At 71.3% G+C, this 57,671-nt stretch carries 50 protein-coding genes and 2 pseudogenes (1 of these 52 running past the window's edge); 31 read left to right on the top strand and 21 right to left on the bottom strand.

All coding sequences use genetic code 11. The features are described 5' to 3' along the window. Nucleotides 1–373: the 5' portion of an SMI1/KNR4 family protein gene (locus OO63_RS24760; protein WP_030357601.1), read on the bottom strand. The gene continues 218 nt to the left of window position 1, outside the view; 373 of the gene's 591 nt are visible here — the first part of the coding sequence; the start codon lies at nt 371–373; its stop codon lies beyond the left edge, outside the window. Nucleotides 374–1,657: 1,284 nt separating this feature from the next. Continuing rightward, on the bottom strand, nt 1,658–1,894 hold the full coding sequence (locus OO63_RS43745) for a hypothetical protein (protein ID WP_030357600.1): 237 nt from the start codon (nt 1,892–1,894) through the stop codon (nt 1,658–1,660). Between the two features lie 250 nt (nt 1,895–2,144). Here OO63_RS43745 and OO63_RS24755 point away from each other — a divergent pair, with 250 nt between their 5' ends. Both OO63_RS24755 and OO63_RS24750 read left to right on the top strand, forming a co-directional pair. Further along, the gene (locus tag OO63_RS24755) at nt 2,145–2,480 is read left to right on the top strand and encodes an ArsR/SmtB family transcription factor (protein ID WP_030357599.1); all 336 of its coding nucleotides are present in this window, start codon (nt 2,145–2,147) and stop codon (nt 2,478–2,480) included. Next, complete coding sequence (locus OO63_RS24750; RefSeq protein ID WP_030357598.1) at nt 2,480–3,199, top strand: cation efflux transmembrane domain-containing protein; 720 nt, start codon at nt 2,480–2,482, stop codon at nt 3,197–3,199. Before OO63_RS24755 ends, OO63_RS24750 begins: the two co-directional genes overlap by 1 nt. A gap of 225 nt (nt 3,200–3,424) precedes the next feature. Here the strand turns inward: OO63_RS24750 and OO63_RS24745 are convergent, their stop codons facing one another. Next, entirely contained in the window at nt 3,425–4,069 is a 645-nt protein-coding gene (locus OO63_RS24745; RefSeq protein WP_030357597.1) for a class I SAM-dependent methyltransferase, read from the bottom strand. Nucleotides 4,070–4,314: 245 nt separating this feature from the next. Between OO63_RS24745 and OO63_RS24740 the strand changes: the two genes are divergently transcribed. Next, nucleotides 4,315–4,689 (top strand): SRPBCC domain-containing protein, encoded by a 375-nt coding sequence (locus OO63_RS24740; RefSeq protein WP_033264422.1) that lies wholly within the window; start codon nt 4,315–4,317, stop codon nt 4,687–4,689. A gap of 165 nt (nt 4,690–4,854) precedes the next feature. Continuing rightward, nucleotides 4,855–5,124, top strand: a pseudogene (locus OO63_RS24735) (IS5 family transposase); the annotation flags it as partial. A gap of 146 nt (nt 5,125–5,270) precedes the next feature. Here the strand turns inward: OO63_RS24735 and OO63_RS24730 are convergent. From OO63_RS24730 to OO63_RS24720, 3 genes are all read right to left on the bottom strand, one after another. Continuing rightward, complete coding sequence (locus OO63_RS24730; RefSeq protein ID WP_106983306.1) at nt 5,271–5,792, bottom strand: GNAT family N-acetyltransferase; 522 nt, start codon at nt 5,790–5,792, stop codon at nt 5,271–5,273. Between the two features lie 106 nt (nt 5,793–5,898). Beyond that, nucleotides 5,899–6,321, bottom strand: coding sequence for an RNHCP domain-containing protein (locus tag OO63_RS24725; protein ID WP_030357593.1), 423 nt, complete (start codon nt 6,319–6,321; stop codon nt 5,899–5,901). Nucleotides 6,322–6,346: 25 nt separating this feature from the next. Then, nucleotides 6,347–6,712: an RNHCP domain-containing protein gene (locus tag OO63_RS24720; protein WP_030357592.1), complete on the bottom strand. Its 366-nt coding sequence runs from the start codon at nt 6,710–6,712 to the stop codon at nt 6,347–6,349. Nucleotides 6,713–7,889: 1,177 nt separating this feature from the next. Here OO63_RS24720 and OO63_RS45555 point away from each other — a divergent pair. Beyond that, nucleotides 7,890–8,051 (top strand): hypothetical protein, encoded by a 162-nt coding sequence (locus tag OO63_RS45555; protein ID WP_157854045.1) that lies wholly within the window; start codon nt 7,890–7,892, stop codon nt 8,049–8,051. 489 nt (nt 8,052–8,540) lie between these two features. On the opposite strand, the gene OO63_RS24715 is transcribed toward OO63_RS45555, so the two are convergent. Beyond that, a complete protein-coding gene (locus OO63_RS24715) occupies nt 8,541–8,870 on the bottom strand; it encodes a hypothetical protein (protein WP_157854044.1) in 330 nt (109 codons plus the stop codon). Between the two features lie 42 nt (nt 8,871–8,912). Further along, a complete protein-coding gene (locus OO63_RS24710; RefSeq protein ID WP_051811154.1) occupies nt 8,913–10,556 on the bottom strand; it encodes a trypsin-like serine peptidase in 1,644 nt (547 codons plus the stop codon). A 539-nt stretch (nt 10,557–11,095) separates the two neighbouring features. Between OO63_RS24710 and OO63_RS45550 the strand changes: the two genes are divergently transcribed. From OO63_RS45550 to OO63_RS24685, 5 genes are all read left to right on the top strand, one after another. Then, entirely contained in the window at nt 11,096–11,704 is a 609-nt protein-coding gene (locus OO63_RS45550; protein ID WP_157854043.1) for a hypothetical protein, read from the top strand. 35 nt (nt 11,705–11,739) lie between these two features. Then, nucleotides 11,740–13,146 (top strand): M1 family metallopeptidase, encoded by a 1,407-nt coding sequence (locus tag OO63_RS24700; protein WP_030357588.1) that lies wholly within the window; start codon nt 11,740–11,742, stop codon nt 13,144–13,146. A gap of 1,684 nt (nt 13,147–14,830) precedes the next feature. After that, nucleotides 14,831–15,052, top strand: a complete 222-nt coding sequence (locus OO63_RS24695) for a hypothetical protein (protein WP_157854042.1) — start codon at nt 14,831–14,833, stop codon at nt 15,050–15,052. Continuing rightward, nucleotides 15,045–16,316 (top strand): RNA polymerase sigma factor, encoded by a 1,272-nt coding sequence (locus OO63_RS24690; RefSeq protein ID WP_030357586.1) that lies wholly within the window; start codon nt 15,045–15,047, stop codon nt 16,314–16,316. The genes OO63_RS24695 and OO63_RS24690 overlap by 8 nt, the downstream gene beginning before the upstream one ends. A 239-nt stretch (nt 16,317–16,555) precedes the next feature. Further along, on the top strand, nt 16,556–17,038 hold the full coding sequence (locus tag OO63_RS24685) for a hypothetical protein (protein WP_157854041.1): 483 nt from the start codon (nt 16,556–16,558) through the stop codon (nt 17,036–17,038). 79 nt (nt 17,039–17,117) lie between these two features. Here the strand turns inward: OO63_RS24685 and OO63_RS24680 are convergent, their stop codons facing one another. Next, nucleotides 17,118–17,759 carry a polysaccharide deacetylase family protein gene (locus OO63_RS24680; protein ID WP_030357584.1) on the bottom strand — a complete coding sequence of 214 codons (642 nt, stop codon included), beginning with the start codon at nt 17,757–17,759 and terminating at the stop codon, nt 17,118–17,120. Continuing rightward, nucleotides 17,756–18,433: a TetR/AcrR family transcriptional regulator gene (locus tag OO63_RS24675; RefSeq protein ID WP_199819470.1), complete on the bottom strand. Its 678-nt coding sequence runs from the start codon at nt 18,431–18,433 to the stop codon at nt 17,756–17,758. The genes OO63_RS24680 and OO63_RS24675 overlap by 4 nt, the downstream gene beginning before the upstream one ends. A 108-nt stretch (nt 18,434–18,541) precedes the next feature. Here OO63_RS24675 and OO63_RS24670 point away from each other — a divergent pair, with 108 nt between their 5' ends. The 7 genes from OO63_RS24670 to OO63_RS24640 all read left to right on the top strand — a co-directional run bounded on the left by OO63_RS24670 (nt 18,542) and on the right by OO63_RS24640 (nt 24,899). Further along, complete coding sequence (locus OO63_RS24670; protein ID WP_051811151.1) at nt 18,542–19,387, top strand: alpha/beta fold hydrolase; 846 nt, start codon at nt 18,542–18,544, stop codon at nt 19,385–19,387. Continuing rightward, nucleotides 19,384–20,070, top strand: a complete 687-nt coding sequence (locus OO63_RS24665) for a VOC family protein (RefSeq protein ID WP_030357581.1) — start codon at nt 19,384–19,386, stop codon at nt 20,068–20,070. The genes OO63_RS24670 and OO63_RS24665 overlap by 4 nt, the downstream gene beginning before the upstream one ends. A 68-nt stretch (nt 20,071–20,138) precedes the next feature. After that, a complete protein-coding gene (locus OO63_RS24660) occupies nt 20,139–21,011 on the top strand; it encodes a fumarylacetoacetate hydrolase family protein (RefSeq protein WP_030357580.1) in 873 nt (290 codons plus the stop codon). A 9-nt stretch (nt 21,012–21,020) separates the two neighbouring features. Then, nucleotides 21,021–21,371, top strand: a complete 351-nt coding sequence (locus tag OO63_RS24655) for a DoxX family protein (protein WP_051811150.1) — start codon at nt 21,021–21,023, stop codon at nt 21,369–21,371. Between the two features lie 218 nt (nt 21,372–21,589). Beyond that, complete coding sequence (locus tag OO63_RS24650; protein ID WP_051811149.1) at nt 21,590–22,255, top strand: hypothetical protein; 666 nt, start codon at nt 21,590–21,592, stop codon at nt 22,253–22,255. A 278-nt stretch (nt 22,256–22,533) separates the two neighbouring features. Further along, nucleotides 22,534–23,601: a hypothetical protein gene (locus tag OO63_RS24645; RefSeq protein ID WP_051811148.1), complete on the top strand. Its 1,068-nt coding sequence runs from the start codon at nt 22,534–22,536 to the stop codon at nt 23,599–23,601. After that, on the top strand, nt 23,598–24,899 hold the full coding sequence (locus OO63_RS24640) for a hypothetical protein (RefSeq protein ID WP_030357576.1): 1,302 nt from the start codon (nt 23,598–23,600) through the stop codon (nt 24,897–24,899). The genes OO63_RS24645 and OO63_RS24640 overlap by 4 nt, the downstream gene beginning before the upstream one ends. Nucleotides 24,900–24,939: 40 nt before the next feature. On the opposite strand, the gene OO63_RS24635 is transcribed toward OO63_RS24640, so the two are convergent. Further along, the gene (locus OO63_RS24635) at nt 24,940–25,866 is read right to left on the bottom strand and encodes a nucleotidyl transferase AbiEii/AbiGii toxin family protein (RefSeq protein ID WP_051811147.1); all 927 of its coding nucleotides are present in this window, start codon (nt 25,864–25,866) and stop codon (nt 24,940–24,942) included. 1 nt (nt 25,867) lies between these two features. Next, entirely contained in the window at nt 25,868–27,109 is a 1,242-nt protein-coding gene (locus OO63_RS24630) for a hypothetical protein (RefSeq protein WP_063750449.1), read from the bottom strand. A gap of 102 nt (nt 27,110–27,211) precedes the next feature. Here OO63_RS24630 and OO63_RS24625 point away from each other — a divergent pair, with 102 nt between their 5' ends. The 6 genes from OO63_RS24625 (at nt 27,212) to cas6e (ending at nt 35,612) form a co-directional block, all read left to right on the top strand. Next, nucleotides 27,212–30,100, top strand: a complete 2,889-nt coding sequence (locus OO63_RS24625) for a CRISPR-associated helicase/endonuclease Cas3 (RefSeq protein ID WP_051811145.1) — start codon at nt 27,212–27,214, stop codon at nt 30,098–30,100. Nucleotides 30,101–30,322: 222 nt separating this feature from the next. Further along, nucleotides 30,323–32,071, top strand: a complete 1,749-nt coding sequence (gene casA / locus OO63_RS24620; protein WP_234311102.1) for a type I-E CRISPR-associated protein Cse1/CasA — start codon at nt 30,323–30,325, stop codon at nt 32,069–32,071. 5 nt (nt 32,072–32,076) lie between these two features. After that, nucleotides 32,077–32,730: a type I-E CRISPR-associated protein Cse2/CasB gene (gene casB / locus OO63_RS24615; protein ID WP_063750451.1), complete on the top strand. Its 654-nt coding sequence runs from the start codon at nt 32,077–32,079 to the stop codon at nt 32,728–32,730. 35 nt (nt 32,731–32,765) lie between these two features. Further along, entirely contained in the window at nt 32,766–33,914 is a 1,149-nt protein-coding gene (cas7e, locus tag OO63_RS24610) for a type I-E CRISPR-associated protein Cas7/Cse4/CasC (RefSeq protein ID WP_234311101.1), read from the top strand. Then, nucleotides 33,911–34,774: a type I-E CRISPR-associated protein Cas5/CasD gene (gene cas5e, locus OO63_RS24605; RefSeq protein ID WP_030357569.1), complete on the top strand. Its 864-nt coding sequence runs from the start codon at nt 33,911–33,913 to the stop codon at nt 34,772–34,774. The genes cas7e and cas5e overlap by 4 nt, the downstream gene beginning before the upstream one ends. Nucleotides 34,775–34,778: 4 nt before the next feature. Next, entirely contained in the window at nt 34,779–35,612 is an 834-nt protein-coding gene (gene cas6e, locus OO63_RS24600; protein ID WP_030357568.1) for a type I-E CRISPR-associated protein Cas6/Cse3/CasE, read from the top strand. A gap of 75 nt (nt 35,613–35,687) precedes the next feature. On the opposite strand, the gene OO63_RS42395 is transcribed toward cas6e, so the two are convergent. Next, entirely contained in the window at nt 35,688–38,711 is a 3,024-nt protein-coding gene (locus OO63_RS42395) for a DUF11 domain-containing protein (RefSeq protein WP_157854040.1), read from the bottom strand. A 252-nt stretch (nt 38,712–38,963) separates the two neighbouring features. Between OO63_RS42395 and OO63_RS24590 the strand changes: the two genes are divergently transcribed. The 3 genes from OO63_RS24590 (at nt 38,964) to OO63_RS24580 (ending at nt 43,369) form a co-directional block, all read left to right on the top strand. After that, entirely contained in the window at nt 38,964–39,884 is a 921-nt protein-coding gene (locus OO63_RS24590; RefSeq protein ID WP_157854039.1) for a PH domain-containing protein, read from the top strand. Nucleotides 39,885–40,045: 161 nt separating this feature from the next. Further along, nucleotides 40,046–42,196 carry a serine/threonine-protein kinase gene (locus OO63_RS46910; RefSeq protein ID WP_051811142.1) on the top strand — a complete coding sequence of 717 codons (2,151 nt, stop codon included), beginning with the start codon at nt 40,046–40,048 and terminating at the stop codon, nt 42,194–42,196. 183 nt (nt 42,197–42,379) lie between these two features. Then, a complete protein-coding gene (locus OO63_RS24580; protein ID WP_234311100.1) occupies nt 42,380–43,369 on the top strand; it encodes an FHA domain-containing protein in 990 nt (329 codons plus the stop codon). Here OO63_RS24580 and OO63_RS24575 read toward each other — a convergent pair. Genes OO63_RS24575 through OO63_RS24540 form a run of 8 tightly spaced genes read right to left on the bottom strand, consistent with a single transcriptional unit; the run spans nt 43,353 to nt 51,318 of the window. After that, complete coding sequence (locus OO63_RS24575) at nt 43,353–44,474, bottom strand: NsdA family TPR-like regulatory protein (RefSeq protein WP_234311099.1); 1,122 nt, start codon at nt 44,472–44,474, stop codon at nt 43,353–43,355. The two genes, OO63_RS24580 and OO63_RS24575, sit on opposite strands and share 17 nt — an antisense overlap. A 45-nt stretch (nt 44,475–44,519) precedes the next feature. After that, nucleotides 44,520–45,611 carry a pyridoxal-phosphate dependent enzyme gene (locus OO63_RS24570; RefSeq protein ID WP_030357562.1) on the bottom strand — a complete coding sequence of 364 codons (1,092 nt, stop codon included), beginning with the start codon at nt 45,609–45,611 and terminating at the stop codon, nt 44,520–44,522. Further along, nucleotides 45,523–46,716 carry a GHMP family kinase ATP-binding protein gene (locus OO63_RS24565; protein ID WP_078619335.1) on the bottom strand — a complete coding sequence of 398 codons (1,194 nt, stop codon included), beginning with the start codon at nt 46,714–46,716 and terminating at the stop codon, nt 45,523–45,525. Before OO63_RS24565 ends, OO63_RS24570 begins: the two co-directional genes overlap by 89 nt. After that, nucleotides 46,713–47,534, bottom strand: a complete 822-nt coding sequence (locus tag OO63_RS24560) for a Rossmann-like domain-containing protein (protein ID WP_030357560.1) — start codon at nt 47,532–47,534, stop codon at nt 46,713–46,715. The genes OO63_RS24565 and OO63_RS24560 overlap by 4 nt, the downstream gene beginning before the upstream one ends. Next, nucleotides 47,531–48,298 carry a class I SAM-dependent methyltransferase gene (locus OO63_RS24555; RefSeq protein ID WP_030357559.1) on the bottom strand — a complete coding sequence of 256 codons (768 nt, stop codon included), beginning with the start codon at nt 48,296–48,298 and terminating at the stop codon, nt 47,531–47,533. Before OO63_RS24555 ends, OO63_RS24560 begins: the two co-directional genes overlap by 4 nt. Beyond that, complete coding sequence (locus OO63_RS24550) at nt 48,298–49,188, bottom strand: ABC transporter ATP-binding protein (protein ID WP_078619334.1); 891 nt, start codon at nt 49,186–49,188, stop codon at nt 48,298–48,300. Before OO63_RS24550 ends, OO63_RS24555 begins: the two co-directional genes overlap by 1 nt. Continuing rightward, nucleotides 49,185–50,300 (bottom strand): FecCD family ABC transporter permease, encoded by a 1,116-nt coding sequence (locus OO63_RS24545; protein ID WP_030357557.1) that lies wholly within the window; start codon nt 50,298–50,300, stop codon nt 49,185–49,187. The genes OO63_RS24550 and OO63_RS24545 overlap by 4 nt, the downstream gene beginning before the upstream one ends. Beyond that, a complete protein-coding gene (locus OO63_RS24540) occupies nt 50,290–51,318 on the bottom strand; it encodes an ABC transporter substrate-binding protein (protein ID WP_030357556.1) in 1,029 nt (342 codons plus the stop codon). The genes OO63_RS24545 and OO63_RS24540 overlap by 11 nt, the downstream gene beginning before the upstream one ends. Nucleotides 51,319–51,740: 422 nt before the next feature. Between OO63_RS24540 and OO63_RS24535 the strand changes: the two genes are divergently transcribed. The 5 genes and pseudogenes from OO63_RS24535 (at nt 51,741) to OO63_RS46040 (ending at nt 57,547) form a co-directional block, all read left to right on the top strand. Beyond that, nucleotides 51,741–53,024 carry an MFS transporter gene (locus tag OO63_RS24535; protein ID WP_397622122.1) on the top strand — a complete coding sequence of 428 codons (1,284 nt, stop codon included), beginning with the start codon at nt 51,741–51,743 and terminating at the stop codon, nt 53,022–53,024. Further along, nucleotides 53,017–53,880, top strand: a complete 864-nt coding sequence (locus OO63_RS24530; RefSeq protein WP_030357554.1) for a TauD/TfdA family dioxygenase — start codon at nt 53,017–53,019, stop codon at nt 53,878–53,880. The genes OO63_RS24535 and OO63_RS24530 overlap by 8 nt, the downstream gene beginning before the upstream one ends. Before the next feature lie 180 nt (nt 53,881–54,060). Further along, nucleotides 54,061–54,459, top strand: a complete 399-nt coding sequence (locus OO63_RS24525) for a TOBE domain-containing protein (RefSeq protein WP_030357553.1) — start codon at nt 54,061–54,063, stop codon at nt 54,457–54,459. Between the two features lie 30 nt (nt 54,460–54,489). Next, nucleotides 54,490–55,341, top strand: a complete 852-nt coding sequence (gene modA, locus OO63_RS24520) for a molybdate ABC transporter substrate-binding protein (RefSeq protein WP_051811141.1) — start codon at nt 54,490–54,492, stop codon at nt 55,339–55,341. Nucleotides 55,342–55,388: 47 nt separating this feature from the next. Next, nucleotides 55,389–57,547 (top strand): annotated as a pseudogene (locus OO63_RS46040) (ABC transporter permease). Nucleotides 57,548–57,671 lie beyond the last annotated feature (124 nt).

Raw genomic sequence — 57,671 nt, 5'->3', positions numbered from 1 at the left:
CGATGTCCCATGACCCGAGATGCCCGGTCTGGGTGTCGACGACGAGCTGCATCTCGCCCAGGGCGCCGATCGGCACGATCAAGCGGCTGTCGTCCGAGCCGTAGTGATCGTTCTTCAGCTTGTACTTGAGCGTTCCAAGATGGTCGTCAGCAAGCTGCTTGACGCTGTGAAGCGCGAACGTGTACGGGATGACATCGGTGAGCCCCGACCCGTTGTGCCGTAACAGCGACTGCTCAACATCCTCGGGCAGTCGCACGCCGAGCGCGCTGTAGAGGTCCTCCAGCTCGGAGGGGGTGCACGGCCCCGGCAGAGGCTGTTCTTGCGGAGCGTACTGGCCCAGCCAGCGTTCGATCTTCTCCCACGACTCATCCACTGACACTCGCGTCCTCCGCTCGCCAACAGACCGGCACCGCCTAGGAAATCATCGGATGCGTGCTGAGGGCACGGTTTGGTCAGCGCTCCTGCCACGGGACGCTGCTCGGAGTCAGCCAGCCGCCCTGGGCTGGCAGAGCAATGAGACGTCGAGTTCGTGCCGCTACGGGCTGTGACTGGGACACAGGTCGCGTCATGGAGTACTGAGGTGCGTCTTCGTCGCTTGCGCGCATAACTCTCGGACCGGTGTCGTGGTGGCTGCGTCCTACTCGCCGTGAAGCAACACGGCCGCGAAACATGGTGAGGCAATTGCCTCACCGCACCGGATTGAGCGGGATCGAGCGGGACTTGGGAGGATCGAATCGGGTGGACATGTCCGGTTCTCGGGCAATACCCCAGGTGAGATGGCTCACCGTTTTCGGTTCGAGTCCCACCCGCCCCACTCAGCAGAATCGATCTGATCTGCGGAGACGTCACGGCGTGGCGTTCCGCGGGGGTCTTGTGCCGTACTGCTGCCGCATGCGGCCTCCTTGCGGTGGCGCGACGCTTCCGCGACCTGGTGAGCGGTCGCGGGCGGCGGTGGCCGCCGAGTTGGATCAAGGGGATGGGCCCGTCGAGCCGCACGGGCCCATGTACCCCTCCGAATAACTGTTCCCCACTCGCGCTCGCGAGCACGTCCGGCTGCTCACGGATATGTCCGGGCGCACATGGACGCACCACGAACCTGGCACTGCGCGGCGGAGTTACGTGTCGAAGACCGTGGCCGCCTTTCCTGGGGCGCGGCGCACCCTGGTCCTCACCCCTGATCAAGTGAGGCTGTTCCAGCGCGCCTGCCGAGGCAAGCAGCAGGACCCAGTCGACCACCACGACCGTCGACCGATACGGCCACCTCCTGGACTCCGCGGACGACGAGGTGGTGGCAGCCGTGGAATGGGCCATGGGGTCCGGGGGAGTGGCGTTGCCGAAAGCTCCTGCTTGACCTCGGCGCCCACCTCTGCCGCGCCCATCTTCGCGGACGCCCTGAGGCGCCTGACTTCGAAGCCGCCTGCATGTTGGCTTCGCGATCAGGTTCTCAGTGGCCGCAGTACGGACACCGCCCGCTGCGGCGGCCGCGGGTCTCAACGGCAATCCCTTGCTCGCGGAGACGCGCCAACTGGTAGTGGACGGAGGAAGTCGGAAGAGAGTCCTGCGGCTTGGGCGAGGTCGCGAACGTTCGGGGTCTCGCCGTGCTCGGCGATCCACTCGCGTGCGATGCGCGTGATCCGCGTCTGGCGGTCGGTGAGCGTCATGGTCGCGTCGCCGTGGCCAGGGTGAGGGCTTGCTCCTTGAGGGCGACGCGAGCCGCCGGGGTGCCCGCGGAGGTCTGCCAGTACGGGTGCCCCGCGATCAGCCGGGACAGCCGCAGCAGTCGGCGCCGGAGCGAAGTCGTGCTGGCGGCCGGAGCAGTCGCGAGACCTCTGTACGTGACGTACCAGGCGGTTTGGGCCTCCAGGAGGTCATTGGGGAATCGGTGCCGGTGCATGCCTGAGATTAGATCGCATGTTCGAATTTAGGGGCAAGGTGACAGTCCGGCTGACCTAGCCGCGAGTCGTCCCCATCCTGTGTCATCGAACCTTGAGCGTGCGCCATCCGGCTTTGATGGTCGCGAGTTCGCGCCACCGAAGATTGAGCGCGCAGGTCAGGGGTCAGGAGGGTGTGCGGGAGGTGATCGCTTGTTGCGGCATCCTGAATCCATGGTTTCCTGAATTCAGGAGTACGTGTACCTTCATGGTGTGCTGACTGTTGCCTCCGACATCGAGGTGCTGGCCCGCTTCGGCCGCGCGCTCGCTGACCCGATCCGCTGCCGAATCCTGCTCACCCTGCGTGAGGCCCCGGCCTATCCCGCCAACCTCGCCGACGCCCTAGGCGTCTCGCGGACCCGGCTGTCGAATCACCTGGCGTGCCTGCGCGACTGCGGCTTGGTCGTCACTGTCCCGGAGGGGCGCCGCACTCGCTACGAGCTCGCCGACGAACGCCTCGTCCACGCGCTGGACGACCTGCGCACCGCAGTGGTCGCCGTCGAGACCGACCGCACCTGCGTGGACGCCGAGACGAAGGGCTGCTGCTGATGACCGCGGACATATCCATCTCCCTCGGCTCCAGCCCGGCCCGCCGCGAGGTGCTGGCCCGCCGGATACGCCTGCTGGTCGCCGCGACCATCACTTACAACGTGATCGAGGCGATCATCGCCATCACCGCCGGCACGATCGCCTCCTCCACGGCTCTGATCGGTTTCGGCCTCGACTCGGTCATCGAGGTCTCCTCCGCCGCGGCGGTAGCCTGGCAGTTCTCTGCCCGTGAGCACGCCGTGCGTGAGGCCCGCGAGAAGACCACCCTGCGGATCATCGCCGTCTCCTTCTTCGCACTCGCCGCGTACGTCACCGTCGACGCGATCCGGGCGCTGGTCGGCACTGGCGATGCCGAACGGTCGATCCCGGGCATCGTCATAGCCGCCCTCTCCCTGGCCGTGATGCCGTTCCTGTCCGCCGCCCAGCGCAAGACCGGGCGCGAACTGGGCTCCGCCAGCGCGGTCGCCGACTCGAAGCAGACGCTGCTGTGTACCTACCTCTCCGCCGTGCTGCTGGTGGGCTTGGTCCTCAACGCCACGCTCGGCTGGTCCTGGGCCGACCCGATCGCCGCCCTCGTCATCGCGGCCATCGCAGTGAAGGAGGGGCGCGACGCCTGGCAGGGCAAGGGCTGTTGCGCACCCACGGCTGCGGCGGCGTCGCCCGCCAACGCCGGGACGGACACCTGCGGCTGCCGTCCCGGCTGCGACTGCTGCAACTAACCGGCGGATCACTCAAAGTTCGATGGCACACGCTCAAGGTTCGCTGTCACAGGACAGTCCCGTCGCGGCGAACCTTGAGTGATTCTCATTGGATCTTGATGGATCGCAGTTCGCCTCAGCGAAGGTTAAGTGCGCAGGTCGCGGGCGATCGGATACTGGAGGCGGACCCAGTAGAGGTGGTCCGACCTTGCCGTGCGGTCGGCCGTCACCGGACCGCTGGCGTAGCTAGGACTGACGGCGTGCGAAGAGGACCGCACCTGGGACGTTGTCGCCGGGGTTGATCAGCATCTGAGCCTCGACGGTGAACCCGGCATCGCGTAGCCAGGACGTCACTTGGTCGGGCTGGCGGCGGTGAACGTGGACGTTCATCGGGTGGCCGCCGTAGCCCTGCGTCTTGAGCCTCGACTCGTCGCCGACGTGAAAGCCGAGCAGCAGTGGTCCGCGGGGACGCAACACGCGCCGGAAGTGGCCGAAGACCGTGGGTACTGCTTCGTCGGGGACATGAATCAACGACCAAAATGCGAGCAGGCCAACGACTGAAGCATCGGCGAGGTCGAGGTCGGTCATCGAGCCCACCTCGAACCGCAGGCGGGGGTGGTCACGTCGGGCCACGTCGATCATCGCGGATGAAAGATCGATGCCGAATGCGTCCACATCCAGCTCGTGCAGGTGAGCGGTGACGTGTCCAGGTCCGCAGCCCACGTCCGCCACCGGTCCACCGCCGGCGGCGTGCACCAAGTCGGCGAACAGCGCCAGAGCCGCCCGAAGATACGGCGCCCCGGCCAGAGCCTCGCGCAGTTGGTCGGCGTAGCTGACCGCGACCGTGTCGTAGGAGGTCCGGGTGTCTGCCAACCAGCGGTCCGCCTTCATGGCCCGACAGAGTAGTGCAGCGATCAGGGTGACGAACCAGATCAACTGAGATCAACGACGTATCAGACCAGGTCACTTGAGACGGAGGCCAGGTCCTTCGAGACGGGGCAGCCACGCTCACCCGGAAGCGAGTTCGTCTCGCTGATCGCAGGTCACCGAACCTTCAGCAGTCTTATCCAAAGGTTGAGCGATGAGCCGCCGCCGTGGCTCCGTGCGACTGCCGCCCGGGCCGCTACCGTCGAGGCATGGAGCTCTCCGAACAGGCCGTCATCCCAGCCGACCCGGAGCACACCTGGCGCCTTGTCACCGAACCTCGGCACGTCCAACAGTGGTACGCGTTCGGAGGCGCCGACATCGAGTTGGTGCCCGGAGGCGCGATGCTCCTGCGCTGGGATGAGCACGGCGGCTTTCCGGCCAGAGTGGAGGCCGTGGAGCCCGGCCACCGCTTCGCGTTCAGATGGCTACCGGACCCTGGTGATCTCGTCGAGATCACTCTCACGCCGGCAGGCGCCGGAACGCTGGTGCGGATCACCGAGAGCGGCACGCTGGACAATGCCGAGACCAGCGCCGTGGCCTGGAAGAACTCGCTCTCCTTGCTCGCGAGACTCGCTCAGAATTAGGGCCTGGTGTCCCGTCTCATTAGATCTTGCAGAGGTGGGACCGTTGACCTGTGGGGTGACAGGTTGAATCGCGACGTACCGGTGGAATGGCGAGGCGTCGCGGAAGCCCCATGGGCGGTGCCGCGGACCACCCCCGCACGCGCGGGGACCACGGGCCCCGGCTGCCGGGCTTACTGCGCGGACCGGGGCTACGACTTCGACAAATACCGGCGCCTGCTGTGGAAGCGCGGCATCAAACCCGTGATCGCCCGACGCGGCGTCGCCCACGGTTCCGGTCTGGGCAAGGTCCGTTGGGTTGTCGAGCGCGCATTCGCCTGGCTGCACCAGTTCAAACGGCTCCGCACTCGCTACGAGCGACGCGCCGATCTCCACCAGGGCCTGCTCGAACTCGCCTGCAGCCTCATATGCCACCGCTGCTTGCGAGGCTCGCCCTGAGATGATCAGTAGAGATGTTCTTGCGCTCAGGTGTCTGATCACTGCCGAGTGCCGGGTGGTTCCCAAGCTGACGGGGCGGGTTCGGTTCCCGTCATGCGCTTCATGGCGAAACCCCAGGCCAGAGACCTGGGGTTTCGCTGCTTCGGCTATTCCGGCTGGTAGGCGCTGATCGCGTCAGCCATGGGCTTGCCGAAGGTCATGTCACCGGACGGGATCGGGCTGCCGTCGAGGGAGAGGACCATCTTGGCCTCGTCGGGGCCGGCACTGAGGGTGCAGGTGACCTGGTGGGCGTCCGCGCGTTCGAAGCCGAACCGCGGGTAGTAGGTGGGGTGTCCGAGGACGGCGACGGTGTGTTCACCCAGGGCGCGGGCGGCGTCGAGGCCGGCGCGGACGAGGGCGCTGCCGATGCCGGTGCCCTGGTGGGTGGGGTCGACGGAGACGGGGGCCAGGGTCAGCCCCGGGACGCCGCCGATGCCGGCGCGGGTGAACAGGATGTGCGCGATGACGGTTCCGTTCTCGTCCTCGGCGACGAGGGAGAGTTCGGGGATCCAGCACGCGTCGGCGCGCAGGGCATCGACGAGGTCGGCGTCCTCGGGCGAGCCGAAGGCGGCGGTGATGACCTCGCGTACGCGGTCGGTGTCGTGGAGGGTCTCGGTCCTGATCTTCACTGCGGGGATTCTCCGTTTCTGTGGTGTTTGAAGTCGTGGTCGGGGGTGGGGCCGCGGGGCGGGGCACGGCTCCGGACGTGCCCCGCTCGTCGCCGCCGCGCCCGGGTCACAGGGTGAGGAGGGCGCGGCTGGCCTGCTTGGGGTCGGCGAGGGGTCTGAGTGCGAGGCGGACCAGGGCGAGCGGGTTGTCGTCGCCGGCGATGCGGTTGGCGCTGAGCTCGCCGCACGTGGCGCACTGGTGGATGATCATCCACTCGCCGTCGGTGCGGACGGACATGCCCAGCGCCTCCATCCGGCCGCGGCAGTCCGCGTCGCGGTCGCCCGGGATCTTCCGGTCGACGTGCAGGCTGGCCAGGCAGTTGGGGCAGTGGTTGCGGTGCGCAGTCCCGGGTGCGTTCAGGGACACGTCGAGCCGGCAGGACGCACACCGGAAGTCGTTCGCCCGGTGGCCGCCCTGGGTGTGCAGGACGTCCTTGTGCCGCTGCGGACGGCGCCGGCGCTGCCCGCGACCGCTGTGGTTGCGTGACATGGCGGTGCTCCTTTCCTATCGGGCGTCAGAGGGTTCCGAACGCTTCGAGCGGGAAAGGCGGTTGGGCCAGCGGGCGGACCGCCATGCGCATCAGGATGAGCTGGTTGTCGTCCACGCACACCGGGTTCGAGGTGAGCTCGTCGCAGCGCACGCAGCGGTGGATCACCATCCAGTCACCGGTGCGGAGCACGGCGATGGCGATCGGGGACATCCGGCCCTCGCAGTCGCTGGGACCATCCTCGACGCGGTCGCGGACGTGCCGGGAGTGCAGGCAGGACGGGCAGTGGTTGCGCGGCGCGCCGTCGGCGGCGTGCGCGGACACGGTCAGGCCGCACCATGCGCAGGCGAAGGTGCTGAGGCTGAGAGTGTTGGTGGTGGTGTGGCTGGACACCCGGGTGCTCCTTGCTGGGAAGTGGTCAAGACAGCAAGAGCAGGCCGAGTGGCCTCGTCAGAGGGCAGCCCGATGACGCCGCGGGACGGCGGAGGACAGGCAGATCAGAGCACCGGAGAACACGTCCGGCAGCAGCCCGGGGAAACGGGCAGCGCAAAGCGACAGACGGTTACGCGGTGTGGCGAGGCGCACTCGGCGCGGGCCGGGACATCAAACACCCTTTTCTAGGGCACGCAGGCCCAGAACGAATCAGAACGACCCGTTCAGGCTAACAGGACGCCTTCCGGGCCTGTCAACGCATTATTCGACGCACCCCGCCCCCTGAGGGCCCGCTTCAGTCGCACCTGTCCTTCAGCAAGCGGAGAACAAGGGCCGACGAGACGGCCGGAAGTCGGCCAGCATCGGGCGTGGCTGCGGGCCAGGTGCGGCACGGACAAGCCGCTTGCGGCCCTCATTCTGAAACGAGCAGTTAGGCCTCCGGCGGGGACCACCGCGGTCGACCTGCTGGCCCGGCTCGATGTCGCGGGATCACCCCCGCACGGGCGGGGACCACTGCACCGCGACCCATGCCGTGAGCCACATGGTGGGGTCACCCCCGCACGCGCGGGTACCACAGGGGCGACCTGCGGCTCTACGCGGTCGACAGTGGATTTCCCCTTACTCTTGGGAAAGCGGCATTTCATCCTGATGTTCATGAACAGCCGTCATGCGCCGCAAACCCCTCCCCAGCCACAGCATCCCGGCGACGAACTCGCGCTGGAGCCACGACTGTAGAGACACGTCCGCGTGAGCCTTGGTTGGGCGTCATCAGCGGGGCTGAGTGTGTCCCTGTGTCGCAGATGATTCCCCTCGGCGCGTTTCTGCCGCCACCACGACGTATTCGGCGCTACCGCGTCAAGCGGCGCACAACGTTCCTGCCGGGTCGCTACTCTTCGTAGGCGCAACTGGGCCGATTTCAGCAGCTGTTGCGGTCGCTCCCTGGGATGCGACCATGCGGGTGTCAGCAGAAGCCCCCGCTACTCCCAGCAGGCCACCGTGCCCCGCCCGGGCCCGTGGAGCCGGTGAGGGAATTGCCTCACCACCCCGGATTGAGCGGGACCGGGCCGGACTTGGTGGGGTCGAGTCATGCGGACATGTCCGGTTCCCCGGTAAAAGCGCAGGTGAGATGGGGCACCGTGTGAGGTTCTCCACCCCCGCCGTAGACGTCTGGGCCGACGCCAGGGTCGGCACGCAGGAACCCTTCGACGGCATCTGGCTCCGCGCCACAGCCTTCGACGACACCGTGTGCCGCCTCGAAGTCACCGACAGGCCCTGGCCAACGGCGTGCGACGTCCCATGATTCCGGCCCGCAGCCCTGCATTCGTCTCCGGCGGGTCACTCGTGCCTCATCGCCGAGCGAGCGTCCTGCACGACCGGCAGGAGCGGGAGGCCCCGCTCCTTTCATCGCAACAACGCAGGTGCCGACGGTGCGCGGTACTGCGACAGGGGCTGCGCCGAAGGCGCTCCTGTCGATTGCGTAGGCGTATTCGGTGGCTGTGGACCGGATGTGGCTCCGACGATGGGGTTCGAGTGGTGGCATCGAACCCTTTGGTTCACGAACACCGCAGTGTGGCGGATGGCTACCGCGGCGGTCGCCGGCACGAGGGGCCCTTGGACGGGCGCCTCCCTGCTACGGCGTGGCTGTCTGTCCAACACTGCCTCCACGCCCGAGCAACTGACCCAGACCATCCGCCACGAGATGAGGAAGATCCAGTACCGGCCCGCCTTATTGACGGATGCCTTGCTGGAACCGAATCGCCCTCATCCCAGCGACTTCACGTGTTCAAGCTCAGTGGGCCCGGGCGAACTCGCGCTCGAGGCTCTGTACACTCCCGGAACATTTGGCACTCGACGTCTTGCCATACTTGTTCCTGGGGATCGGGGACACCCACTTGCCGTAGATGAAGCCCTTGCCAGGGCACACGGCAACCACCCGATACTTGTAGAAGTCCGGATTATTGGTGTAGCCGCACTTGGCGTTCGCCTTGTGGCTGCCCTTCGACTTCCACATCTTGCACTTGGGAACACTCATCGCCTCAGCCGGGCTTGTCGTGAATGTTCCTGACATCAACGCCATGACAGCGACGCTCGCTGCAGCGGCGAGTCGAAGAGAACGCATACTTCCACCTTCGTTCGAACCGGTATGGGGATCACGCGGGCCCTACGGCGCGACGAGCTGATTTTCCTTGCCGATGCCGGAGGCGTTGCCTTCGGTGTAGAGGCTGAGCTCTCCGTCGGACCAGCGGACGACTGTGTCGTCCGGCCAAGGGTTAGAGCTGAAGTCGCCGCCGGTGACGAGTTTGGCGTGGGTCCAGAGTTGGTTGGGTGCCTTCCACTGGTGCTCGCCCCATGTGTTGCCCGTGCCGGTGAAGTCGTCGTAGAGGGTGAGTTCGCCATCGGACCAGCGCACGACGAGATCCCAGGTATTCCCTTGGGTGTAGTCGCCGGAGCCGATCTCGACGGCGTGCTTCCACAGTTTGCCGGGGTTGACGACCTTGATCTCCTTGCCGAGCTTCTTGCCGTCACCGGTGTTCTGGTACAGGGTCAGCTCTCCGTCGGACCACCGGACCACGAGGTCGTCCTGCCATTTGTTGCCGCCGTAGCGACCGGCTGTGATCGCTTCGGCGTGCTTCCAGGTGCTATTGGGCGCGACCAGCTGGATCTCGCCGTGGAAGCCCTTCTCGTCCACCGACGGGTAGAGGGTGACCTCGCCGTCGGACCAGCGGACGATGAGATCGGAGCCATTGTCGCCGGTGAAGTCGCCCGCGACGACTTGCTTCGCGTGGTCGGCCCACAGCTTGTTGGGCTTCATGACCCTGAACTCCTTGTCGAAGTAGTTCAGGCCTTTGTCCGCGCCCCGATACACGGTCAGCTCGCCGTCGGTCCACTTGACGAACATGTCCATGCGGTCTTCTGGAACAGGCCCGTTCAAGGCGAAGTAGCCCGAGGCGATGTCCGAGGCGTGCTTCCACGTCGACGCCGACGGCAGCACGATGGGCGTCGGCTTCTTCCCGGCCGCGGCCGCTTCATAGATGTTCTTGAGGTCGTTGTCGAAGTAGGACGAGTACGAGGTGTTCGGGCTGTGCCCCCCGGTCTTCCAGCCACCCGTCACCCCGATGACCCGGGGCTCTTCGCTACCCGCCGTGATGAACGGCCCGCCGGAGGTGCCGGAGACGTATCCGTCGCAGTCGATCTGTGAGAAGGTGCCGCCCTTCCAGCCGTCCGCACTGCCGGTGGTGAACTTCTTCATGGGCGAGATGCAGTCCAGCGGGTCCTGCTTGGGCTTGAACCCCGGGTAGCCGATCACACGGGTCTTGGGGTGGTCGAAGCCGGTGCCGTAGCCGATCTTGATGGCGCCGACGACGTCCTGGAGCTTCTTGCCGTCGCTGCGGGTGCTCGTCTTGAGGAAGGCGAAGTCCAGCCCCGTGTAGTCCTTGTCGCCGCCCCGGCGCATGTAACGGGGGTCGGCGTAGATCTGACCCTTGGCGATGGGGAAGATGCCGTGGGGCTGAGGCTTGCTCTTGCTGTGCTGCGGGACGAACACGAGCTTCTCCTGCCGGTCACTGCTGTCGAAGCAGTGCGCGGCGGTGAGCACCATGTTCTTCCCCGGCGACGGCACGACCGTGCCACCGCAGAAGCGGTAGAAGAGGTCGCCGTTGTCGTCGCGCTCGGCCCAGTAGAAGGTGCCCACTTCCTTGATGCCCTTGAACGGGTGCGAGGGGGAGCGCAGCATCTTCTTGCGTGTGGCTTGGGGCAGTTGTGCCTCGCGGGCCTGCTGCTCCTCGACCGGGTCGGCCTCGTCCATGCGCTCCGGTGTCCAGAATTTCTCCAGCTCGCTGGCTTCATCCGTAGTCGGCTCGTCCGTCGCGGACTCGGAGGGCGCGGGAGCGGAAGGAGACGGGAGGCCGGTTTGCCCGGCAGGTGGTGTAGGGCTCGGCGGGCTGGCGGAGGGCGTCTTCGCGGGACTGGTTGATGGGTCCGGACTACTGACTTCCGGTGCGGGACGGGTCGGGCTCGGCGTGGGGTCAGCCCACGCGGGCGTGTGGATGGTGATGGTGGCTGCCATGACAGCCACGACGGTCAGGCTGTGTCTCAGCCTCAAGTTTCCCCCCTCGTACGGACATACGGGCCTTTGTCGACAGGCCCACGAAGTTCAAGATCATTAATCACGTCGTGCCCCCATGTCGATGTGATCGTGAGTAAAGATTCTTTTACGTTCCGTGAGGCAACCTGGCAGGGAGCGTGGGGTTCTACTTCTTCGCGTCGCACGATCGATTGGAGAGCACGGGAATGAGCCCACGTGGGGGTAAGTGGCGAGGGCGGCGGTATGCGGCCGCAGCAGTCGTGACCGCGGGAATGCTGGGTGTCTCGGCGTGCGGAACCGACAGTGCGCCGCAGCCGACGGAGCAACGTGCTTCCAACTCGCCCGGGCAGCCCAGCGACAAGACCCCTGACTACAGGCGCGCCTACGCCGCCGGCTACGAGGAGGGCCGCAAGGTCTACGACGAGGGAGGCAAGGGCGCGGCAGTACGGGAAGTCGTGCACGGTGGCTGCGCCCGCCGAGCCTTGGACGCGGGGGCCCGTGCTGAGAAGGATCGCGGCTCCTGGGTCAAGGGTTGCCAGGACGCCGTGCAGGATGCACCGAAGGAGCCACCGGCTCGTGCGATGAGCAAGAAGGAAGCAAACCCCTCGCTGCTGAAGGACTTTCGTGCATGGGCGCGCGCCGAGGGGGACGGGGCGCTGGGCCGACACGCGGACCAACTCTTCACTGTCAAGCTCACCGGATCCGACTACGACGTCGAAGTGCGCACCGACTACACCTCGCGGAGTCAGGCCAAGAGCTTCGCCCGCGCTTTCGCGGACTGGTGGGACGGTGATGACGGCCGCGGCGTCGCGAGGAGTGTCCTCATTCTCGATGGACACAACCGACGCATCGCTGTCCAGTCGCTGTGAGAGAACTTCCGGTCATTCCCCGCCGCGCAGGCTGGATGCTTACCGCCGCGCTGCTCGCGGCCATGACCACGGCCTGCACGGGTTCCGCACCCCACGCCACCGGCTCGTCGTCGCGAACTGCGAAGCCCGGGGCGGCCGGAGTCGGTGATGCCCTCTTCCCGGCGCTGGGCAACGGGGGGTACGACGTCTCCCACTACGCTCTCGCCCTCGACTACATCCCCGAGGCCAACCATCTGAAAGGCACCGCGACCGTCACCGCGCGTGCTGCCCAAGGCCTCAGCCGGTTCAATCTCGACCTGGCGGGACTCACGGTCCGCAACGTCACGGTGAACGGCACGGACGCCCGCTTTACACGGAAGAAGAACGAGCTGATCCTCACGCCCACGAGGGCGATCAAGAACGGTGAGATCTTCAAGGTCACCATCAAGTACGACGGCACACCCAAGATGATCGCGGGCTCCGACGGAGGCACCGAGGGCTGGATCGAGACGGACGACGGCGCGACCGCCCTCGGCGAGCCCAACGGCTCCATGACCTGGTTCCCGGGCAACCATCACCCCTCCGACAAAGCCACGTACGACATCACGGTCAGTGTGCCCAAGGACGAAGACGGTGATCCGTACGACGTGGTGAGCAACGGGGAGTTGAAGAAGGAAGAGGACACAGGCCGTCGCGTCACCAGAAAGTGGAGCAGCGACGAACCCATGGCAAGCTACCTCGCCCATGTGGCCGTCGGGTACTTCGAGATCCACGAAGGCTGGACCTCCGACGACCTGCCCGTCTACGTTGCCGTTGACCCTGACGAGTCCGAAGACGCCGAAGAGGTCAAGGACCTGGTGCCCGAGATCACCGACTGGGCCGGCGAGCGCTTCGGGCCGTACCCCTTCTCCTCCGTCGGTGCCGTCGTCGATCACCTTCCTGACCTCGGCTACGCGCTGGAGACCCAGACCAAGCCATACTTCGACTCGGCTCCTGAAGACACGCTGCTGGTCCACGAGCTCGCACACCAGTGGTTTGGCAACTCGGTCACCCCACGCCAGTGGAAGGACATGTGGCTGAACGAAGGCTTCGCCACATACGCGGAATGGCTGTGGCAGGAGGACCACGGAGGCAAGAGTGCCCAGGAGATCTTCAAGTCCTTCTACGACGGCGCCCACCCCGAGAGCGAAGGAATTTGGGACTTCCCGCCGATTGATCCGCCCAGTGCCAGCAGAGTTTCCGACTCGCCAGTCTACGGTCGAGGTGCCATGACGCTGCACAAGGTGCGCGAGGCCGTTGGCGACAAGACCTTCTTCGACATCCTCCGGTCCTGGACCAAAAAGCACCGCTTTGAGAACGTCGACACGAAAGAATTCATCGCTCTATGTGAGGCGAAGGCAGGGAAAGATCTGACCCGGCTCTTCGATGCGTGGCTCTTCAGTGAGGAAAAACCGTCTGGTTAGTATCTGTCACCTCGTGAAGATATGCTGCCGACTTCGAATCCAGAAGGTTCGGAGTCGACAGCATGCTTACCTTGCGCGGGCGATCGGGCGGCGTGTGATGCCCCTAGTCGCTACCCGTGATGGCTGCGGTCGGTTATAACCTTGTATACGCCAGCTTCGCCATGAGGAGAGCATACCGCGCTGGAGGTCTGAGCGTTCTTTATGCGCTTCCATTCTCCATGGACAACAAACTTGGTTCCATTGGGGCGAATGCACGTGACCAGGGCGCGATGTCTTGCGGTTGCACCGGCATTGCCCCAGCATTTACTGTGTCCAGTGTAGCCTGTTACCCACCGCTTGCATTCGGCACGGGCTCGCTCAGCTTCTGCGACTGGAGTGCCGTCTTCCATCATTCCGGCGTCAATCCATGTGGTGGCGGGTCCGGGTTCCTCGTTGGCATGTACTTCTGCGGTGAATCCGAGCAACAATCCAGTCGCTGATGCGCCGGCGAGTGCCGTCGCTGCAATTTTCTGCCTGATCATACCCATTCCTTAAGCTGCCGTTGCGGGCAAAATTCCCCCGCTCTGTAAGTGAAGATGGCTGCTACAGGTAATAACACTCACAAGGTTCGAGGCAAGTCTTCCCGGTGCAGGTGACTGAGATTAACCTCTCATGCCAATTGGCTGGCAATGGGCTGGCGGTGGTTGAGTCGGAGATATATGGAGTCTGTGGCCTACATATTTTCTTGCGGTGCTGGAGGGAATTGCTCCGCTTTTACGTCCGATGAGGTGGGGCTGGCACTGGATGCTCCTCATCCGTGGCGGATGGCCTGCTCACGTATCTCGGCGTCAGCCAGCCGCCCTAAAGGTTGTCCCGTATGGGGCTGGGGTTATCCCATGTGGCCTCCTTGTGGTGGCGCGACGTTTCCGCGACCTGGTGAGCGGTCGTGGACGGCGGTGGCCGCCGAGTTGGATCATGGGGAGGGGCTCGTCGAGCCGGACGGGCCCATGTGCTCCTCTGAAGATCTGTTCCCCACTCGCGCTCGCGAGTACGTCCGGCTGCTCACGGATATGTCCGGGCGTACATGGACGCACCACGAACCTGTCACTGCGCGACGGAGTCACGCGCCGAAGACCGTGGCCACCACCTTTCATGGGCTGCTCTTCACGGTCCTCCAGGTTGCCGTTGCCGCTGATCCGTCCTCGCGCGACCCGAGCCCCTGCCACACGCGACTGCCGAAAGGGCGACGAGGGCGCGGGAGCGTGGCCGGAGAAGTCCCGGCGCACCCTGGTCCTCGCCCCTGATCAAGTGAGGCTGTTCCGGCGTGCCTGCCGAGGCAAGCAGCCGCAGGACCTGATCTTCACGGCTCCCGGGGGAGGGGCCTGGTACTCCGGCTGTTTCTTCGCCCACCGGTGGAGGCCTGTCCTGGACACCGCCAATGCCGTCGGCCTGACGGGGAGGTCGCGTGTCCACGACCTCTGCCGCACGCACGCGTCGTGGTTGATCGCCAGGACGGTCCCGCTGCCCGGCGTACAGGGAAGGCTCGGGCACGAGTCGATCACCGCCTCGGCCGAGCGCCGGGCCCTTCTCGAAGAATCTCGGGATCGGTGTCATCAGAACGTCGGGCTCGCGCCTCTACAGGGTGATCGGTCGCCGCCTCCGTCCCGGAGTGCTCAAGGGCCGCATGCTGAAAGGGAGGTTGGCCGTGGAGCTCGTCGGCATTCTGGTACTGGTGGTGGTGCTCTTGGTCCCGAGCGTCAGGAAGCTGATCGACAGCGCGGCGTACCGGAATCGGGCCAAGGGCAAGGCCGAGATCATCCGGGCCGAACGCGGCGTTGAGCCGGAGAGGGAATCCACACGCCGTGTTGCACCGGAGCGGAGGGCCAGGAGCGGGCGGGTGCGCGGCAAAGGGAGGATGGGTGGCTGAGCCGGAGGTGGTGAGCGCCGAGCGCCTGGGTGCGGTGTTCGCGGAGTACCAGGGGGAGATGTCGGGCAAGGCCCGCAAGCTGCTGCACGCGGCCGGGGTGCCCGAGTCCGTGGCCGATGCCGACGACATCGTCAGCACGGCCTTCCACCGGGCGCTTCGGGAGCCCGCTGCGGTGCGTGAGCCCCGCGCCTACCTGCACAAGGTGATCCGCACCGAAGTGGCCTTCCTGGCCCGCCGACAGGCCGAGCACCACCGACTGGAGAAAGAGCACGCCGCCACCCTGCGGTCCTGCCTCCCGCCGCCGGTGGCCGCCGACTTCACCGCGCTGGTGGACAACCGGGAAGCGGTTCACCGCGCCGTGCAGGAACTGACGGTGCCGCAGCGCACCGCGGTGTGGGCGACGTGCGCCTTGGACTACACCCGGGGTGAGACGGCCGTCCTGATGGACAAGCACCCTGGCACCGTGGCCCGTCACTGCACGCGTGCCGTGCTGCTGCTGCGCGCCGCCATCGCCGCCGCTGTTGTGGCGGTCCTGACCGTCCTCGGCCTCGCGGCCAGCGGCGGGCTCCAGCGCACCACGCCCGCCGACGCCCCCCGCAGGGTCCCGCCGCTACCGTCGGTGCACGGGTGGACCGGGAAGGAGGCGCTCCCGTGGATTGCCCTGACTCTCTATCTCCTGAGCTGGGTGGTAGTGATCGCTCGGCGGCGCGCCCGCCAACACGTGCCCACTCGGCTCGGCCTGCCGCAGCCGGTGACTCCACATCTCCAGCAGGCCGCCCGCCAAGGCGCGTCCACCCTTCGGCGACAGCAACGCCCCGCCGGAGCGAGGGCCGTTCGACGTGCCTGGTACGAGGTCGTCGCATCGACCGGCCTGGGCGAAGTCTTGGCCCGTGAAGGCATCGAGGCTCGCTCCTTTCGCCGCGGGAACGACGCGTACCCGGGCGGATTCATCGCGCTGTCGGTGGCAGGGACCGACGACATCACGGACTCCGAAGTGCCGAAACTGGTCCCTGTCCTGAAGCAGGTGCTGGAGCCCCGACTCGGGGGCCGCGCAGTCAGATTCATGCACGGAGTCCCGCGACGGTCGGCAGGACAAGGGCCCCTCGCGCGGCCGCTGCCCGACGCGAAAGCGTGGCTGACCGGGGGTGCGCCATCAGCAGCGTCCACGGCCGACCACGACCGCGATGCGGTGGCAGAGGTGATGGGGGCCGGACCGCTGCTGGATTCGTCCGACTTGGTGCCCACGCACACGGCTGATCGCTAGGCCCTGGAGAGGTCGGCGTCGGGGCGTCGGGGCGTCGGGGAGTGGGGAGCGGGGAGGTGCGCGTCATCGTCGTGCCGCTGCGGCCAGCGTGAGGGCTCGCTCCTTGAGAGCCACGCGGGCCACCGGGGCACCCGCAGAGGTCTGCCAGTAAGGGTGCCCGGCGATCTGCCGGGACAGCTGTAGCTGGCGGCGCCGGAGCGAAGCCGTGCTGGGGTGTGTCCTGCCGGAAGGTCCGGCCGGTGTTTCGCCCTGTGGCCGCGCGGACGGGCGACCGCGTCCAGGTCGGCGGCGGCTCGACCCTGTCGACGCAGGGCAAGGCGAGTTGGTGCAAGTCCCAGGGCGTGGGCACCTACCTCAAGACGGCCAAGGATGTGCGTTACAAGGGCAGGACCGCCCGGCTGCGCACCGAGGCCCACTGGGACGAGAAGGCCCTGGGTGCGGCGTGGGACGTCGCCAAGGGCGACCGGGTGACGGTGTGGCGCACCAAGAAGACCTACGAGATGTACGAGAAGCACCGCTACATCAAGAACCCCAGCGGCGGCAAACGCGGCTGCCACGACACCGCGAACTGGTACGAGGCGAATGTCATGGACCACATCCAGACGAGTGCCGTGCGGCTCCGGAAGAACGGCACGCACAGCCACGCGGTCCGCGTCTGCGTCACCACGAACAGGGGCAAGGCGAAGTGCCAGCCGAAGTGGTTCGTGGACGGCAAGCGCTAGCAGGCACCGGCCCCTGCCGGCGGTGACCCTTCATCGCCGGCAGGCGGAAGAGCCGGGACCAGCCGCGCACGTGCGGTTCCTAGCGGGCCAGGAGGTGGCCGATGGGCCGGTGGAGGTGTCCTTGCCGGATGGGGACGCAGTCGGGCGGGAAGTCCTGGACCAGGTCGGCGCCCAGTTCGGTGAGGCTGTCGAGGAAGCGCGGGAGGTGGCGCATGGCGCCGGTGGGCAGATCGTGCAGGACGACGAGGCTCCAGTCCCGGGTGGTGAGGTCGGCCAGGCAGCGGTCGACCCAGGTGTCGGGCTGCTCCCAGTCGCGGGGGACACAGTTCCACAGCACGCAGGTGTAGGCGTGCTGTTGGAGGTAGGTGAGGCTGGGGCGGCTGAGGAGTCTGCGGTCCAGGACGCCGCCCCGGCCGTAGGGGCGGAACAGCAGGTCCCGTGAGGCGAGGTCGCCGATGAGCTGCTGCGCTTGCCCGATCTCTCGCTCGGCCAGGTGGGGGTCGTCGCTGTCGCCGAGTTGGGTCGAGTGGGTGAGGGTGTGGTTGCCGATCCAGTGGCCTTCTTCGGCGGCGCGTTCGGCCACGGCGCGGTTGGCCGGGTTCGTCAGGTTCTCGGCGACGAGGAAGAACGTGGCCTTGGCCCGGTGCTGGGCGAGGGTGTCCAGGACGTGGGAAGTGACGGCGGCGGTCGGGCCGTTGTCGAAGGAAAGCGTGACCTTCATGCCGTGCCCGGGGCCGGGGGCGTGCGGTGGGTGAGTCCGGCCAGGACAAGGTCGGCGACCGCGTCGGCGTGCTCGAGGACGGCCTGCGGGGCGAGCGGATCTCCGGGGCCGATGCGGCGGGCCAGGCCGAGCAGGCTGAAGGGGGCGCTCGCGCCGTGCGCGATGAGGAAATGCAGCGTGCGCACGGGCACCGGGGCGATCTTCCCCTGGTCGATCAGCCGGCGCAGGGGCGCGGTGAGCGCGGTGAGCATCGGCTCGACGTGACGCTCGTACAGGTAGGCGAGGCGCGGGGTGTCCGCGACGCCTTCGACGGTGACAAGCCGTAGCACCTCGGGCTGGTCGGCGTGCACGAGGACGAAGCGGCGGATGATGCGGCGGGTCTGCTCCAGCGGCCCCCCGGCGGTGTCCTTCAGCTCCGGCGCCAGCTGCGCGCCGATGCCGGAGAAGGCCCAGTCGACGGTGGCGTACCAGAGCTTCTCCTTGGAGCCGAAGCGCTGGTGGAGCAGGTTGTGGCTGACGCCGAGCTCACGGTTGAGCGCCGCGATCGAGGCCCCGTCGTAGCCCTTGTCGGCGAACATCCGCAGCGCGGCGCCGAGGATCTGCTCCAGCGTGGCGGGGGCCAGCTGGGCTGCGGGGCGCCCGCGTCGGGCGGGGCGGGTCATCTCCGTGCTCATGGGCTCACCCTAGCACGATGTTGACATGCATCAATTTTTAATTGATAGTCGTCAACATCGTTGGTGGTGCACCCGGCCCACCGCCGGAGTCAGCCGTCGGAGGACGTCATGAGACGCGAGAACCATGTGATCGGTGAGACCTTCGCCTACCGGTTCGCTCACCCGAGGGCCGATCACGTACTCCTTGTCCAGCACGGCATCGGCGGCCATGGCGGGATCTACGACACCTTCGCCGCCGCCTACGCCGGCCTCGGCGCCGAGGTCTGGTGCATGGACGCACCCGGCCACGGCCACTCCCGCACGACCCGCCCGGCGGGCCGCTTCACCCTGCAGGAATGGGTGGCTGCCGCCATCGAGGCCGGTGAGCACATTGCGGCCGAGACCGGTCTGCCGGTGTTCGTCAAGGGATCCTCGCTGGGGGCGGCGGCCGCGTACTGCGCCCATGCCGCCAGCGATGTCTTCACCGGGGCGGTGCTGATGGGCTACATGATCCCGTCCGCGCCGCTGGTTCCCGCCGACAACCCGTTCCGCACGCCCGCCTTCGAGCGCATGACCGAGCAGTTCGGGGATGCTCTGCGGTTCGACATCGGCCGTTTCTACGACTTCGACACCGACTACGGCTACGCCGGCGCCGACCGGCAAAAGCGCCAGGACCCGCTCAACACCTGGTCCTACGACCTGGCCTCCGTGGGATCGCTGATGCGCTACGACCCCGCCGTCCCGCTCGCGGCCAACACCAAGCCCCTGCTGTTCACCGTCGGCGAGAAGGACCCGGTCTTCACCCCCGAGATCGCCCGCGCCACCGCCGCCGCCACGGCCGGACCGGTGGAGCTGTACGTCCACCCCGGCGGGGTCCACCAGCTGATGCTCTTCCACACCGCCGACTACGCCCGCGTGGTCAGCACGTGGTGCCGCACCACCCTCTCCACCTCGTCCAAGGAGGCGCAGTCATGACCGTCCACCCGCGCGGAGTCAACCATCTGGCCATCGCCACCCGCGACATCAAGACCCAGATCGACTTCTTCACCGACGTCCTGGGCTGCGAGCTCAAGGCCCTGTACTGGATGCACGGCGCCGAGGGCGCCTGGCACGCCTTCCTGGAACTCAACCCGCACTCCTACATCGCCTTCGTCCAGCACCCCGACAACCCGGACACGCTGACGTGGGGGCTCACCCACTCCGGCACCCCCACCGGGCCGGTCGCCGCGGGTGCCATGCAGCACGTCGCCTTCGACCTGGAGAGCGTCGAGGACCTGCTGGCCCTGCGGGACCGGATCCGCAGCCGCGGCGTCATGGTCATCGGCCCCGTCGACCACGGCTTCTGCCAGTCCCTCTACTTCGGCGGACCCGAAGGACTCGCCCTGGAACTCACCACCGGCGAGGCCATCGACGACCAGGCGTGGATCGACCCGGAAGTCGTCGCCCTGGCCGGGATCACCCCGCACGAACTGGCCCGCTACCGCGACCCGGCGCCCTATCGGCGGCCCGGCACACCGGTCGCCCAGCCCGCCCTCGACCGCGGCAAACCACACCTCAACTTCCCCGACGAGATCTACGAGATCCTCGCCACCGCCTCCGACGAACAGGTCCGCGCGATGCTCAGCGACACCACGCCCCCCGTCACACCGCACGACTGACCGTCCTGTCCCGGCCCCCGGCCACTCACGCACCGCCGCAGGCGTTCGCGCACCCAGAGAGTCCCCTGATGAAACTCGCCAACCTCGACGGACGGGCCGTCGTCATCACCGAAGAAGGCGTGATCGACGTGGCGGCCGCCTCCGACGGCCGCTTCCCCTCCTTCCCCGACGCCTGCGTCGCGCACCTCACGCAGATACGCGACTGGCTCGCCGCCGACCGGCCCGTCACGGACCCGACGGCGACCCTGGCCGCCCTTCAGGCCGACGCCACCCGCCTCGGCCCGCCGGTGACCGCCCCCTCACAAATCTTCGCCATCGGCCTCAACTACCGCGACCACGGCACCGAGACCGGCCTGGCCCTGCCCGATGCGCCACTCGTCTTCACCAAGTTCCCCTCCAGCCTGGCCGGCCCCGCAGCAGACATCCCCCTGCCCACCGCCACCTGCGACTGGGAAGTCGAACTCGTCGTCGTCCTCGCCGACGGCGGCCGTGACATCCCCGTCGATCAGGCCCTGGACCATGTCGCCGGATTCTGCGTCGGCCAGGACATCTCCGAGCGCACCAGCCAACTGGCGGGCACACCACCGCAGTTCAGCCTCGCCAAGAGCCATCCGGCCTTCACTCCGATCGGCCCCTGGATCACCACCCTCGACGAACTCCACGACCCCGCCGACCTCACCCTGACCTGCACCCTCGACGGCGACACCGTCCAGCGGGGCCGCACCCGCGACCTCATCTTCGACATCCCCACCCTGATCAGCCACCTGTCCGCGGTGTGCGAACTGCGCCCCGCAGACCTCATCTTCACCGGCACCCCCTCCGGCGTCGGCTACGCCCGGACCCCCGCCCGCTACCTCACGCCCGGCAGCACACTGCGCTCGACCATCACCGGACTCGGCGAACTGCGCAACCGCTGCACCACCCCACGACCCAAAGCCTAGGAACACCCCATGCACGCCACCTACATCACCCTCACCGTCCTGCTGGCCGTCCTGTTCGCCCTCACCGGAACCACCAAGGCGCTCCACACCGCCACCGCCCGCAAGAACGCCACCCACCTGGGCATCAGCACACCACTGAGCCGACTCATAGGCATCGCCGAACTCGCCGCCGTCATCGGCCTGCTCGCCGGAATCGTGGTCACGCCCCTCGCCACCGTGACCGCGGCCGCGATCTGCCTGCTCATGATCGGCGCCGCGGGCTCCCACCTCAAGGCCCGCGACTCCGCACAGGCCCTCGCGCCCGCCGCCATCACCACCCTCGTCGCCACCGCCCTGCTGATCCTCAGCCTCACCGTCTGACCCCCGCACGCACGGGGGCCACGCGACCGCGCTCCAGATCCCGACGATGCCGCCGGCGACGTCCTGCACACGCGGCGATCATCCTGGTCCTCCAGCCATGGCCGATGATGATGTGGGGGACACAGGCCGCAGGTTGAGGGGGCTCGATGGAGCAGGCGTCAGCAGGTGAGGTTGTTGGACGGCACGTCGGTTCGAGGGTGACGTCCGGTGTTCCAGCCGTGAGTGACGAACTGGTCGGTGCGGCGCTGCTGGCGGCCTTGGAGCAACGTTTCGCCGATGACCTCCGCCCGCCCTTGGAGCCGCAGGCCATCATCCACCCCAATGGGTTCGTCAAGTTGCCTCTGGCGCGGACAGCGGGCGGTGCCGCACGGCTCTTCCTGCACGTCTGGCAGGCGGGCAGTGCCGACGCCGACGTACATGATCATCGGTGGGCCTTTGCCTCCGCCGTGCTGCGAGGCGAGCTGTCCCACACTTTGATGGACGTGACCGTCACTCCCGGTTCCGCCGGAGGCAGGGGCCGGGAAAGGGGCCGGGGCCGGGGCCGGGACGAGCGCCTCACGGGTGCGTTCGCCGTGGCGCGTTACCGACCCGGGGTCGGCACACACTGTTTCGATGTCTCCCGCCGGGAGAGGGCCGTTGTCAATCATCGGCGTACGCACGTCTTCCCGGCTGGGCGGCGCTACGGCATGGAGGCGTTCGTCTTCCATCGGGCGCATGCCCTGGCCGGTGCCATGACCTTTGTGGCCAGAGGGCTTCCGCAGCGGCCCTACGCTCGCGTGCTGCTGGACGACGAGACGTCGACGCCGGTGATGAAGCCGTGGAGGCCGCTTGACGCAGTCGAGAGGCGGCAGCACCTGCGCGACGCGTTGGAGGCGTTGGGATGAGTGGGCCGCTCGCAGGTCCTCAAGGTTCGTTCGGTCCCGGCCTGGGTGATCCGGACACGCTCCACCGCCGTCAGGTGGTGCTGGTCGCCGCCGTACGAGTCGAGCGAGCACCGGACGAATCCTTCGCTCCGGGGCCTCTCGAACGGCGCTGGCGCGTCGGGCGCCCGAACGAGGTGGTGTCGGACGCCGCACGGCGCTCCTCGTACACCAGCCCACAGCTTGTCCCGCTGCTGTGGGCACCTGACGTCAGATGGCACAAGCGGTACGAGGAAGAGGCCGTGTCCCCGGCCGGCTTCCAGCTGAGTGCCATCGAGCTGATCAGGCTCGGCGCACCGACGGAGGCCGCGCTCACCGACATGGACACACCTGCGGCGGCGAACGGTGTGGTCCTGCTGCACGGCGTACTCCCGGCCGTCAGGCCCGCGGATCTGCCCAAGGCGTTGCAGTTCTGCGCGAGCATCGACGTGCACCATCGTCAGGGCGAGCAACGCCACTGGGTGGCGCAGCAGTTGCCGCGTGGCTGTCGCATCGCCGAGACGGAGCGCGAGATGGTGCACGGTGTGCTCGTCACCGCACGGCGTGAACTGTCCACATTCCACGAAGGGTTGGACCTCTCCGCTGCGGAGCAGTGGCTGTGGAAGATGTTGTACGCGACGGAGTACCCGCCTCCGCGCGAGGCCGGGGAGGAGCTGCGGGAGCTGCGTCTGCGGCTCCCGAACGCCATACAGGGGGTGGCCGGAGCCCGCGGACTGTCCCTCGTGGGGACCTCGGTCGATCCCAACCCGGAACAGCCCCCGAACTACCAGTACTACGACGCCTCCGGCTTCCACTTGGCGACCTTGCAGAGTGACGCTCTGGCACTGGCTTGCCTGCAGCGGATCGTCCTTGACGCCTTCGGTCAGGAGGTGGCACGCATGGGGGAGCACGAGCCGCTGCGGCGCAAGGTGGGCCAGTTGGAGCGGGACCTTCTCGTCTTCCGCCGCAGCTACTGGGCCGCGGACTTCGGACGGCAGGCCGTGTGTACGGCGATCATGCGGAACTTCCAGCGGGGATGCGGTCTGCCCGAGGCGCTGCAAAGCCTGGTCAGTGACCTGGGTGAGCTGTCCCGGCAGGTCCAGGCGGCGGAAACCGAGACGACCAACGCCATTCTGGGCCTGCTGGCCGCGATCGGTCTTCCGCTGGCAACCGGCCTGGCGATCTGGCAGGGACTGCCGCAGGCGGACGTGGCTTCCCTGTACCGGACGCTGGGGATCACCTGTCTGGTCACGGTGCTGCTGACGAGTTCCTTCCCTGGACTGCGGCGCCTGTTCGTCACCCTCTTCCGCCGCCGCAGGAGGCAACGGTGAGTGCCGCGTTCGTCTGGCCGCCACGGCACGCGCCAGGCTTTCCGCCGGGCTGCGCGGACGCCGGGGACGTCCTGGGCCGGATGGCCGAGACGGCTGGGCGCGAGGTCACCATGATCGTGGTGACCAGTGCGCTGCGGGCCAGTGTGGAGGAGGCCGGGGACCATGACGCCGGACTGCGCACGGTGCGCGACAGCCTGGTCCTGGTGGCGAGCGGTACGGACTGCGGCCGATGGTCGGCTTCGTACTACGGCAAGGACCTGGTCCTGATCCGTCCTGGCGCGGCGGATCCCCCTCGGATGCGGTTCGCCGACGGGGTGCGGCACGGGTGGGCATGGGGTCGCGTGCAGCTTGGCGGGAGCAAGGCCCAGCGGCGCGAGTCCCTGTTGTTCGCCTGTTATGAGGTGTCGATGGCCGCCCGGCTGAGGCGTGACCGGCCGGGCATCCAGGAGACTCGCTCCGCCCCGGTGATCGGCGGGGCCCCGCACGTCCTGGGGGTGGCGCAGGCGGCGTCGCTGCTGGCCGGTGTGCTGGTGCGGCCCCTTGGCGGGGGAGACGGCGTACGAGGTGCCGCGCCCGACGAGGACCCGCGCATGCCCGGCGTCCCGTCGGCCGACGGCTGGACCAAGACCGTGGAGGGGCGCACCGCCACGGACTTCTACGCGGTCACGGACGTGCATGACATCGAGTGGGGCACGCTGAGCCGCACGGGCGGAGCACGCCTCGCCGAAGGCAACGCGCACGAACTCCTGCCGACGGCAGAGGCCTGGTTGGCCGGCAGGTCGAGCACGGCCGAGGTGCTGAGGGAGACGTACCGGCTCCGCCTGGCCAGAGAGCACGCCCTGGTGGAGCACCTGCGCACGCTGAGCGAAGCCGTACGGCCGACCGGCCAACTGCACGCGACCTTGGGCGACGGGCTCAGCGGACTGGTGCCGGACGGGACGGTCATGCGGGCAGCGGTCACGGCCGCCAACCGGCGTACCGAGGGGCGCATGCACAGCGGTGTCGGGGTGACGCCTCTGTCCTCCCTGGAGTTCCCCGCGGCACGTGAGCGCGCCTACTTCAGCCTGCACGTGACGAAGACGCTCAAGGGGACCGCGTGTCCGGAGGCGGCACTGCACGAGTTCGGAAAGCCGCTGGACACCGAGAGCGCGGCGTACGCGGTGGACTACCTCAGGGGTCTCGCCCGCGCGGGAGCCGGGCAGCCCGGACACCACCACCTGCTCCACGCCCGGCGGTGGCGTGACTGGTGGTTGGAGCACCTGCCGTCTTCGGCTCGCGCGGCCTTCGTACGCCTGTGAAAGCCCCACACGCCCGTGCGACAGCAAGTGCGAGGGCGGATCAGGGAGTGATCCAGTCCCATGTGCCCGGTTGCCACACCGGGGCCAGGGCGTCATCGCCCTCCGCCGCCGCGCGCTCCGGGTCCCGCAGTACGGGCTCCCAGAAGCGGGTGAGGCGCTCCGCTGCCTCGGGCAGCCGTCCGAACGGCAGTCCCCGGACGAAGGTCGCCGTGTCCCAGAAGTCGAGCCACTCGACAGGCGGAGCCGGGAGACACGTCGGCAGGGCGCGGCCGTGCTCCCGCATCTCGATCGCCAGGTCCCGGCGCAGTGCCCCGAGGCGCAGGGTCGGATAGGAGGGGTGGGCCGCGGCGAGGAGCATGTCGGTCAGATCCTGCCAGTGGGTGTTGACGCGGCCGCCACTGCGTCGCCGCGTGTACCGCACCAGCTTCTGCGTGAGGAACCGGTATCCCGTGACCGACGGCACGGTGACCGCTCCCACCGGGCCGGGAAAGTCGAGAAGTGTGGTGCGCTCGTAGCCCTCCGGGGCAGATTCCGGTACGAGTTGGAGTCCAAGGAGTACGGGTGGCAGCATCTGCGGCCCCTCGATGTCCACCAGCGCCCGGTACACCGTGGGCGCTGTTCCTGAGCTGAAGGTCACCGGCTCGTGGCGTGTCACACGCAGTGACTCTCCACGAGGGCCGGGCGGCAGTGTGCCCGAGCCCAGGAACTGGCGGCCGGCTTCGTCCGGTACGACGAGGTCGAGGTCCTTGGGCAGGCGGGCCGCCGGACCGATCCAGGCTGCCAGCGCCGCGGAGCCCTTGAGGTACCAGGCGGCCGGGGCGAGTGCTCGCTGGAAGGCGTGCAGGGTGATCGCGGCGGCCTCGAGATGGTGGCGGACCGCGAGGGGCCGGGCGGGGGCGTACCAGCCGTCGCCGAGGGGGGAGCCGGGCGGGCTCGACGAACCTGTGCCCGACTCTCCAGTCTCCATGTCACAACAGCGTAGTGACCTGGGGTAGTTGATGGTGGGGGTGGGCGCCCGAGGCCAGCCACTCCCGCATGCGTGACGTGGGCGGACGCGCGCGAAGGCGCCCACGCAGCACATCGACGCGGAAGGCGAGTTCGAGCAGCGGGGCGATCCCGGAGTTGTCCGCCGCCGCCAACATCTCGGCGGGGACTTCGGGGGCGAGCTCTGGATGGCGAGCGGCAAGGGCCAGCAGGCGTGCGGCGGTGAACGCGTCGGCCTCTACGGTGTGCAGCAGTTCCTTGGTGGCGGCCTGCCCGACGGGTGTGTGCGCCGCGCGGTCGAGATAGTGGACTGCCCGGGGCAGGAGGGCAGGACGGTTCTGGACGGCGGCGACGAGCGTCCGGGTGACCCTTTCGTCCGGTGGGGAGCGGGACAGCCCGTACCGGAGGGCCTTGACGTCGCCGTTCGCCAGACCTGTACGCCAGACCTCTTCGGGTCGGCCGTCGATGACGCGGGCGGGACCGGTCAGGACGGAGGCGGCTGGTGCCACGGTGCACTTCTCCTGCGACAGGCTCAGCCCGAGTTGCTGGAGCGCCACCACCACGGCGGAGCGGATCTCGTCGGCCTCGGCCCGGTCCCGCACGAGCACGTGGAGGTCGTCGCCCCAGCGCGCCCAGCGGCCTGGTGCGAGTGCGGCCACCGTGTCGTCCAGCGGAGCAAGCGCCGCTGTGCCGAGCCGATTGGACCAGCGATGGCCGGGCAGGAGTGTGCGGCCGGCCGCTGTTCGCAGGGCGGTGAGTGCTCCGGCGAGGTGTTCGGTCATCCAGGGGGCGCGGATCAGGGTGTTCAGCGGCAGGGACTGGCCGAATCGGTGGACGTCGAGCACGAGGGCGAGCGGCAGGTCGGATCGGGCGGCCAACGCCTGGAGGTGGCGTTGCCGCGCTTGGTAGGCGGGCCGGTACCGCCATGTCAGGGAGCGGTAGCTGAACACCTCGGAACGTGGCGCATGAACGGTCAGGGCCTGCTCGGTGAGCAGGAACATGCGAGCCCGCTCGACGCAGGGGAGGATCGGGATGCTCTCCGTCCGCCGGGCGAGCGGCACGCGCATCCGGCCCACGCGGAGCGGCCCGTCGTCGAGTGGCTGACCTAGGGCCAGTTGGCGGCTGACGTCGGCGGCCCCGAGTGCGTCGGGCACGTAGTCGGTGAGCAGGTCCGAGTCGAACGCAGCGGACCATGCATGTGCTCTTGGGGGTGCGTCGTCCGTCATGGCGGCAGGATGACACAGGTCTCAGAAGGCGGATCGTACCGACGGATGTCGTACCGACGGATTTCGAACGTGAGCCCAATGTCGTCCGGGTGAGGGGGAGTTGTGGGGAGCGAGGCGGACTGCGAGCGTGACGAGCGCATCGAGCGGCAAGTGTGGGCGCTGATCGGCAAGACCGCCAAGTACGCGGACGGAACCCCGAATCTGCTTCTGTCCCACATGCTCGACACGGCGGCGGTGGCGGAGCGCATCTGGGAGGACTACCTCGCCCACGCCACCCGCGGCACGCTGGACCGCATGGCGGGAGGCCCCGGCCGGGGGCGCGAGCTGCTCATGTGGCTTGCGGCCCTGCACGACCTGGGCAAGGCGACGCCCGCATGGCAGGGCAAGTATCCGGAGACGGCGAAGGCGGGCCGGGAAGCCGGGCTCACTTGGCACGCACCGACCGTCGAGCGGTACGGATGGTCGCACCAGCACGCCGGTGGGTATCTCGTGCGGCGCTTCCTGCGAGAGGAGGGGTGGCCGCCGGAGCACGTGGAGTGGGTCTGGCCGCTGATCGCCGGGCACCACGGGTTCTTTCCGCTGGCCGCCGGGATCAAGCCGCCTCCGCCCGCCCGGGGGCAGGCGGAGGGGCGTCAAGGGTGGGGTGAGGTCCAACGAGCCCTCTTCCACAAGGTGGGCGGACTTCTGGAACTACGCCCGGCGGCACGGCAGGTTCCAGCCGAAGTCCCTTCACGGGCCCAGCAGTTGCACCTCGCCGGGCTGATCGCGATGGCCGACCAGATGGCCAGCGCCAAGGAGTACTTCGGTGGTGTCGACGACCCCGCGAAGGTGACCCTCGCCGGTGCCCGTGAGCGCGCCGACACGTCATGGACGGCGCTGGGCCTGCGCCGAGGGTGGGGGCGGCTGCCCGTACCCGACGACGGGGTGTTCGAGCGCCGCTACGGGGACCCGCCCCGCCCCGTGCAGCGACTGGCGGCCGAGACAGCCCGCACGATGCCCGCCCCCGGAATGCTGATCATCGAGGCTCCCATGGGTGAGGGGAAGACCCGGGCGGGGCTGGTGGTGGCGGAGATCCTGGCGGCCCGCTTCGGCTACGACGGGGTGTTCGTCGGCATGCCGCGCTGGTCGACGGCCGACCCCATGTTCCGTGAGGTCAAGGAGTGGGCGGAGGCCACACAGGACGGGCTCGGCGCACACGTCGCTCTGCTGCACCTGTGGCAGAACCTCTCTCCCGACTGGACGGCCCTGCATGACGCGACGCCCGAGCAGCGCACGGAGGCCCTCGGCCACTGTGGGGAGGACGCGGACACCCAACGGCAGGAGCGCACCGGGGATCAGAGTCCGTCGGAGTTCTTCTTCAGCGCCGGGCGTGGACTGCTGTGCCCGTTCGTCGTCAGCTCGCTCGACGAGCTGCTGTACGCGGCCGCGCGCAGCAACTGGGCGTCGATGCGGATGGCTGGGCTGCTGGGCAAGGTGGTCGTCCTGGACGAGGTCCACGCGACGGACGTTCATGGCTCCCAGTTCCTCCAGGAAGCACTGCGCTGGCTCGGCCAGGCCCGCGTGCCGGTGGTGCTGCTGTCGGCGACGCTGGCGCCCGGACAGCGCCGACAAGTGGCGGAGGCGTACCTGACCGGAGTGACCGGCCGGGACGAGTACGACGGTGACTCGACGGCCGCCCCGGAGGGCCCTGCCCGGGTCACCGCGATCTGCCCTCCTCTCGACGGAGGGACGACTCCCGCGACCCCGGTGGCACGGGCATGCGGGAGCTTCAGCCCGGACCGCCCCTACACCTTCGAGGTGTTGCCCGAGGACGTGCTCCGTTCGAGCCCCGAGCCCGCCGACGCGGCACTCACCGCGCGGCTCGCGGAGGAACTGGAGAACGGCGGCTGCGCGCTGGCGATACGCGACACGACGCCCCGCGCCCAGAGTCTCTACCGGGCCCTTCGGGAACGCTTCGGCCCGGATGACGTGGTGCTGCTGCACGAGCACATGACCGCGCGGGACCGCACGCTGCGCACGGACCTCTGCCTGCGCGCTCTCTCTTCGCGCGACGGCAGCCACAGGCCGCGTCGGCTGGTGGTCGTCGCCACGAGGGTCGCGGAGGAGGCCTTCGACGTGGACGTCGACCTGCTGGTCACGGACCCCGCCCCCGTCGACCTGCTGCTGCAGAGGGCAGGCCGACTGCACCGCAACCCCCTCCGGCGGCGCCCCGCTCGCTTGGGCGCGCCTCGGATCCTGATCACCGGCATGGCCACCGGTGACGCAGGGGCCAGCACCACGAGTGGCGTCCCGAGCACGCCCGGCTTCCTGGGCTCGTGCGAGCAGCGGTACGGGCGCTACCCGCTGCTGGTCGCCGCCCATTTGGTCCTGGAAGCCGTCACCGGCGCGGGGGAGCCGTGGGTGCTGCCCCGCCGCATCCCGGCGCTGGTGGCCGCCGCGTACGGCGACCCGCTGACCCTCCCCGCCGCGTGGCGCGACGGTGCGGAGGCCGCCCGACGGGAGTGGCTGGACGTACGGCGGGCCCGTGCCGACCAGGCGCGCCGCCTGCTGCTGTCACGGCGCGGCGGCGGAGAGGGCGCCACCCTGGCCGGGCTGCACTACGTGGCGGCCCGCGTCCTGCCGGGCGGTCGTGACCTGTCGGCGCTCGTACGCGGCGAGGAGCCCTCGGCCGAGGCCGTGGTGGTGGTGCGGGACGCCCGCGGCTACCGCACCATGTCGGGGCTTCGGCTCGGCGAGGGCGGACAGCTGCCCGCTGCCCAGATCGATGACCTGCTCACCCACACGATGGAACTCCCCGCCGACTACGCCCCTTTGCACCCGCCCGTCCTCCACCCGCTCCCCGCATGGGACCAGAAGCCGCGGGATCCACGGCTCAGCATCCGTCGGGCATTGGTGCTCGACGCGCAGTACCAGGTCGTGCTGGAGGGCCGTCGCCTGCGGTACGACGCCGAGCTGGGCCTGGTCGACGAGGGCGTCGTGGGCGGATCGTAGGGCCGAACCCTGGGCATCGCGGAAGTGCGTCGCCCGGGCTGCCTCACCTCCTTCCCCACGGTGTGCGGCGTCGCCGGGAAATCGCTTGTTTGCCCTATGCGTGTGATTCCGTTGTGAAAAGCTGGCGCCGGATCCGGAGTTCGGACAGGTCGGACAGGGCGGAGATGGCCGTGTCGAGGGGGATGCGAGTTGTGGAACCTGCTGGATGAGCCGTGGTTACCTGTGCGTGCCCGCCCGGGCGGCAGCCAGCCGGTGGGCCACCGGTCCGCACGTCCTCGCGAGCTTTGCGTCCGCGAGCTGTTGCTCGATTCCCATCTGCACGCCGAACTCCTCGTCGACGCCCCCACCCAACGACCCGCGATCTACCGGCAGTTGCTGTTGCCCCTGGTGGTGGACGCCCTGGGCTTCCCCGCGGACGCCGCCGAGTGGGGGCGCAGGTTCACCGCCGGTCGATTCCGCGACGAGGAGCGCGAACGGCTGGCTGCCTATCTCGATGCCCACCACCATCTCTTCGACCTCTTCGCACCCGACGACCCCTTCGCCCAGGTCGCCGATCTGACCACGTCCGGTGACGCCACGAAGAGCGCCGCCGTCCTGGTCGCCACCGCGGCCCTGGGGAACAACGTGCCGCTGTTCTCCTCCCGCACCGAGGGCGACCCACCGGAGCTGACTCCGGCACAGGCGGCCCGGTGGCTTTTGCACGTCCACTGCTGGGACACCGGCGCGATCAAGACGGGGGCGACGGGGGACCCGAACATGAAGGCGGGGAAGACGACAGGCAATCCCGTCGGGCCCCTCGGACAGCTCGGGGTCGTCATGCCCCTGGGCACCACGGTGTACGAGACCCTCCTGCTCAACATCCCGTACGGCAGGAAGGCCCTCAAGGACGATCTCCCTCAATGGCAGCGCCGCGCCAAGGGCGGCGAGGTGGCGGAGACGCTCTCGTGCGCGACGCCCGCCTGGACCAGCCGGGCAGGCCGAGGGCTGCTCGACGTGTGGACCTGGCAGTCACGCCGCGTACGCCTCGTGCCCGAACACACCGCCCACGGCGAACTGCGGGTGTCCCGAGCCGTCGTCGCCGCCGGAGACCGGCTGCTCCTCGACATGGACCACGAGCCGCACACCGCATGGCACGTCGACAGCGCCCAGGCCCGCGCCGGACGGTCCGCGCGACGCGACAACCGGCCCGGCGGGGAAGCGCACTTCCGTCCCGTACGCCACAGGACCGGGCGAGCCGCCTGGCGCGGACTCGACGCTCTGCTGGCCGTGCGCAAGTCCTCCGTGGAGGAGCACGCCACGGTGCAGGCCGACGGCTTCCACACCAGCGTCCTGCTGAGCCAGCTCGTCGACGTCGGCGATCACCTGCCCGGCGGGTACGGCGCCCAGGTGGAGCTGACCGGCATCCGCTACGGAAAGAAGCTCGGCACCATCGAGGACACGTACCACGACGAGATCCCGCTGCCGCTCACCGCCCTGCACCCCGACAGCGACATGCGCGGCGCCCTCCTCGGCGTCGTCGAACAGGCCGAAGAACTCGCCAGGGCCGTCAACGCCCTCTCCGCCGAGCTGCGCCGAGCGGTCGGAGCATCACCCCCGCCCATCGGGACCTGGCAGTACCCGGGCGAGACGCTGCTGCACGCCCTCGACCCCCTGGTGCGACGGCTCCTGGTCGGGCTGCGCGAAGTCGGCGACGAGGACTTCGACCGCACTGAGCAGGGCCTCCTGGCCTGGGAGGAGAGGGCCCACCGGGAAGCGTGGAAGATCGCCGACGACCTGCTCTCGGCCACCGGCGCGGCGTCAGCGTTCTCCGGCCGGGAGGTGAAGGGCAAGGAGGGCCAGACGCGGATCGCGCGGGAGAGCACCGCGGAGGCCTTCTTCAGGGCCAACCTCCGCAAGATCCTGTTCCGCCGCACCGCTTGCCGTCAGGGCCAGCCGCCCACCACCGACAACTCCACGACCACGGAGCAGTGACCACCGTGACCAACCCTCCGCTCCCCGGACCGGAGAGCACCGAACCGCGCCGAGTCCCGTACTGGCGCCGCTACCTCCGGGCTGACGGCACCTGGCTCCCCTCGGTCGAGCACAACGGCCCTCCCGGTGAGGAACTGGCAGACCTGCGGTCGGGCCTCGGCCAGCCCGCCGGATCGGTCATGGCGCTGTGGCCGTACTACGCCACGGAGACGGACGGCGTGCTCACCCCCGAACTCCACGCCGAGCACGGCGCGGTGACCCTCTACGGCCTGCACCAGCAGGGCCAGAACCGCCCCATGCACCGCAAGCACGTCAACCTCGGCCGGGCCCTGCGCAGACTCCGTGACAGCGAGAAGTTCCTCGACAGCGCCCTGGACCGCCGGGTGGAGGCCGCAGCGACCACCACCTCCGTCCCCGCCCTGTTGTACCGCCTCCGTGGCCTGATCACCCAACTGCGGGGGCAGAGCATCCCGTTGGACTACGACCAGCTCACGCGCGACCTGCGCCAGTGGTCGCACCCGGAGCGACGGCAGTGGGTGCGCCGCAGGTGGGGCCTCGCCTACTACGCGCGCGGCGATCAAAACAGCGCCGACAACAACGGAGCCGCGGCGGCGGGAAGCACCCCAGACGGCCCCACCGAAGTGCCGTCCGGAACCTGACAACCACCGAACTGTTCGACCTGACCGGAGCCCCCGTGACGTTTCTCCCGCCTCGTCTGTACGTCGACGTGCACATCCTGCAGACCGTGCCTCCGGCCAATCTCAACCGAGACGACCAGGGCAACCCCAAGGAGGCCTACTACGGAGGCACACGCCGCTCCCGGGTCTCGTCACAGGCCTGGAAGCGCGCCACCCGCATGCACTTCACCGAGCACATGCCCGCGCACGACCTCGCCACCCGGACGCGCCGCGTCGCTAGCGCCCTGACCGGCAACCTCAGGGAACGCACCGGGCTGGCCGAGGAACCCGCGGGCAGGCTCGCGGACGCTCTGCTGGCACCCCTGAAAATCAGCGTGGGCCGGAAGAAGGGCGACACCGCCTACCTGCTCTTCTACGGACGCCGCCAGCTCGACAACGTCGCGGCACTCGTCAGCGACCGCGCCGCCGAACTCATCGCCCTCGACGACAAGGAACTGCGGGCCGAGATCGAGCAGTTGCCCGTGGAGGAACAGTTCAGCACCGGTCACTCCCTGGACGTGGCCCTCTTCGGCCGCATGGTGGCCGACATCGCCGCGCTGCGCGTGGACGCCGCGGTCCAAGTGGCCCACGCCCTCTCCACCCACTCCGCGACCCTGGAGTTCGACTACTTCACCGCCGTCGACGACCGCACCCAGGAGGAGCAGGAGACCGGCGCCGGAATGATCGGCACCATCGGCTTCAACTCGGCGACGCTCTACCGGTACGCCACCGTCGGCCTCCACCAGCTCCGGGAGAACCTCGGCGACGACGCGGCCGCCGTCGAGGGCGTACGGAAGTTCATCACCTCCTTCGCCCGCTCCGTGCCCAGCGGATACCGCAACTCCTTCGCCCACCAGACGCTGCCCAGCCTGGTGTCCGTCGCCGTGCGCACCGACCAACCGGTCAATCTCGTCACCGCCTACGAGGAGCCGGTCACCCCCTCCTCCGGAATCGCCGCGGAATCCGCCCGACGCCTGGCCGCCGAACACCGCACCGCCGTCGAGGCGTGGGGCGACACCCCTGCCTTCAGCGCGGTCTGCCACGCCTTCCGGGACGAGACGGCGCAGCAGCTGGAAGCGGCGTTCGGACCCGCGACCACCTTCCCCGAACTGCTCAGCGGCCTCGGCGAGCACCTGTCCACTGCGATCGCCGAGGCCGGTCGATGACGCCTGCCGCACCGGACGGGCCGCCGCGAACCGAGCCCGGCGACCGGGCCGTTCTCGTCCTACGACTGGCCGCGCCCCTCCAGTCCTGGGGAGCGCAGGGGGCGTTCAACGTACGGGACACCAAGCCCGAACCCACCAAGTCCGGTGTGACCGGGCTCCTGGCGGCAGCCCTGGGCCTCCCGCGCGAGGCCCCCCTGGACGAACTGCTCACCCTCCGCATGGGAGTCCGGGCGGACGTCCCGGGTTCGCTGCTGCGGGACTACCACGTCGTCAGCGACTTCCGCGGCAAACCGCTGCCCCAGTCCGGCGTCTCGGCCAAGGGCGTCCAGAGACCCACTGCCCCCGCCAAGTACACGCACGTCACCTCGCGGTACTACCTCCAGGACGCGCTGTTCGTCGCCGCCCTTGAGGGCCCGCGCGACCTGCTCGTCCGACTCGACGAAGCGGTGCGCGCGCCTCACTTCTCCCTCGCTCTCGGCCGCCGATCGTGTCCACCGACACAGCCACTCGCCCTCGGCGTAGAGGAAGGAAACCTGGAAGGCGTACTGCACGAACTGCCTTGGCAGGCATCGGAGCGGGCGAAGGAGAGCTACGCCTACAAACTGGGGCACAGACGCGGCCTCGACGGCCCGTTCCGGCCCGCGACCGTGCCGTGCTCGGTGACACTTGAAGACGATGACGGCGACGACGTCCTCCAGGACGTACCGCTCTCCTTCGACCCGCACGACCGCGCGTTCCTGGGCCGCCGGGTACGCCACGAATGGCTCCGGATTCCCACCGGCTTCCCCGACCCCGACGCCGCCACGGAGATCGAGGCAGGCGACGACATACACGACCCCTTCGAACTCCTGGGCCGGTGAACACATGCCGTACCTGTCGCGCATCCGCATCAACCCACTCCGCGCGGAGAGCCGCCGCTACCTGGAGAGCCCGCGTGCCGTGCACGGTGCGGTCATGGGCGGCCTGCCGGCCTCCACGAGCGACGAGCGGCCGCTGTGGAGGATCGACTCCGACGATCCGCACCGCCCGCACCTGATCGTCCTCACCCGTACCCGACCCGACTGGTCGCACATCGTCGAGCGGGCGGGCTGGCCGGACGCGGCCGGAGAACACGCCCTGGTACGCGACTACGCGCCCCTGCTCGCGCTCATCGAGCCGGGGCGCGAGTTCGCCTTCCGCCTCACGGCGAACCCTGTGCAGAACTCCCCGACGCCCACGTCTCCCACTGCCGCACAGCGCAAGCGCATCGCCGCCGAACAGGACCCCGCCCGTCGGCGCGGCTTCCGGATGGCCCACCGCACGGCCGCGGAACAGCTCCGCTGGTTTCTCGAGCGAACCGACCGCTGGGGCTTCGCCGTCCCCCAATCGCGCACGGACCCACCGGCGCCCGGCCTGGAAGCCGTACACGCCGCGGCTCCCACCGGGTCGGGCCCTACGGCCGTACAGACGTTCCCGGGCCGGATCGACTCGGCCCCCCAAGAGGTGCGCATCACGTCCCGCCACCGGCGCAGCTTCACGAAGAACGGCAGAGGACCAAGGGTCATCGTCAACATGGTCACCTTCGAGGGACGCCTCCAGGTCACCAACGCTGAGGCGCTGACCCACCACCTGCTGAACGGCATCGGTCCGGCCAAGGCTTATGGGTGCGGGTTGTTGACGTTGGGTCCGCTCAAGAGCGGGCGCGAGACGGCCGGGTGAAGGTGCTTCGTCAGGGCACAGCCGTGGGGAGGAGGCCCTTAGGTTCGAGTGCCACCCGCCCCGGGAGGGCTCACCTCACAGCTCGTCGCGCGCCTCTCGCCGCCTGTGCGCGATCGCCGCGAGCAACGTCCCCGCCGCGAGCAGCGCCGCAGCGATCCCCGATGCCATCCACACGCCCCCGGACCCGGTGTCCGGCAGCGGCGGCGTGGGGGTCGTCTCCGACGGTGAGGGTGAGGGGGACGGGGAGTCCGACGGAGAAGGGGACGGGGAGTCCGACGGGGACGGGGACGGGGACGGCGAAGCGGAGTCCGACGGTGAGGGGGAGTCCGACGGTGAGGGGGAGTCCGACGGTGAGGGTGATGGGGACGGGGAGTCCGACGGCGAGGGTGACGGCGAGGGGGAGTCCGAGGGTGAAGGGGACGGGGACGGGGAGTCCGAGGGTGAAGGGGACGGGGCGGGGCTGACCTCGTTCACCACCCACGGGGCCTCCGTCGCCAGCAGGCGGCGCGTCGTGCCGTCGGGCCGGTGGCGGTCGCCGGCGATGGCGATCTTGTTCCAGGTGCGCTCGCCGCCCTCGAAGGGCCCGTCGGGGCCGCGCTCGGGCACGTCCATGGACCAGCGGAGCGTATAGCGCTCGCCCGCCGAGAACACATGGTCGCCGAAGTCGAAGCGGACCGAGCGGATCCGGCTCCAGTCGGTGACCTGGCCCGCGGGCGCGAAGGACGGGTCGGGGCGTCCGTCGCACTGGAAGGGGGCGCTGTCGTCCGGGGTGTTGTCCATCTCGGGGCGGCACGGGTCGGCCTGCTCCGAGTAGGTGAGGGTCACGGGTGCCGAGCCCGCGTCGATCGGCCCGGTGAGCCGGGGCCGCCACTCGCTGGTGACGTCGTCCCCGTACCGGCCACTGGTGACGCCGGTGGTGCCGGGGGCGGGCAGCAGGTCGTAGGCGACGACGTTGGTGAGGGCGGTGTTGCCCATGTTGCCGAGGACTGTGCGGTACTCGACGGTGCCGCCGACCGTCGACCGGCCGACCTCGTCCTCCTTGCCGGGGACCTCCGCGGAGCCCTTGAACGCGTCGTCCTCGTCGCCCTTGACCTCCTTGGTGACGAACAGCGCGGAGGACTCGGCGACGGCGAAGTCGTCGGTGGCCTCGGCGACGTTCTCGCCGGTGTCGCCGTCGCCGTCGATGTCGTGCCGGTCGGTGGTGCGGGTGTTGATCGGCCGCTCGGCGTCGTAGAGCCCGGCGCGGTTGCCCGCGTAGTCGGCGTCGCCCGGTGAGCCGCCGTAGGTGCCGCTGGCGACGCCGGGCTCGACGGTCGTACGGAAGGTGTAGACGCAGGCGGAGTCGTCGGCGGGGATCTCGGCGCCGGGCTCGGCGGTCAGCTCGACGCGGGTGCGGCCGCCGGGGATCGCGGGTCCGTCGGTGACCGTCTCGGTGAAGCGGTCGCCCGCGGGGCAGTAGGCGGGCTGGCTGTCGGCGAGGGTCCAGGAGCCCTTCACATAGGCGAGCTGGCGGGGCACGAGGTCCACGAAGCGGGGGCGCAGCGGTGAGGAGCCGGTGCGGTAGCGGTCGTTGGTGAGGGTCACGGTCCAGGTGTGGCCGCCGCCGGGGCCGACGGGCGCCGGTTCGGTGGACTTGGACAGCTCGGGCTGGGACACCTCGGGCTCGATGTGGAAGCCGGCGCAGGACTCTTCCTCGGCGGTGCCGCTGCCGCCGGTGAGGCCGAGGCGGGCGCAGTTGTCGATGTCGCCGCTGCCGCCGGGGACCTCGGAGCCGTCGGCGTGGCCGGAGATCTGCACGACGAGGTCGCTGCCCGCGGGCAGGCGCGGCACGTCGACGCGTACGGCGACGAGGTCGCCCGCGCCGCCGAGGTCGGCGGTCTGCCCGGACGGCGTGATGGTCTCGGTGCTGCCGTCGCGCCGGGTCACGACCACCGACCAGTCGCCGCCGTAGGCCCCGCCGGACGGCGTGGACAGACGGAGGGTCTGCGGGTCGAACCCGGCGGGCAGGGTGTCACTGAGGCGGGCGTCGGCGGCGTCGGTGCCGGTGTTGGCGAAGCGCAGGACGTACGAGACGCGCTGGCCGTTCGCGGCGAGCGGCGGGTCGACGGACTTGTCGAGGGTGCCGGACACCTCGCCGCCGCCGGAGCCGACGACGGTGTCGGCCGTGTCGGACTCCGTGACCTTCCCGGTCCCGGGCCCGAACGGGTCGCCGGTGACGGACGCGGTGTCGGTGAGGGTGGTGCCGTCGGCGACGCCGTCGCGGACCTTCACGCGGATCTCGTGCACGACGCCGTAGGGGTAGCTCTTCACCTGCGCCAACTGGTCGCCGGGCCGGTCGGGTTCGGTGTCGACGGGCCAGGTGACGGTGCGCGTCGCCGCGTCGTAGGTGTAGCCCGCGGGGGTGGCGTCGACGAGGTCGACGCCCTCGGGGAGCACGTCGGTGAGGACGGCGTTCTCCAGGGCGAGGTTGCCGCGCGGGCGGTTGGCGTTGCGGGGGTCGTTGGTGGCGGTGACCTTGTACGTGATCGTCTCGCCGGGCCGGGCGCGGGAGGGGCCCTCCTTGCGGATCGCCGGGTTCGGCTCGGCGGTCACCTCGACGACGGCGTCGTCGGCGCTCGGGGTGCCGTCGCCGTTGGCGGCGGTCGCCGACATCTGCGCCCGCTGGCCGCCCGGCGGCGTCCAGTAGTCCTCGGTGGGCCAGCTGACGGTGAGCTGGGAGCTCTGCCCGCTGGCGACGGAGCTGTACGTGACGGTCACGGTGCCGTCGTCGTCCGAGGTCACGCCGGTGACGCCCGGCGGGTGGGGCTGCGACACCACCCCCTTGCCGGAGGCGCCGGGCGGAGGCGTGAAGGTGACGGTCACCGCCCGGCAGTCGCCCGGGATCGAGCACTGGATGAACCCGTTGTACGTGACGTGGTCGCCCGCGGGCACCGGCGACGTGCCCGGGTCGAGCCGGACGCTCATCCGGGGGTCGGCGCGGGCCTCGCTGGCGTGGGGCACGAGGGCGAGCGCCGCGAGGGCGGCGACGAGCACGGCCACCGCGGCGACGAGCGCGCGACGGTACCGGTGGGCGATGGGGACCACGGCACTTCCGACCACGAGGGGACCTGAGGACGCGTCAACTGTGGGCCGCTCGGGGGCGGCTTCGGCTGCTACGACAAGGCGTTAAGCGCACGTTTCACCTGAAAGGCCCTGCCCTCGGGGGCGGGGCCTTCCTGCGCGTGCGAGGGCCACCGCGGCTGTGGCCGGCGGCCGGCCGCGCCGCACCCCGGCCACCGGGACCCGTCCCGGGCCGCCCCCTCTAACGTGCCGTCCGCAGCGAGCGGTTCGAGGCGAGGGTGAGGTCGGCGGGTGGGATCGACGGCGGACAGCGGGTGGGGCCCGGACAGCGGGCGGGGCCCGGGCGGCAGGCCGGGTGCGGGGGGCGAGGCGCCGGGCAGGGGTGACGAGGTGCCGGGCGGTGGCGACCACGTGCCGGGCGGCGGGGACGAGGTGCCGGGTGGCGGGGACGAGGCGCCGGGCGAGGGTCCCCGCTATCCCGAGTACCGGGCCGAGCCGGGGGCGCCGGGGCTCGGCGTCTCGGGGCTCGGGCTCGTGGGGATCACCGCGGGGCTCGCGCAGCTCGCGCGCAGCGGGGCGCCGCTGTGGGTGCTCCTCGGGCTGCCCGCGCTGCTCGTGGTCCTGTACGCCCTGATGCGCGTCGCGTTCCGGCGCAGTGCCACCCTCACCGGGCCCGAGGGCGTCGAGGCGCGCGGGCCGTTCGGCGGGCGCTTCGTCGCCTGGCGGGACGTGCAGGCCATCGAGGTCGAGGGCAACCCGACCGCGACCGTCGACGCCGGCGTGGTCCGGGAGTTCGTCTACCTCTACGACCACCAGGGTCACCGGATCCTGCTGCCGCACCTCAACAGTCGCAACCTCTTCGCCTTCCACGAGGACGTACGCGAACTGCGCGACCTGTGGGAGCTGCGGCGCGGCGCCGACTGGCGGGCCCGGCCCGAGGCCGCCGCACGGATCGCGCGGGCCCGGCGCTCCGCCGACCGCAGCACCGCCTGGCTGCGCGGCGTCGCGGCCGGCCTGGCCGCGATGGTCGTCACCGCCGTCGCCTTCTTCGCGCTGCTGCTCGGCGGCGCCCTCGACGACCTCGACGGGCCCGCGGCCGCCCTGCCGTCCCCCGTGATGATCATGGTGGTGCCGGGGGTGGTCTGCGCCGCCGTCGTCGCCGTGGCCGAAGTGGTTCGCAGGAGAGGCGGGCGGGGCGCGAACATCCCGTGAAGGACGTGTGGGGCGCCCGGTGCACCCAGTAGGTTCGGATCCCGCTCGGCAGGCAGCGGGGTTCGGGCCATGGGTGACATGGGTGAGGGGGAGTCGGAGTGCGCCTGGGCACTACCGTCGGAGGGCGCTACCGGTTACTGAGAGGGCCCCTGCGCGGGGGCATGGGCGAGGTGTGGCTGGCCCGCGATCTGCGGCTGCCGCGCGATGTCGTACTCAAGCGGATGCACGCCGCCGACGAGCCCGGGGCCGCCGTCGGCCGCCTGGAGTCGGAGGCCCGCGCGCTGGCCCGCTTCAGCCATCCGCACGTCGTCACGCTGCACGACGTCCTCACGGTCCCGGCCGCCGGTCCCGCAGCCGAGCCGGACGCGGGACGGGGCGCGGGACCGGGCGCGGGTTCGGGCGCCGCCACAGCCGGTCCTTCGGCGTTCTGGCTCGTCATGGAGTACGTCTCCGGGGGCAGCCTCGACCGGCGGCCGCCGCTCGGTCCGGCGCGCGCCGCCCGCGTCGGCGCCCAGATCGCCGACGCCCTGGCCGCCCTGCACGCCCGGGGCATCGTGCACGGCGACGTGAAGCCCGCCAACGTCGTCGTCACCCCCGAAGGCCTCGCCAAGCTCGCGGACTTCGGCGCCGCGTACCGCTACGGCGGCCAGGAGACCATCACCCCGCCCGGCATGGTCGGCTACACCCCGGACTACGCCGCCCCCGAGGTCGTCCGCGGCCACCCCGAACCGGCCTCCGACGTTTTCTCCCTCGCCGCCCTCCTGTACGACGTCGTCACCGGCCGCCCGCCCCGTCCGCACGCCGGACGCGGCATCGACCCCTACGTCGCCGAACGGCAGGCCGCCCGCGGCGAGGTCGTCCTCGACGGTGACATCGGCGCGCTCGCCGACGTCCTGCCGCCGATGCTCGCCCCGGACCCGGCCGGCCGCCCGGACGCGGCGGAGGCGGTGCGGCTCCTGGAGGCGCACGCGGGCCGCCAGGAGCCCCTTCCCGCCCGGGAGTCGGGTGCGGGGGCACTCGCGTTCGGCGTGGAGGAAGGGCACGGCGGGCTCGCTGCCACGGCGGAGTTGTCCGCGTCCACGCAGGAGTTACCGGAGACCGAGAGGGATGCGGAGGGGAGCGGGGCGGGCGCGGGCCCCGGGCTGGACGAGGCCGCGGGAACAAGGGCCGAGGGCGGGGTGATCGGCGGCCAGGGGAGCGCTGCGGACGGCCGCGGAGGCGCGGACCGCCACGGCCACGCAGACCGCCACGGCCACGCGGACCCCCGCCCGGGCGCAGCCCGAAGCCGCCCGGGAGCCGGGCCGCTCGGGCAGGTGCTGCGGGGCCGGGCCCGGCTCGTGGGCGCGGTCGGGGGAGCCGTCGTCCTCGTACTCGCCGCCGCCCTCCTCGTCCCCCGGCTCGCGTCGGACGACGACGGCGGGGACCCGGACGGCAAGGCGGGCGGCCGGACCGGCGCTTCGGGCGGGTCCGGGCGGTCCGTCGTCGGCGACCATCGCACCGCCGACCCCTGCGCCCTCGCCGACCCCGCCGTGCTCAAACGGTTCGGCCAGGCCGACCTCGACCGGGACTACGGCAACTTCGACCGCTGCGACGTCATCGTGGACACCGGCGACGACGAACCCGTCGACGTCGAGGTGCACTTCGACACCGGCGGCGCCTCCGACCTGCCCGCGCCGCAGCGCACCGAGGGCGCCGTCCGCGTGGTGAAGGAGGCCGAGGACAGCGACGCCTGTGTGCGCACGCTGCTGCCCGCGGGGGACCCCGACGTGAACATCTCCGTCGTCGCGAAGCAGGACGAGGGCACCGCGCCGCTCTGCCCCATGGCCGACGCCGCCGCGGCCAAGGCCGTCGACGTGCTCAACGAGGGCCGCATCGCCCGCCGTTCGCCCGCGCCCGCCCACTCCCTCGTGCACGAGGACGCGTGCGCGCTGCTCGACCCCAAGGACCTCGAAGCCGTGCCCGGCGTCGACGCGAAGGACCCCGACGTCAGCTTCGGAGGCTGGGACTGCAAGTGGGCGAGCACCACCGGCGACCTGTGGCTGGAGGTCCGCTTCGACCGCGGCCAGCCACCGACCGGCGACGACGGCATCCTCACCCGCGTCGGCGGCCGTCGTGCCGTCGTCCAGCCGGACGCGGAGGGCCCGCGGACCTGCCTCGTCCGCGTCGTCCACCGCACGTACACGGACCCGGGCGGCGACGACGCGGTCGAGACGGTGAACGTCACCGTCGGCGGCGACCCGTCCGACAAGAAGCTGCGCCGCCTCGCCACCTCCTTCGCGGGCAAGGCGGAGGCCGAACTCCGCGCCGGCTGAGGCGAAGCCGAGGAAGCCGACACGACCGACGGGCCGGGCCGCGTACCGCCGCACGGCTCCAGGGGCCCGCCGCGCCGCTTCGGGAGGGGTCCCGGACCGGCGCCGCACACTGGCGGGAGGGCGCGGGGGAGGCAGGGGACGCGCACCCGGAGCACCGACCGCGCGGCCGACGGGAGACCGACCATGACCGACAAGGGCAAGGACAGCCAGGGGGCCAGTCAGGCCGGGGACAGCCGAGCCGCGGACAGCCGGGCTACGGACGACCGGGCCAAGGACAGCCGTGCCAGGGCCGGTCAGGCCGACGGCGGCCGAGCCACGAACAGCCGCCGCACCCCCCTCGCGCCACAGACCAGCCTCGCGCGCGGAGTCGCCCCCGCGCGCCCCGGCACCCTGCACGCCCGCTCGGTGACGGGCGCCGTCAGGGTGACCCCGCGCCCCGGCCTGACCGTGGCGTTCGGGCGCGGGGAGCTGCCGGAGGTCGCCCTGGCCGTCGGCGAGCACGACCTGATGGTGAGCCGCAGGCACGGGGAGCTGACGTACCGCGGGCACCAGTGGTGGCTGCGCAACACCGGGCAGCAGCTCGTCCGGCTGCCGCGCGGCCGGATGCTGCACGCGAGCACCGACCCGGTGCCGCTCGCCACCGGCTACACCCCGCTGTTCGTCCGCGGCTCCGGCTACCGGGAGCACCTGGTCGAGCTGTACGTCTCGGGCCCCGACGACCCCGGTCCGGTGGCGCGCCGCGGCGCGGAGACCCTGCCGCCCAGGCGCTGGTCGCTCGACGACGACGAGCGGCTGCTGCTCGTCGTCCTCGGACAGGAGTACCTGCTGTACGAGGAGGGGCCGCGCCCCCTGACGTACAGCAGGGCCGCACAGCAGCTCGCGTACCTGCGGCCCGGCAAGAACTGGAACGAGCGCAGGATCGAGTACCGCGTCGAGGCCGTCCGGCGCAGGCTGCACGACAGCGGCTTCCCGCACCCGCTCCTGCACGACAACTCCGTCGGCCGCCCCTCCGACAACAGCCTCCTGCACAACCTGCTGCGGGGGCTGGTCGAGTCGACGACCCTCGTCCCGCCGGACCTGTGCCTGATGGACGACGACGGGGAGGACTGCGGGGAGGGGGCGGGTACGACTGCGGGTGAAGGCGGTACGGCTGATGTCAGGGGCGCCGACTAGAGGCAGGCGCCAGCGACTCCAGGAGGAACACCGCCGCGTCCCGCACGGACGACGGGACGCGGCCGGGTCCGTGCAGCAGGCGGCGCGCGGTGCCCCGCAGGCTCTCGGTGGTGCGCGCCGAGCCGAGGTCCGCGGCGCGCGGGGCGAGGTCCACGACGAGTCGTTCCGCGTCGCTCCACGCCCCGGCGCCGGTCAGGGCGGCCAGGAGGTGGGCCGAGAACAGGTGGCGGTAGGACGGGTCGCCGGGTGCCGTGGCCGCGCGGCGCAGCAGCGGGACGGCGCGGTCGAAGTCCCGCAGGCGGGCGGCGACCCAGCCCCGGTGGCCGGTCAGTTCCCGCTCGTCGAGCCACCAGGCCCACGCCGGGTCGTGCCGCGAGCCGCCGTCGAGGAACAGGCTGTCGGCGCGGGCCATGAGGTCCACCGGCTCGCGGCGTGCGCCCAGCATCGCCGTCGCGTGCGCCTCGCGGATCAGGACGAGGGCCGCGACGCGCGGCGGCAGCGGGCGGGGGCCCCGGGACCGGGCGGCGGCGGCGAGGGCGGCCCGGGGGTGCCCGGCGTGGGTCAGGAGCATGCTGTCGTTGAGCAGCGTGAGGCGGGCCGTCCAGCGGTCGCCGCACAGCTCGGCGAGGGCGAGCGCGCGGGCGTTCATCCGGTGGGCGGCCCCGTGGTGTCCCGCGTCGAAGAGGATCCACCCGATCACCTCGCACAGCTCCGCGAGCACGGCGAGCCGGTCGCTTTCCGCGCCCGCGAGGGCGGCGGGGTCAGCGGTCACCTCGGGCACCGCGCGCACGACCGCCCGTGCGAGGGGGACGGCGGTGGCCCCGCCGCCGGCGGAGTCCAGGCCGATCAGCCGCCGGGTGACGGCACGGAGGGCACCGAGCGAAGGCCGTCCGCGCCGTCCGCGCAGTCCGCGCCGTCCTCCGTGCCGGTCACGGACGCCCACGCCCACACGCAGGTCAGCACCCGCGCCCAGGCTCACGTCCGTGCACGGGTCCGCACCCGCGCCCAGGTCCATGCCCGCGCACAGATCCGCGCCCGCCCAGGAGGCCGAGCCCGCGCAAGGGCCCAAGTCCGGGCCCGCCCCCCCGCCGATGTCCGCGCCCACGCCCAGCCTCCCCACCCCACCGGCCCCCGCCAGGCCCTCCCTTGATCATGCCAAACCGCGGGCCGGGTCCGGGAAGGCCGCCCGCGCCGGACCGCGCGCCGCCCCGGCCGTCGCCTCCGCCCGGGCGGGCGCCCCCGCTCCGGCCCACTCCATCCGCGACCAGGGCAGGGCCAGTTCCGCCAGGGAGGACACCGTGCGGGGCGCGAGGCCGTCGAGGTCGGCGGCTTCGGCGTGGCGGGCGAAGACCGTGTCGACGTAGCGGTGGCCGGTGTCGGCCGCGATGAACACCGTGGTGCCGCCCGGGACGTGGGCGTGCTCCCAGCGGGCCGCCGCATAGCTCGCGCCGGTGGACAGGCCCGCGAAGACGGCATGGCGGCGCAGCAGGTCGACGCTCCCGGCGAGGGCGGTGTCGAACGACAGCCAGTGGACGGTGTCGTACGCCGTGTGCGACACGTTGGCGAACGGGATCGAGCTGCCGATCCCGGCGATGATGATCTCCGGGTCGGCCACGTGCTCGCTGCCGAACGTGACGCTGCCGAAGGGCTGCACGCCCGCGAGCCGCACCGGGCCCGCGCCGTCCGCGCGCAGGTAGCGGGCCAGGGCGCCGGTGGACGCGCCCGAGCCGACGCCGCCGACCAGGGTGAGCGGCGAGCCGTCCGCGGGGGCCGCCGCGCGGACGCGGTCGGCGATCGCGCGGTAGCCGAGGTAGTGGATGTCGTCGTGGTACTGCCGCATCCAGTGGTACTCGGGGTGCGCGTCCAGGATCTCGTGCACCCGGGCGACCCGCCGCTTCTGGTCCAGCTTCAGGTCGGAGCTGGGCGGCATCTGCTCCAAGTGGGCGCCCAGGATGCCGAGTTGGGTGCGCAGGGTGTGGTCGACGGTGGTGGAGCCGATGATGTGGCAGCGCATGCCGTAGCGGTGGCAGGCCAGGGCGAGGGCGTACGCGTAGATGCCGCTGGAGCTGTCGAGGAGGGTGTCGCCGCGGCGTACGGCGCCCGTGTCGAGCAGATGGCGGACCGCCGCGAGCGCCGACACGACCTTCATGGTCTCAAAGCGCAGGCAGATGAGTCCCTCGTCGACACGTATCAGGTCGGGGCGGCCGATCGCCTCCGCGATGTGCTCGTCCGTCTCGGCCATGTGGGGCCTCCTCGCTGGTGGGTGAACTCGTGCAGGGGGTGTGCGGGGCGTGTGGGGTGGAGCTCCGCGAGGTCGTCGTGAAGGTGTACGTGGCCGGGATGCCCGCCGCCGCGAGCGCCTGCGAGCAGCGGCGCAGCCGCCCCCGCAGGTCCGGTGCCGCCGGGTCGAAGAGCAGGCCCGCCACGTTGCCGCTGTGCGCGACCTGCACGCCCACCGCGCCGACGCGGCCCGCGATGGCCGTCAGCTCCCCGAACTCCTCGTGCGCGAGGACGCGTTGACCGCGCCGGGCGCTCTCGGTCGCGACGTGCCCGAGCAGCACCGGGTCGGCGGTGGCGACGGCCCGCCGCAGCAGGGCGCGCAGCCGCTCGTACGCGCGCACGTCCTCGTCGTCGTACCCGCGCGTCGGCAGCGCCAGGGTGTCCACGGGCCGTCCGCCGCCGAGCGCGCAGCCGACGACGACCGCGGGCGGCAGCGCGGCGCCCAGCTCCTCCAGGACCCGGCCCTCCCGCTGGGCGAACAGGAGCGGGCGGCCGTCCAGCATCAGCGGGTCCGACGCCCGCTCGGCGCGCACCGCGAGCCGCGCGATGGCCTCCGGCGTGAGGAGCACCCCGAACGCGTCCGCGACCGCGCGCACCGCCGCGATCACGTCGCTGCTCGACGAGCCCATGCCGAGGCCCACAGGCACGGCACCGGTGAGCCGCAACTCACCGCCGCACAAAGATTCCTGACACTGTGTCGCGCACTCCGCCATCGCGTAGGTGGCGGCCCGCAGCGCCTTGGTGCGGTCGGCGGGCACCACCGTCACGTCCTCGGCGCCGGGGCGGCGTACGAACTCCGCGCGGGTGCCGAGGGCAGGCATCGGGAGGGTGACCAGGCCCGCGCGGCGCCGCCCGCGCTCGTCGAGGAAGACGCCCTGGAGGATCTCGCCGTGGTGACAGGCGGCGTGCCCGGTGCCGGTGCCGGTGCCGGTGGCGGTGGCAGTGCTGGTGGCGGTGGCGGTGGCGGTGGCGGTGGCGGTGTGAGGGGCCGCGCGTGTGCCCGTCCCCGTCCCCGTCCCCGTCCCCGCCCCCGTCCCGGGCCCGTCCTGTGGCGCCGCGTTCGTCACGACCCGCCCTTCGCGCGCGGTGCGGCCCGGTACCGGTACAGGGCCGTCGGCTCGGCGCTGAACTGGGAGAACGGGAACGGCTCCGCGGACAGCGCGGTCACCCCCGCGCCCAGGAACGCCCGGGCCACCGCGCTGCCCGACTGGGCGTACACGATCAGCGGCACGTCGCGTTCGCGGCAGCGGGCGAGGATCGTGTCGAAGGTGCCGTTGCTGAGGGTCATGCCGGTGGCGACGACGGCGTCGGCCGCGGCGAGGACCTCGTGCATGTCGTCGCTGACGGGGTCGCCCCACTGGGTCGTGCGCAGGTTGAGGTCGCAGGGCAGCGGGTCGCCGCCGCGCTCGCGGATGGCCGCGACCAGCGGGTTGACGACGCCGATGAGGGCGACCTTGGCGCCGGGCTCGATGTCGAGGAGGCCCGCGATGGCCGTGTCCCGGGCCACCGCGCGGACCTCCGGCGGACCCGCGGGCAGCGTCACGGGCTCGGCGCCGGGGGCCTCGCGGTGCGGCGCGACGGCGGCCAGGTAGGCGTCGAGCGCGGCCGTGCGCAGCGCCCGCGGCGCCTCCGTGAGCAGCGTGGCCAGCGAACTGCCGGACGCGTCCCGGCAGATGGCCGGGTCGATCTCGCCCGCCTCGAAGGCGCAGCCGCCGAACGCGCCGCCGACGCGCACGAGGACGTACTGGTTGAGGTAGGTGACGTCGCCGCCCGCGAGGCGCGTGCCGTGGTGGATCCAGAACACGCTGGTGGCCGTCAACTCGGCCGGGTCGGGGCCGAGTTCACCGGCGAGCACGGCGGAGAGGAGTTCGTCGACGGTCTTCACGCGAGGCCTCCGCGGATCGGCTGGGTCATGGACTTCGGTGCTCGCTGGAACTTGAGGAGGAACGTCAGGACGCCGTCCTGCCAGTCGTGCAGATGGTCGATCTCCGCGGTGAAACCCCTGTCCAGCGCGTCCCCGACGATGGTGCGCAGATCGGCCGTGTTCGACACGATCACGTACACCTCGCCGCCCGGCGCGAGCAGGTCACGCTCGGCGAGCTGCGCGAAGAACCGTGCGAGCAGCGGAGCGCCCACGCACACGTTGCGTACGACGTCGGGGTCCTCGCTGACCGGCTGGCTGACCGCGGGCGGGTTGAACGTCACGACGTCGAGCTTGACGCCCGCGGGCAGCGCGTCGAAGACGTCGCCGACGACGGGGACGAGGCGGGTGTCGGGGCGCTCGCCGACCAGGCGGGCGTAGTGCCGGGCCGCCGTGGCGACGCTCTCCGGGTGCACGTCGAGAGCGTAGATCTCCCGCGCCCCGCGCACGCCTGCCGCGACCGCCTCCACGCCGAGCCCGGCGCCCATGGCCGCGTACCGGCGAAAGCGCGTCTCGATGCGGCCGTCGAGCAGCCGCTCGTGGACGAGGCGGCTGGTCCAGCCGGGTATGAACACGCCGGGCGGCACGTCGAAGGACCAGCCGTTCCAGGTGTAGGAACGGGGGGTGTGCAGGTCCGCCTTCGGCTGGTTGAGGGCGATGACGCGCGCGGCGGGCAGCGGCGGCGGCAACTGGTCGAGCAGGGCGGCTCCGGTGGCCGTGCTGTCCATCAGGTCTCCTTCGGGGTGGGGGAGTCGACGAGTTCGGGGGTGGGGTGGTCCGTGGCGGACCTGGGGGACGCGAGGACGACCGGGTCCTCGGTGGCGGGGGCGACCGCGTCCCCGGTGGCGGGCGGCGCGGCGACACCCCGGTACGCGACCGCGAGGTGCCCCAGCGGGTCGGGCCCGGTCACCGCGTCCACCTCGAACACCTCGGCGAGCAGCCGTGGCGTCAGGACGTCCCGCGGCGGCCCTTCGGCGACGAGGCGGCCGCCGTGCAGCAGGAGCAGCCGGTCGCAGTAGCGGGCGGCGAGGGACAGGTCGTGCAGCGCGACGAGGACGGTCTGGTCGGTGGCCGCGAGCAGGCCGAGCAGCTCCAACTGGTGCTTCACGTCGAGGTGGTTGGTCGGCTCGTCGAGCAGGATCGCGTACGGCTGCTGCGCCAGGGCCCGCGCGATGTGGGCGCGCTGGCGCTCGCCGCCGGACAGCGCCTTCCAGGGACGCTCGCGCAGCTCGGTGAGGCCGAGGCGGGCGAGGGCCGCGGCGACGACGGCCCGGTCCCGCGCGCTGAAGCCCCGCCACCGGTCGCCGAAGGGCGTGCGGCCGAGCGTCACCACGTCCTCGACCCGCAGATCGCTGTCGGTGTCGGCGGCCTGCTCCACGAACGCCACATGGCGGGCGGTCCGGCGCGCGCTCCAGAGCCGGATCGGCTCCTTGTCGTACGCGACCGAGCCGGACGTCGGGGTGCGCAGCCCCGCGAGGCAGCGCAGCAGGGTGGACTTGCCGGAGCCGTTGGGGCCGATGAGGCCGACCGTCTCGCCCGGCGCGATGTCCAGGTCGACGCCGGCCAGGACGCTCTTGCCCGCCACGGACCAGGCGAGGCCTTCGGCGGTGATCCTCACAGCTCCCCCCGCTTGCGCAGGACCAGCAGGAAGAGGGGCACACCGAGCAGCGCCGTGAACACGCCGACGGGCACCTCCTGCGGCGCGAACGCGACCCGCGCGAGCGCGTCCGTCCACACCAGGAACACCGCGCCCACGAGCGCCGACAGCGGAAGCAGCGTCCGGTGCCGCGGCCCGACCAGGAACCGCACGCCGTGCGGCACGATCAGGCCGACGAACCCGATGGCGCCCACGGACGCCACCGCCACCGCCGTCATCAGCGACGTCACGATCAGCAGCACCCAGCGCGTCGTACGGACGTCCACGCCGAGCGACGACGCCGTGTCCGTGCCGAACGAGAACCCGTCCAGGGCGGCCGAGTTGAGCCACAGGACGAGCAGGCCCACCGCCGTCACCGCGGCCGTCACCGCCGTGGTGTCCCAGCGCGCCGGGGCCATCGAGCCGAGCAGCCACTGCGTGATCGCCCGGATCGCCTCGGAGTCGCCCGACGCCATCAGGACGAGCGAGGTCAGCGCCGTGAAGAGCTGCGACACGACCACACCGGTGAGGACCACCCGGACCGAGTCGAGGCCGCCCTTCCTGAGCAGCAGCATCAGCAGCCCGAACGACACCATCGCGCCGACGAACGCGCCGCCGGTCACCCCGAGCGAGGCGGACCCGAGCCCGAGCACCACCACCGCGACCGCGCCCGTCGACGCCCCCGAGGAGATGCCGAGCAGATACGGGTCGGCGAGCGCGTTGCGCGTGATCGCCTGGAGCGCCGCGCCGCACACCGCGAGCGAGGCGCCCACCAGCGCCGCCATCACCACCCGCGGCACCCGCAGCTCCCAGATCAGGGAGTCCACCAGGCGCGGCAACGGCTCGACGTCCAGGCCCAGGTGGAACCCGGCGGTGCGCACCACGTCGGCGTACGACACGTCGGTGGTGCCGATCCGGACGGACGCGACGAGGGAGACGGCGAGGGCGAGTCCCGCGAGGAGGTGGAGGGCCGACGCGGACGGCGCGGACCGGCGTGCCGTCCGCCCGGGGGCGGGGGCCGCCGGGGCCGGGGGCGCCGCGGCCTCCCGGGCCGAGGGGTGCAGCAGGTCCGGGGCGCCCGGCCTAGCGGGCATACCCGAGGTCCTTCATCCCGGCGGTGAGGCGCGGCAGCGCGCCGACCGTGCGGACCGACGGGTCCATCTCCGTGCCCGGGATCTCGATGAACCGCTTCTTCTCGACGGCGTCGAGCTTCGCCGTCACCGGGTTCGCGCGGATCGCCTTGAGCTTGTCGGCCGCGCTGTCGCCGGGCTTGCCGCGTTCCGAGAGGTCGCCGATCACGATGAAGTCAGGGTCGCGCTCGGCGATCTGCTCCCAGGTGACGGTGGGCCAGTCCTCGTCGATGTCGTCGAAGGCGTTCTTCGCGCCGACGGTCCTGCTCATCTCGCTGGGGATCGCGCTCTTGCCCGCGACGTACGGGGTGTCGCCGTAGACGGAGTACAGCCAGACCACGGTCGGCTCGCCCTTGACCCGGTCCTTGGTCCGCGCCGCCGCGGTGAGCGTGGCGCGCTGCTTCTCGACCAGCTTCGCGGCCCGCTTCTCGACGCCGAAGATCCGGCCGAGGTCCCGGTAGTCCTGGAAGAGCAGCTCGAACGGTGACTTCGTGCCCTTGGCGGCGTTCTGCTTCGGGCAGTCCACGGCGCTCACGAACGACGGCAGGCCGAGGTCGGCGAGCTCCTCGCGGGTGCCGACGCGGTCCTTGGTGAAGTAGTCGGTGAAGCCGCCGGTGGTGAAGTCCGGGGTCGCGGCGCGCAGTTGCTCGCTGGTCAGGATCTTCGGGCTGAGCACGTCGACCTTGTCGTACGCCTTCCTGTACTCGGGCGCGATCTTCGTCTTCAGGTTGGACGTACCGGCCATGCGGTCCTGGAGGCCGAGTTCGAGCAGGACCTCCGTGGAGGACTGGTCGAGGGCGACGGTGCGCTCGGGCGGCCCGTCGAAGCTCAGCTTCCGGCCGCAGCTCGTGACGGTCGTCTCCTTGCCGCCCGCCCTGTCCTCGGACGCGGAGCCGCCGCCGTCGGAGGACGAACAGCCGACGGCCGTGAGGGCGAGCGTAAGGGCGGCTATGCCGAAGCGGGCGGGGTGGCGGTGGCGCATGGGACCTCCGGTCTCGGGTGGGACGCGATAAGGGTACTGTAATGGCAATCATTTTCATTAATGGGTCCCGGGGTGGCCTCCGCCGGTCGGCGGCGCGCCATCGGTCCGCCTCAACTGCCGCTTTTCGCAGGTCAGTTGGGTGCCGGTGCCGGACCGCATAACGATTTCGAGATCCGTACGAGATCCGTACGAGGGCCATGGGCTGCCCGTGCGGACGATCAGGAGAGGGAGTGCGTGACGTGGCGACTACGCCGATACGGACGGAGGCCGACGGGGCCGACGGGGCCGGCGGGGCCGAGGAGGCCGAGGCGGCCGAGGGGGTGGACGGGGCCGCGAAGGCCAAGAGTGCCGACGAGGCCACGAGCGCAGGCGAGGCCGGGGGGACCGGCCGGGGGCCGGGTGTGCTGCGGGACCTGGCGTTCCTGCGGCTCTGGTGCGGGACCACCGCGTCCGGGCTCGCGACCTGGGCGCTGCCCTTCGTGCTCGGGCTCGCCGTCCTCGACCGGACCATCGGCGCGGCGACGCTCGGCCTGCTCCTTGCCGCCCGTACCGCGGGCTTCCTCGTGGCCGTCGCCGTCGGCGGTGTCCTCGCCGACCGGTACTCGCGGCGCGGCGTCGTCCTCTGGGCGGGCCTCGCCGCCGCGGCCGCGACCCCGCTCCTCGCCCTGGGCCTCGGGCGGTCGCTCCCGCTGATGCTCGCCGCCGCCGTGGTCGCGGGCGCGGGCCAGGGTGCCTGCCGCCCCGCCTTCCAGGCGCTCACCGCCGAAGTCGTCGACGAGGACCGCCGCCAGGCCGCGAACGCCGCGATGACCCTGTCGGTACGGGCCACCACCCTCGCCGGACCGTCCCTGACGGCGCTGCTCGCCGTCGCCCTCGACACCTGGACGCTGCTGCTCGGGATCGGGGTGCTGTGGCTGGTGGCGGCGCTGATGCCGGGGCCGGGGGCGGGGCGGCCCGGGGCCGCCGCGGCCGAGGGCGCCGACGCCGACGGCGTGGACGACGACGGCGCGGACCGTGACGGTGCCCGCCGACGGCCTTCGTTCTTCGGGGAGTTCGCCGAGGGGCTGCGGGAGGCGCGGCGCCACCCCTGGTTCCTCGCCGGGCTCGGCGCGCTCACCGTCGTCATCAGCACCGGCTACTCCGCGACCGGCGTCGCGCTCCCGCTGGTCAGCCGCGACAAGTACGACACCGGCTTCGTCCTCGCCGCCGCCATGACCGCGTACACCCTCGGCGCGCTCGGCGGGGCCGTCGTCGTCGCCCGCTGGCGCCCGCGCGCACAGGGCTGGGCCGCGCTCGCGGGCCTCGGCCTGTACGGCTTCGCGCCGCTGAGCCTGCTGCTTCCCGTGCACTGGGTGGTCGTCGTGGCCGCGTACGCGGTGGCGGGCATCGGCATCGAGCTGTTCAACGTGCCCTGGTTCACGGCGACGCAGCGCGAGGTGGCCCCCGACAAGCTGGCCCGGGTGTCGTCTCTCGACTTCATGCTGTCCTACGGCCTCGCGCCGGCCGGGCTCGCCCTGATCGCCCCGGCCATCGAGCAGTTCGGGCCCCGGCCCGTGCTCGCGGTGTGCGCGGTGCTGTGCTTCGCGGCGCCCGCGGCGGCGGCGCTGGTGCCGAGCGCGCGGGGGTTCGCGCGGCGGGAGCGGGGGGAGGAGCACGAGGGTCGTGCGGGGCGTGCGGGGAGTGAGGGAGGCGTACGGGATGAGTGACCTCCGGTTGGACGGAGCTCGCCGGTCGGACGGAGGGCATCTGCCGGACGGGGGCCACCCGTCGGCCGACGGGTGCCTGCCGGACGCCGTGCCCGACCCCGGCCCCGGCCCCGGCATCGTGCCGCCCCGCGTCCCGCCCGAGCGCGTCGACGACGCCCCCGCGCTGCTCACCGAGCACGGCGCCGTCGTGCTGTCCGCGTACGAGGCGGGCGGCGCCGACCCCCTCACCCTCGCCGCCGCGCGGGTGCTCGGCGCCCGGCTGCGCGAGCTGTACCCGCAGCGGCTGCGGACCTCGCGGGACGGCGGCCCCGTCCACCTGCACGCGGACAGCTTCGACGTGCGGGTGGACGTGGGCGGCGTCCCCGGCAGGCGCCGCCACCCCGACGAGGACCACGTCTTCGTGCGCTGCGAGCGCCCGGCGCCGTCCGGCGGGCACTCCTTCGCGGTGGACGCGGGCCGGTTCGTGGACGGGCTCGCGGCGGCCGACCCCGAGCTCGCGGACTTCCTGACGGGATGCGACGTGGACCTGTACGGGGCGTGGGCGGGCCTGCGCGGGCTGCCCGCGACGCCGCACGTCGGACGGCACGTGGAGTGGACGCGCACCGGGCGCCGGATCGTGCGGCGCACCGACGGCGCGGTTCCCCTGCACCGCGATCCGCAGGCCGAGCACATCACGGCGATGCTGGACCGCTTCACCCGGGCCGTGCACGGCCTGGAGGACGCGCTGCCGCGCTTTTGGCTCGGCGCGGGCGACATCCTCGTACTCGACAACTACCGCTGCTGGCACGGGCGGGACGGGCACACGGGGGAGCGGACGGTGCGGATCCTGACGGTACGGAGCACGGAGGCGCGCTAGCGGGCCGCCCCGGGCGGGACGGGGAGGCGCGGTGACGGACTCACTGGACCGGACTCGCCGGACCGCGCTTCCCGGCCGCCTTGGCGCATCGTCCAGCAGGTGGAACGGCACCTCGCATCTGCGATGTAGGTTCGCCCGAACTTTTACAACTGCCAGGCAAACGGGCTTATCGTGCTGCACATGCAGTCCTACACCATCGGTCAGGCCGCCCGGCTCCTCGGCGTCAGCCCCGACACCGCCCGCCGCTGGGCGGACGCCGGGCGGGTCGCCACCCGGCGGGACGACGCCGGGCGCCGCGTCATCGACGGCCGCGACCTGGCGGCGTTCTCCGTGGAGCTGGCCCAGGCGGGCGGCGCCACCGAGGGCGAGGACACGTACACGTCCGCGCGCAACGCCTTCCCCGGCATCGTCACGGCCGTGAAGCTCGGCGACGTGGCCGCGCAGGTCGAGATCCAGGCGGGCCCGCACCGCCTGGTCTCGCTGCTCACCCGCGAGGCGGTGGAGGAACTCGGCCTGGAGGTCGGCATGGAGGCCACCGCCCGGGTGAAGTCCACCAGCGTGCACATCGACCGCGTCTGAACCCTCGAACGCACCCTAGGAGTCCCGCTCATGCCCCCCGTCTCCCCTGCCTCGCCCCTGTCCCGCGCCGTGCGTTCCCCGCGGAGCAGGCGCCGCGCCGCCGCCGCGGTGGCCGCCGCAGCGCTGCTCCTGCCGCTCGCCGCCTGCGGCGGTGACGACGACGGCGGCGGCAAGAAGGACAAGGGCGGCAAGGGAGGCAAGGGCGGCGGCGTGCCCAAGGCCGACCTGACCGTGCTCGCCGCCGCGTCGCTCACCGACGTGTTCAAGACCATCGAGACGACGTACGAGGAGCAGCACCCGGGCACGAAGCTCACCTTCTCCTTCGCCGGTTCGCAGGAGCTGGCCGCGCAGGTCAAGCAGGGCTCGCCCGCCGACGCCCTGGTCACCGCAGACACCAAGACCATGGACGGCCTGAAGTCCGACGTCGGGTCGCCGAACATCATCGCCAAGAACCGCCTCGTCATCGCCACCCGCGACGGCAACCCCAAGAAGATCAAAAGCCTCGAGGACCTCACCGACAGCGGTCTGAAGGTCGTCCTCGCCGCCCCCGAGGTGCCCGTCGGGCGCTACAGCCAGCAGGTGCTCGACGCCCAGAAGCTCAAGGTCGAGCCCGTCTCGCAGGAGACGAGCGTGCGCGGGGTGCTCAGCAAGGTCGAGCTGGGCGAGGCCGACGCGGGCATCGTCTACAAGACGGACGCCGCGACCGCCCCCGACAAGGTCGACGCCGTCACCATCCCCGACGCGCAGAACGCGGTGGCGTCCTACCCGGCCGCCACGCTCAAGGAGTCCGGCCACAAGGAGGCCGCGGACGCCTTCGTGAAGTGGCTCGGCACGCCCGAGGCGCAGAAGATTCTTCGGGACGCGGGCTTCCAGAAGCCGTGACGTGAACCCCTGAACGCCAGATCCGCCCCGTACGTCAGGACCCTCCGATGAACCGCTTCCGCAGCCGACCGCCGCGGCCGGGCGGGGGCCGTGTCCGCGCGCCGTTCGTGCTCGCGGTACCGGCGCTGCTCGCCGTCGCGTTCCTGCTGATGCCCCTCGTGGGGGTCCTGGCCCGTACGGAGTGGGGGCAGCTCGGCGACCACCTGAGCAGCCCCGGGGTGACCGAGGCGCTCAAGCTGTCGCTCGTCGTCTCCTTCTGGACGCTCGGGCTCTCCCTGCTGCTCGGCGTGCCGCTGGCCTGGCTGCTCGCGCGGGTCCCGTTCCCCGGGAAGGCGCTCGTCCGGTCCCTCGTCCTGCTGCCGATGGTGCTGCCGCCGACCGTCGGCGGGGTCGCACTCCTGCTCGGCTTCGGGCGGCGCGGGCTGCTCGGGCCCTGGCAGGAGGACACCTTCGGCGTCGTCCTGCCCTTCCACACCTCCGGTGCCGTCGTCGCGGCGACGTTCGTCTCCATGCCGTTCCTCGTCATCAGCCTGGAAGGCGCGATCGCCGGGCTGCGGCCCAGCTACGAGGAGACGGCCGCGTCCCTCGGCGCGTCCCCGGCGCGGGTGTTCCGCACCGTCACGCTGCCCATGGTCGCGCCCGGACTCGCCGCCGGGGCCGCGCTCACCTGGGCGCGGGCGCTGGGCGAGTTCGGCGCGACGATCACGTTCGCGGGGAACCTGCCCGGGACGACGCAGACGCTCCCGCTCCAAGTGTACCTGCTGCTCCAGGACTCGCCGGAGGCGGCCACCTCGGTGTCGCTGCTGCTGCTCGCCATCGCGATGGCGGTGCTGGTCGCGTTGCGGGGGCGGTGGACCGGGGGCGGAGGTCCGCCGGGGGCGGTGTGGACGACGGGGGTGTCGAGGGGGCTCTGGGCGGGGCAGAGGCCGGTGCCGATGCTGATGCCGTACGAGGGTCGCTTGCCGGTGCGGCGAGGGGGGCGGGCGCCGGTGGCGTGCGTGGGGCGGGTGTCGATGCGTTGCGCGGGGCGGGTGGCGATGTTGTACGGGAGCCGGGTGCCGGTGGCGTGGGCGGGGCGCGTGCCGATGCCCTCCGGGGGCAGGGCGCCGATCCCGGGCGGGACCGTCCGGTCGTCGATGGCCTCGCCAAGGTGCCCGAGTCCGGCGGGAGCTGGGCGTTGCACGCGGACGTCACCGGGTTCACCCGGCTCGTCCTCGACGCCGAACCCGGCACCACCATCGCCGTCGTCGGGCCCAACGGCGCCGGCAAGACCACCCTCCTGCGCGCCCTCCTCGGCCTGACGCCCCGCGCCCACGCCGCCCTGCGCCTCGGCGACGCCGACGTCACCGCGCTCGCGCCGCACCGGCGAGGGGTCGCCTGGGTGCCCCAGGACGGCGCCCTCTTCCCGCATCTGACCGCCCTCGGCAACACGGCGTACGGGCTGCGGGCCCAGGGTGTACCGCGCGCGGAGGCCCGGCGGGCCGCACAGGCGTGGCTCGACCGGCTCGGCGTCGGGCACCTCGCGCACCGCAGGCCCGCGCAGCTGTCCGGTGGGCAGGCCGGGCGGGTCGCCCTCGCCCGGGCCCTCGCCGCGCGGCCCCGGCTGCTGCTCCTCGACGAGCCGCTCGCCGCGCTCGACCAGACCACGCGGGCGCACGTGCGGCACACCCTGCGGGGGCACCTCGACGGCTTCGGGGGTGTCTGCCTCATCGTCACGCACGACCCGGTCGAGGCCGTGTCCCTCGCCGACCGGGTCCTCGTGCTCGACGACGGGCGGGCCGTGCAGGACGCGCCGCCCGCCGAGGTCACGCGGCATCCGCGGTCGCCGTGGGTGGCGCGGATGCTCGGGCGCAACGCGTGGCCTGGCGCGGTGGCCTCCGACGGTACGCTCGCCCTCGCCGGGGGCGGGCGGCTCGTCGTCGCCGATCCCCTCGACGCCGGGGTGCGGGCGCTCGCCGTCATCGCGCCCGAGGCGGTGTCCGTGCACCGGGAGAAGCCCGCGGGCAGCCCGCGCAACGTGTGGGCCGGGACCGTCCGTGAGATCACCACGGCCGGCAGCCGTCTCCGCGTCCTCGTCACGTCGCCGGACGCCCCCGACCTCGTCGCCGAGATCACGCCTGCCGCTGCGGCTGAGCTCGCCCTGGTGGACGGGGCCGCCGTCTGGACGAGCGTGAAGGCGACAGAGGTCTCCGTGGTCCCCCTGTAGCCCACCCACCCGCCCGAACTCGCACCCTGCAGCCCAGCAGCCCGGCACCCCCAGCCCCGAAGGGGTCACCCCCGTATCGCGCTCCGCGCTCGTCCTCAAGCGCCGGACAGGCTCTCTCCCACCC

Origin of the sequence: Streptomyces alboflavus (assembly GCF_000716675.1) — a bacterium.
Classification (GTDB): Bacteria; Actinomycetota; Actinomycetes; order Streptomycetales; family Streptomycetaceae; genus Streptomyces; species Streptomyces alboflavus.
Note: the sequence above shows the minus strand (reverse complement) of the source record. Positions and strands in the feature narration are given on the sequence as shown.

Excerpts from the sequence above, each read along its gene's own strand:
- OO63_RS24655 (WP_051811150.1), top strand. The coding sequence starts at position 21,021 with ATGCACGCCACCTACATCACCCTCACCGTCCTGCTGGCCGTCCTGTTC.
- cas5e (WP_030357569.1), top strand. The coding sequence starts at position 33,911 with ATGACGCCTGCCGCACCGGACGGGCCGCCGCGAACCGAGCCCGGCGAC.
- OO63_RS24545 (WP_030357557.1), bottom strand. The coding sequence starts at position 50,300 with ATGCCCGCTAGGCCGGGCGCCCCGGACCTGCTGCACCCCTCGGCCCGG.
- OO63_RS43745 (WP_030357600.1), bottom strand. The coding sequence starts at position 1,894 with ATGCACCGGCACCGATTCCCCAATGACCTCCTGGAGGCCCAAACCGCC.
- OO63_RS24570 (WP_030357562.1), bottom strand. The coding sequence starts at position 45,611 with ATGGCCGAGACGGACGAGCACATCGCGGAGGCGATCGGCCGCCCCGAC.
- OO63_RS24750 (WP_030357598.1), top strand. The coding sequence starts at position 2,480 with ATGACCGCGGACATATCCATCTCCCTCGGCTCCAGCCCGGCCCGCCGC.
- OO63_RS24740 (WP_033264422.1), top strand. The coding sequence starts at position 4,315 with ATGGAGCTCTCCGAACAGGCCGTCATCCCAGCCGACCCGGAGCACACC.
- OO63_RS24580 (WP_234311100.1), top strand. The coding sequence starts at position 42,380 with ATGACCGACAAGGGCAAGGACAGCCAGGGGGCCAGTCAGGCCGGGGAC.
- OO63_RS24675 (WP_199819470.1), bottom strand. The coding sequence starts at position 18,433 with ATGAGCACGGAGATGACCCGCCCCGCCCGACGCGGGCGCCCCGCAGCC.
- OO63_RS46910 (WP_051811142.1), top strand. The coding sequence starts at position 40,046 with ATGGGCGAGGTGTGGCTGGCCCGCGATCTGCGGCTGCCGCGCGATGTC.
- OO63_RS24725 (WP_030357593.1), bottom strand. The coding sequence starts at position 6,321 with ATGTCACGCAACCACAGCGGTCGCGGGCAGCGCCGGCGCCGTCCGCAG.
- OO63_RS24670 (WP_051811151.1), top strand. The coding sequence starts at position 18,542 with ATGAGACGCGAGAACCATGTGATCGGTGAGACCTTCGCCTACCGGTTC.
- OO63_RS24680 (WP_030357584.1), bottom strand. The coding sequence starts at position 17,759 with ATGAAGGTCACGCTTTCCTTCGACAACGGCCCGACCGCCGCCGTCACT.
- OO63_RS24710 (WP_051811154.1), bottom strand. The coding sequence starts at position 10,556 with ATGGACGAGGCCGACCCGGTCGAGGAGCAGCAGGCCCGCGAGGCACAA.
- OO63_RS24530 (WP_030357554.1), top strand. The coding sequence starts at position 53,017 with ATGAGTGACCTCCGGTTGGACGGAGCTCGCCGGTCGGACGGAGGGCAT.
- OO63_RS24555 (WP_030357559.1), bottom strand. The coding sequence starts at position 48,298 with ATGGACAGCACGGCCACCGGAGCCGCCCTGCTCGACCAGTTGCCGCCG.
- OO63_RS24665 (WP_030357581.1), top strand. The coding sequence starts at position 19,384 with ATGACCGTCCACCCGCGCGGAGTCAACCATCTGGCCATCGCCACCCGC.
- OO63_RS24660 (WP_030357580.1), top strand. The coding sequence starts at position 20,139 with ATGAAACTCGCCAACCTCGACGGACGGGCCGTCGTCATCACCGAAGAA.
- cas6e (WP_030357568.1), top strand. The coding sequence starts at position 34,779 with ATGCCGTACCTGTCGCGCATCCGCATCAACCCACTCCGCGCGGAGAGC.
- OO63_RS24715 (WP_157854044.1), bottom strand. The coding sequence starts at position 8,870 with ATGCGTTCTCTTCGACTCGCCGCTGCAGCGAGCGTCGCTGTCATGGCG.
- modA (WP_051811141.1), top strand. The coding sequence starts at position 54,490 with ATGCCCCCCGTCTCCCCTGCCTCGCCCCTGTCCCGCGCCGTGCGTTCC.
- OO63_RS24745 (WP_030357597.1), bottom strand. The coding sequence starts at position 4,069 with ATGAAGGCGGACCGCTGGTTGGCAGACACCCGGACCTCCTACGACACG.
- OO63_RS24540 (WP_030357556.1), bottom strand. The coding sequence starts at position 51,318 with ATGCGCCACCGCCACCCCGCCCGCTTCGGCATAGCCGCCCTTACGCTC.
- OO63_RS24635 (WP_051811147.1), bottom strand. The coding sequence starts at position 25,866 with ATGGAGACTGGAGAGTCGGGCACAGGTTCGTCGAGCCCGCCCGGCTCC.
- OO63_RS24630 (WP_063750449.1), bottom strand. The coding sequence starts at position 27,109 with ATGACGGACGACGCACCCCCAAGAGCACATGCATGGTCCGCTGCGTTC.
- OO63_RS24700 (WP_030357588.1), top strand. The coding sequence starts at position 11,740 with ATGCTTACCGCCGCGCTGCTCGCGGCCATGACCACGGCCTGCACGGGT.
- OO63_RS24525 (WP_030357553.1), top strand. The coding sequence starts at position 54,061 with ATGCAGTCCTACACCATCGGTCAGGCCGCCCGGCTCCTCGGCGTCAGC.